The following is a 57,671-nucleotide window of genomic DNA, read 5'->3' as shown; positions in this document are numbered from 1 at the left end:
AGCACTTAATAGAAGGTTCTCTTCAGATAGTTGTCCCCATGCACCTCGTATGCCTACTAATTCTCGAAGATTTAGTTTTCGTAGGAAAGGGATTCGTGAAAATATTCTTCCGTTAAAATTATGCTCAAGATGCAGTGTTGCATAGGTGTCGGTTACAAATTCGTAGAAGTTAAGTAATGGGAATGTATTATAAATGGATAGGTAAGTTTGGTTACCTGGAATCACACTTAACAAACCTAGAGGCACATCTCCAAAAGTTTTACCAACTTCAAGAGTACTATTTAATCTTCCAAAACCTCCAATATTCCAGGGTTGTTGATATAGGAATTGAACTTTTTGGTACTCGAAATCACTTTCTATAAGATCTTTTAAACCTACACTATAATTAAGAAATATTGTAGCAAAATCGCCGTCATTTACCGTTACTCTATCGACTCCGTATCCGGTTGTTTTTCTACCTGGAAAGTAAGCAATGGAAGTAGCTATTTCTGTTTGCTTGATTTGAGATTCTAATTCATTGGTTTCCGGATTTACAAAATCAAGACTAAATAAAGATCGATCTGCAGGTTTTAAGGTGCGAAAAGATCCAGTAATGCCCACAGTTAGATTCTTTTTGGGTTCCAGTTGCATTGAAAATGCGGAAAGATTAATCGAGGTTAATCTATCATTGTCCCCTGTCGCAATGATCGAAGATGACGCAAGACTTCTTCCTTCCACGTCATTGGTGTTAGTTAAACTGGCTCCAAGTTGCTCAACATCTCTGCGATTTCCGGCAGTAACAATAAGTCTGGATTTTCGATCTACCAAATACTTTCCGGATATACCGTATTTAAATTTATTATCTTTAAATCCATAAGCTCCGTACCCTTCAATCCTCCATCTGTCATTGGCGGTAAAGTAAGTTCGACCTCCGGCTCGCAGTCTCCATCCTTCAATATCATTAAACCCTACTGTAGAAAATAATGGCCCAAAGTCAAAACCGTCAAATTCTATATATCCTGTTGCCAAAATGGTACCAATATTATATAATCTTTTGAACGCTTTAACGGTTCTTAATGTATCCAAAAGTTTGTATACTTTCTTTTCATCTTTATTAAGTTCTTCCATCCGGGCATTTTCCCAAAAAGAATCTTCACGATTATATATATCTTGGTCATATGGGTCTACCTGGCTTTGATAGAATTTTTTATCTTTTTTAATATCAAACTTGTAATTGTCATAAAGGGTAGTTCTTTTGCCATATACCCCTCTGGATTTTTCTTTTTTACTGAAAGCAAAATCGGATTGAAAGTAATCTTTTGTAATCAGAAATATGGAGTCATTTAGGACATCAAACTCTTGCTCGATATATAAATCTTTTACCCAGTTGATGTTTGCACTTTTGGTAACTTCAAGATTAATATCTTTAATTGCCCAAGTAGTATCATTTACCCAAAAATCTCCTTGAAAAGTAAGTTCATTCTTTCGTCTAGGGTAATAGATAATATTATAGCACCATTTGTTGTCGATGTATGCGCTGTCTGTAAGTACATAGTTGTAAACATCGATACCTGTTCTTGATAAGGGGCTTGTAAAACTTTTGTCAAAAAACTTTAAGTAATTATCATACACATCATAATCAGAATAGAGGTCTTTGACAAAAGCGATTAAGGTTTGATTGTCACTAAAACCTGCATTTTTATTACCTGTTAAAACTTCTTTGAAGTCATTTGATGTGTTATCACCATACACTTTTGAAATAGCTTCATTAAGGAAAATAGGAAGGTATGTTTTACCAGTAATTCTAGATGTGTCGACATCATCAAAAATGAATTCCATACCATTAAAAATACGACTATTGATTAATGCGCTATCAATGGTATTAAGGTCGAACTCTAGTTTTTCGTACTTGTTGTATTGATATTGTTTAAACTTTTTAACGCCATTGGCTCTCCTGTTTTTCCATATCTTTCTTAAAATATCAATAGCAGGATTATTTTTTTTGGAAGTTTTTCCTTTGTAGATGACTACCTCATCAAGTGCAGCAGCTTCTTCTTCAAGGATGATCTCCATATTATAGGTAACACGCTTTGCGAGCTCTATATTTTTGGTCTTGAAACCGATAAAAGAAATTTTGATATTAGAGTAGTTTTCGTCGGACTCCATATAGAATCTACCATTTTCATCGGTAATTGTTCCAACAGTAGAATTTACAAAAACTACATTGGCAAATGGTATAGGTTGATTATAACTATCGTAAACCTGACCACCAACTTTAGTTTGTGCGAAAAGAAATGCACAACTAAATACGGATAAAATCCCCCCTAAAATCAGTTTTCTCATCTAAAGATATTAAATGTTAATACTTGTTGATAATGACAAGTGGATTGCATCAATTTTTGGGCCATTTTTAATACAATATCTACATGGGTGTAAAATTGATGAAACGTAAAATGAAAATTTTCATTTTATTTATACATCACTTTTTTTACAGCTTTTATAACATCTGTACTATTTGGCAGCCATTCTTCTAATAATACTGGGGAATAGGGGGTAGGCGTGTCTGCAGTATTAATTTTGATGATTGGCGCATCCAGATAATCAAAAATATTGGATTGAACTTGATATGTGATTTCTGAAGCTATATTGGCAAGTGGCCAAGCTTCTTCTAGAATTACTAAACGATTGGTTTTCTTTACAGAGGTGAAAATAGCATCAAGATCCAAAGGACGTACGGTTCTTAGATCGATGATTTCACACGAAATATTTTCCTTGGCAAGCTCATCGGCAGCTTTATACGCTTCTTTTATAATTTTACCAAAAGAAACGATTGTCACATCAGAACCATCTCGTTTTATTTCGGCGACACCAAGAGGAATGGTGTATTCTCCTTCAGGAACTTCTCCTTTGTCTCCATACATTTGCTCACTTTCCATGAAGATAACAGGATCGTTGTCACGTATAGCAGATTTTAGTAAACCCTTGGCATCTTTTGGATTTGAAGGAACCACGACTTTTAAACCAGGTGTGTTGGCAAACCAGTTTTCAAATGCCTGAGAGTGAGTAGCACCTAATTGCCCGGCAGAAGCGGTTGGTCCTCTAAAAACTATTGGAATATTAAACTGACCTCCACTCATCTGGCGCATTTTGGCAGCGTTATTTATGATTTGATCAATTCCAACCAGAGAGAAATTGAATGTCATAAACTCAATAATAGGACGGTTTCCATTCATGGCGCTTCCCACACCAATTCCGGCAAAACCTAATTCAGAGATAGGAGTATCAAGAACTCTGTCGGGTCCAAATTCATCTAGCATACCTTTACTAGCTTTATAGGCACCATTATACTCTGCAACCTCTTCACCCATAAGATAAACAGATTCATCTCTGCGCATTTCTTCACTCATTGCTTCGCAAATTGCTTCTCTGAATTGTATCGTTTTCATTGATATAAATGTTATTTTTGTGCTATACGAAAGGCAAAAGTAGCAATTAATAACTTTTTGGAATACCTGAAAATTAAAAAATTTATTATGCACGCATAGTAAATTCGACATTTTATTTGTACCTTCGCGATTATTATTAAATTCTCAAAAAATACCTATATAAAATGAAGATATTAGTATGTATTAGCCATGTGCCAGACACAACTTCCAAAATTAATTTTACGGATGGTGATACTAAATTTGATACAAATGGGGTACAATTTGTAATTAACCCTAACGATGAATTTGGTTTAACTCGTGCGATGTGGTTCAAGGAAAAACAAGGTGCGACAGTAGATGTTGTAAATGTTGGAGGACCAGAAACCGAGCCTACGTTACGTAAGGCGCTGGCTATTGGAGCAGATAACGCAATTAGAGTAAATACAGAGGCTACCGATGGTTTTTATGTTGCTAAACAGCTTGCAAAAGTTGTTCAGGATGGAGGGTATGACCTAATTATTGGAGGTAGAGAATCTATTGATTATAATGGAGGAATGGTTCCGGGAATGGTAGCTGCAATTACTGGTGCCAACTTTATTAATACTTGTATTGGTCTTGAAATCGAAGGAGATACGGCAACTGCTACAAGAGAAATTGATGGAGGAAAAGAAACTGCCACAACTAAATTACCACTTGTTGTTGGAGGCCAAAAAGGATTAGTAGAGGAAAGTGACCTTCGTATACCTAATATGAGAGGAATTATGATGGCACGTAAAAAACCTCTTACTGTAGTCGAGCCTGTAGAAGCAGGTCAGGAAACCAAGGCAGTTCAATTTGAGAAGCCCGCACCAAAAGGTGATGTAAAACTGGTTTCTCCAGACAACGTTCAAGAACTTATAGATTTATTACATAACGAAGCAAAAGCTATTTAAAAGAAAAAATATGTCAGTTTTAGTATATACAGAAAGCGAAGGCGGAAAATTTAAAAAAGCTGCTTTTGAAGTTGCTTCTTACGCAAAAGAAGTGGCAAATATGTTAGGAACAACAGTAACTGCTGTTAGTGTAAATGGAGGAGATGCGAGTGAATTAGGAACATATGGTGTAGATAAAGTTTTAGAAGTAAAAAATGATAAGTTAGCTACTTTTAATGCAAAAGCGTATGCTGATGCCTTAAAACAAGCTGCAGAAAAAGAAGGAGCCAAGGTGGTTGTGGTAAGCTCTTCGGCTGATAGTAAATTTTTAGCTCCTTTATTGGCAGTAAATCTTGATGCCGGTTATGCTTCAAATGTTGTTGCCTTGCCAGAAAGTGCAGCTCCATTTAAAGTAAAACGTACTGCATTTACAAACAAAGCATTCAATATTACAGAAATTTCTACAGATGTTAAAGTGGTAGGATTGTCGAATAATGCATTTGGTTTAAAAGAAAATTCAGGTGCAGCTACAGCTGAAGCATTTGAACCCGCTCTTTCTGATGCAGATTTTGGTGTAAATGTAACCGCGGTTGATAAAGCTACAGATAAGGTTTCTATTGCCGATGCAGAAATTGTAGTGTCTGGGGGACGCGGCCTTAAAGGGCCCGAAAATTGGAATATGATTGAAGATCTGGCCGATGTTCTAGGGGCAGCAACTGCTTGTTCAAAGCCTGTAAGTGATATGGGTTGGAGACCACATAGCGAACACGTAGGGCAAACAGGAAAACCTGTAGCGTCCAATTTGTATATCGCAATAGGGGTTTCTGGAGCTATTCAGCACCTTGCTGGAATTAATGCAAGTAAGGTTAAGGTTGTTATAAATAATGATCCCGAAGCTCCTTTCTTTAAAGCCGCAGACTACGGAATCGTAGGAGACGCCTTTGAAGTAGTCCCTAAACTTATCGAAAAATTAAAGGAATTTAAGTCGAATAACGCATAATTTTCATAAATTGTGCCCAATTAAGGGCTGTTTGAACTTTGGTAAAAGTCCGCATGTTCAAACAGCCTTTTTTTATTGAGAGCAATATGAGTTTAGTTCGACTGAACATAAAAGGAATATCTTACAGTCAAACCCAGAATGGGGCATACGCACTAATTTTAAGTGAAGTGGATGGAGAAAGAAAGCTACCTATAGTAATTGGCGCTTTTGAAGCACAATCTATAGCAATAGCTTTAGAAAAAGAAATAAAACCTCCTAGACCCTTAACGCATGATCTTTTTAAAAACTTTGCAGATCGTTTTGATATTTTAGTCAAACAAGTAATTATTCACAAGCTTGTTGATGGAGTTTTTTATTCGAGTATCATCTGCGAGCGTGATAAAATTGAAGAAATCATTGATGCCAGAACAAGTGATGCAATTGCATTGGCTTTACGCTTTCAAGCTCCAATATTTACTTATAAAAATATCCTAGATCAAGCTGGTATTTACCTCAAAGTAAACCCTAAAAAAGAAGACGAAAACGATCCCGAAAGCTTGTTGGTAGATGAGCTAGTGTCTGAAGATGTTGAAATGGTTGGTAAAGAAACTAGCTATAAAGATCTGTCACTAGAGGAATTAAATAAGATGTTGGATCAAGCTGTAGCCAATGAAGATTATGAGCTAGCTGCCAGAATCAGAGACGAAATTTCTAAACGCGGATAAGTTTTGTTAGTTGCATTCACACACTTCTTAAGGGAATCTAAATTATATTTTTAAATGATTTCAATTTCTATGAAGAGAGTATTATTTACTTTTCTATTTTCATTATCTGTATGTACTACTTTAACAGCACAATCCATTGAGAAAAAATGGACTTTCGACCATACCGAAGAATCTTCAGAACAGTCCTTCGAAACCAAAAAAAATAACTACTTCGAATTTGTTGATGGTACTTTTTCTTACCTTTTAAAAGATAAAAAAACTCTTAAAGGGGATTATTTACGTCAGAATAATGTTTTGTTGTTATTTCCAGAAATTGCTGAAGATTCAATTATAAAATACAAAATAAAAACACTTACCGATTCGACATTGGTATTGTCAAAAAATAGAAACACCTACTCTTTGGTTTCTCAAAAAGAGATAATTTCTTTACCAGAAACTCAAGAAGTTAATCAATTGGTGCCTAATCAGGGATTTTCTTTCAGTAGTTTATGGCGAGGTTTACTAGGAATGTTAGTGCTTCTGGTGATTGCATACTTATTCAGTAGTAACCGAAAAGCTATTAATTGGAAAACAGTTGGATTAGGTGTCGGGTTTCAGTTAATAATTGCCATTGGAGTTTTAAAAGTGCCGCTTGTTCAAACGATATTTGAATGGGTTGGAAGTCTATTTGTTAGTGTTTTAGATTTTACTAGAGCAGGGAGTAAATTTCTGTTTGAAGGTTTGGTTGTAGACATGGACACCTTTGGTTTTATATTTGCTTTTCAAGTATTACCAACGATTATATTCTTTTCAGCTTTAACCTCCTTATTATTTTATTTAGGGATTATTCAAAAAGTAGTAAAAGGCTTGGCTTGGTTGTTAACAAAAGCACTAAAGATATCTGGGGCAGAAAGTTTAAGTGTGGCAGGTAACATCTTTTTAGGCCAAACCGAAGCACCTCTATTGATAAAGGCGTATTTAGAAAAGATGAATAAGTCTGAAATGCTATTGGTTATGATCGGTGGTATGGCCACTGTTGCTGGAGCTGTACTTGCAGCTTATATCGGATTTTTAGGAGGTGACGACCCCGTTTTACGATTACAATTTGCAAAACACCTATTAGCAGCATCAGTAATGGCAGCTCCTGGAGCAATTGTAATTTCTAAAATACTATTTCCGCAAACAGAAGAAATTAATACAGATGTTCATGTTTCTTCAGAAAAAATAGGGTCGAATATTTTAGACGCTATAGCAAATGGAACAACTGAAGGCTTAAGACTGGCTGTAAATGTTGGCGCTATGTTGTTAGTGTTTGTAGCCTTTATTGCCATGCTGAATGGTATATTAAGCTGGATTGGAGATATCACTTCTGTAAACGCTTGGATAGCATCAAACACAGCATACCAAAGCTTATCTCTCGAACTTATTTTGGGCTATCTTTTTGCTCCATTAATGTGGCTTATTGGAGTCGCCAAAGAAGACATCGCTTTAATGGGTCAACTCCTGGGGATAAAACTGGCAGCGAGCGAGTTTGTTGGCTATATACAATTAGCGGATTTAAAAAATGTAACAAATGCAACGCATCTTACCTATAATAAATCGGTAATTATGGCTACCTATATGTTGTGTGGGTTCGCAAATTTTGCCTCAATAGGAATACAAATAGGAGGGATTGGATCACTTGCACCAGGACAAAGAAAAACCCTTTCCGAATTTGGAATGAAAGCTTTAATTGGTGGCACAATCGCTTCATTGTTGTCTGCAACTATTGCAGGAATGATTATTGGATAAAAATTACCAAGGTATTTTATTAAAAATATAATATTAACAACCCTTTGATAACTATTTTATAATCTTAGGGTTAAACCATATCCAGAAACCTATTTTTTGTATATTTGAAAAGCACTTATTAAACTTTAAACAAACTATCAACGTAAACTTGTAGGAGGAGTATGAAGCAATATTTAGATCTTGTGCGTCATGTAATTGAGAATGGAAACGCAAAAGAAGATCGAACTGGAACAGGAACAAAAAGTGTTTTTGGGTATCAAATGCGTTTTGATCTGAGCGAAGGATTTCCAATGGTGACTACCAAAAAACTACACTTAAAATCCATTATTTATGAACTTTTATGGTTCCTAAAGGGAGATACCAATGTAAATTATTTGAAAGAAAATGGTGTTCGTATTTGGAATGAATGGGCCGATGAAAATGGAGATTTAGGGCCGGTATATGGGCATCAATGGCGTAATTGGAATAATGACGAAATCGATCAGATTAAAGATATTGTAGAAACACTAAAACACAATCCAGATAGTAGACGAATGTTGGTTTCTGCCTGGAATCCAAGTGTGATGCCTGATACGTCAAAATCTTTTTCAGATAATGTTGCCAATGGTAAAGCTGCATTACCCCCTTGTCATGCTTTTTTTCAATTTTATGTTGCCGATGGTAAATTGTCCTGCCAATTATATCAACGTAGCGCAGATATATTTCTAGGCGTGCCTTTTAATATAGCATCTTATGCTTTATTTACTATGATGATGGCACAGGTTTGTGGTTATGAAGCAGGAGAGTTTATACATACTTTTGGTGATGCTCATATCTATAACAATCATATGGAACAATTGGAATTACAACTTTCTAGAGAGCCCAGAAAATTGCCTAAAATCATAATCAATCCAGAGGTGAAAGATATTTTTGGCTTCGTTTTTGATGATTTTAAATTAATAGACTATGATCCGCACCCTCATATCAAGGGAGCGGTGGCGGTTTAACCCCAATTTAAAATTTTAACCTATGAAAAGACTATTACTATTATTAGCTATATTACTTTCGAGTTTTTCATTTTCGCAAGATGGTATTGTATTGTCTCAGGAAAGTGCAAATGAAAAGGGAATTACGCCAATTTGGCCTAAATGTGCTAATGCGTCTCGACAAACTCCGGCACAATGTTTCGATCAAAAGCTTAGAAAGCATATTTTTGCGACATTTGAATACCCTGAGGTGGCAGTGCCACTTGGATTAACAGGAACGGTTACTGTAGAATTTATTGTAAATCAAAAAGGTAAAGTAGAGGTAATAGAGGTTACAGGTGCGCATAGATACCTACAACAGGAAGCAATTAGAATGATTAGAGCGATTCCTAAAATGAAACCCGCAAAATGGGGTAATAAACCAATATCTGTTGCCTATTCTGTTCCGATAACATTCAGAAAACCTCAGTAGGAGACTTCTTATTTTAACATTGGATTAACCTTACTTAAGGTTTGATAAAAATAAAAATCAGTAAATTTGAGTGTATTCGTAAATCGAATGCACTTTTTTTTATGATAATTACCGATACTTTAATTACCTCATTTCTTAAAACTCGTTCTGATACTGAAGAAATTTGTGCTCCTCTGGAAATAGAAGATTATGTAGTCCAGCCTGTCGTAGATGTTTCGCCTCCAAAGTGGCACTTAGGGCATACTACCTGGTTTTTTGAAGAGTTTATTCTTTCAAAATATGATACTTCCTATAAACGTTTTCATCCCGAATATGCTTATGTTTTTAATAGTTATTATGAAAGTGTAGGTAAAAGGGTGATTAGAACCAATAGAGGTAACCTCTCGCGACCCACGGTGAGCAGTGTTTATGAATACAGAGATTATGTTACTTCGCGCTTGCAAACCTTTCTTGAGGGGAATATCGATGAAAAAATACGGGAATTGGTTCAGATTGGGATTCATCATGAAAAGCAACATCAAGAATTGTTATTAACCGATATCAAGTTTATTTTAGGAAATAATCCTTTGTTTCCGAAGTATAACGAAACATTTACCGAAACCCCAGCTTCTAATTCGAAGGTCAACTATATCCCTATTCCAGAAGGTATTTATGAAATAGGGTATAAAGGACGTGATTTTTGCTATGATAATGAGTTAGGAGTGCACAAAGTTTTTTTGGAAGAATACGAAATATGTAATGTTTTGGTGTCCAATCGAGAATACCTGAAATTTATCAATGATAACGGATATCAAAATAGTCTTTTGTGGCATGCTGAAGCTTGGGACTGGATAAGTCAAAATAATATAAAAACCCCATTATATTGGCATGAAATAGATGGGCAATTCTACCAATATACATTACAAGGGTTAAAAGAATTAAATCTTGACGCCCCGGTAACCCATCTTTCCTATTATGAGGCATTTGCTTTTTCTCAATGGAAAGGACAGCGACTACCAACTGAGTTTGAATGGGAAGTTGCACAACAATATTTTGAATGGGGCGATCGGTGGGAATGGACCGAGAGTGCATACGCTCCATACCCCAATTATACAAAAGCTCCAGGAGCATTGGGAGAGTATAATGGAAAGTTTATGGTTAATCAAAAAGTACTTAGAGGTGGCTCTGTTGCTACACCTCAAAATCACACAAGACCAACATATCGTAATTTTTTTCACCCACACCTAAGATGGCAATTCACTGGGCTTAGACTCGTGAAAGACAAATAATTCTCCTCATTTTTATGAACTCCAAAGAACAAAAGACAGTAATTTCGACTTTCGAAAAAGAAGTTTACGAAGGTTTAACGGCATTTCCTAAATATTTGTCGTCCAAGTATTTTTATGATGAAGTAGGAGATGAGCTTTTTCAACAGATCATGGCATTGCCAGAATATTATCTTACACGAACAGAATATGAGATATTTAAGGCAAATAAGTCAGAAATCGTTAAAAGCTTTGATACGTATCAAAAGGGCTTCGATTTAATCGAATTGGGAGCAGGTGATGGTAAAAAAACAAAAATACTGCTACAAGAATTACAAGAGAAAAATTACAATTTTACTTATATGCCAGTTGATATAAGTCAAAATGCTATAGATGGATTGGTTTCTGATCTGGACAAAGGAATGCCACAGGTTAAAACTCAGGGGCAAGTAGGAGAATATTTTGAAGTATTAGATCGACTCAGGCAGATGAGTGATCGCAAAAAAGTGATCATGGTTCTGGGGTCTAATATTGGTAATTTATTACATCCCAGAGCAATTCAGTTTTTGAAGAAACTTTACAAAGCAATGCATCCCGAAGATTTGGTTTTTATAGGTTTTGATCAAAAAAAACATCCTCAGAAAGTTTTGGATGCCTACAACGACAAAACTGGTGTAACCGCAGCTTTTAATAAGAACGTTTTGTCAAGAATAAATAAAGAACTTAATGGGAATTTTGATCTTGATAAATTTATTCATTGGGAAACTTACGATCCCGAAAGCGGTACTGCCAAAAGTTATTTGGTGAGTAATGAAAAACAAACCGTAGACATTAATGATTTATCGCTACAAGTGCATTTTGAAGCCTGGGAAAGTATACATACAGAAATTTCTCAGAAATATGATGATGATATTGTTAAATGGCTCGCTGAAGAATCAGGATTAGAAATTGTAAAATCATTTACAGATAAAAATGAAGATTATAAGAACTATCTCATTAAAAAGTCAAAGTAGTAAAAATAACATAACCCCAGTTTTAAAAATGAAAGCAATTTGGAATGGACAGGTAATAGCAGAGAGTAACGATACTAAAGTTGTAGAAAATAATCATTATTTTCCTCCCGAAACTATTAAAAAAGAATTTTTCAAAAGTAGCGACACTCATACCAATTGCCCATGGAAAGGTGTAGCATCCTATTATACCGTAGAAGTATCGGGTAAAGAGAATAAAGATGCTGCTTGGTATTATCCGGAAACCAGTGATTTGGCCAAACAAATAAAAGGCTATGTCGCTTTTTGGAAAGGAGTCGAGATTGTAGATTAATAAACAATCTCAACTCTCTTAGCATTTATTAGTTTATAATACCAGCAAACTATTGTCGCCAGATGCAAAGTCATTCCATTGGTAACCATCGGCTTCTACTTCATTGGTCCATTGACCGTCTACCACATACTTAAATGCGAACTGCTTATCTTTTGGAAGGTTTATTGTTCCCTTAAAATTTCCATTTTTTAGTTTTTTAAGCACAGTTGCTTCAGTGCTCCATTCATTAAACTCCCCTGCTACACTAACACTATTGGCATCCTTTGCAGGTACCGTAAAAGTAACTTTACAAATAGGTTTTGTTTTTAAATATTGTTTGGTAATCGCCATAATTTATGTTTAATAATTAATTGTTGGTTAATAAACTATAGTTAAATTAAAACAAATCTAGCAGATATAAAACAAGTAATAGACAGATTTTCAGATATTTATTAACGATAACGATGTAGTGCGTGGATTAATTCTTCGATATCACCTTTTGTGTTATAAAAATGTAAGCTTATTCGTATTCCAGATCCACGTAGAGATGTAATTATGTTCTGTTTTGTTAATTTCTCAAATAAAAAACTATCGCCTTTTATATTAAAAATAGAGGAATGAGATTTTCGTTTTACAACCTTTTCTTCTAAAAGATTAAGTTCATTTAATTGATTTTTTGCAGAACTAGCCAGTTCGTTAATTTTCATTTCTATATTTGATAAACCAATATCTGACAATATTTCTAATGAGTGTTTTAAACTACCAAAGTTGAATGTGTCCAAGTGTCCACATTCGAATCGAGCCATTAAATTCGTATAAGATTTGTCATAGTTAGAATTTTGTGAAGCCACTACATAGTGAGATGGAGTGATTTTTTTTAGAAGACCTTCTTTGAATAATATAAACCCGTTGCCATAACCACCCAAAAGCCATTTGTACCCGCTGCATCCCAAAATATCTATACCCGAAGTACTGAAATTAAAAATTTTGGTTCCACAAAATTGTGTGGCATCAGCAATGATAAGAAGTTCCGGATACTTCAATTTTATTTCTTTAAGAAAATCAAGATCTATAGTAATTCCATTTATGTATTGAATCAAACTGAAGATAAATACTGTCGGCTTGTGTTTTTTTATTGATTTCTCAATATTATGTTCTAATTCGTCATCTATTTTTGCATAACAAACTTCAAAACCTTTGTTATTTACCGCAAAATTAATAGATGGATAATCATCGTTTAATAAAAGTATTTTTTCATTTTTTTGAAGACCATTTAGTATGGTGTTGAGCCCTAATGAAAAATTGGGAGTTAATGCAGTATCCCCTTTCGAGTTGTCAAAGAATTCTGCTACTGTCTTTCGAACGCTATTCAAGAAAAATTGTTGGTTTTCTCTAAAAATACTTCCGTTATTCAGAAACATTTGATCATGATTTTGTCTAAAATTTAAAAGAGAATCATACAATAGGCCAGAGGAAGCAGTATTCAAGTAATTGGTGGTAGATAAAAGAGGAAGTTCTTTTCTTAAATTCTTCATAAGTACCTTTAGGGCTTTTTGTTAAAAACTATATCTTTACTTGCCGATACTAAGTTAGCATTAATATGTTTTCAAAAAGAAAAGAAGCTTTACAAATTGATCCTCAACAACGCGATTTATACGAACATGCGCGTAAACGAATTGTGCAAAAGAAAAGGTTGTTTCAGCATTTTGTGATTTTTGTAGTGGGTTCTTTTTTTATGGCTATTCTTAATCTTGTATTTGGTTTTGGAAAAGACATTACATTTTTTGGAACGTATTGGTTTGTAATAGGGATTATTGGCTGGGCGTTTTTATTTGTACTGCATTTTTGTAACGTCTGGTTGTTTAGTACGTTTATGGGGCAGGAATGGACCGATAGACAAATGGAGCGATTGGTGGCAAAGCAAAAGGAAGAAATTGCTCTTATTCAAAAAGACATTGATCTTATGTATCCCAAAGAAGAACTAGTGAAAAAGAAAGAAGAGTTTATTAAAGGAAAAGCTTCTGATATTGTAGAAGAATTAAAAGAGTCCAAACCAATGATTACAATGATTGCCGCTGCAGGAGAAAATAATGCTTTAGGAAAAGATAATGATCTTGTATGGCATTTACCTGATGATTTTAAACGTTTCAAAAAACTTACTACGGGGCATCATATTATTATGGGGCGCAAAACCTTTGAGTCTTTCCCCAAGCTGCTTCCCAATCGTGTGCATATTATTATCACTAGAAATAAATCTTATCAAGCAGAAGGAGCTATAGTTGTGCATTCAATGGAAGATGCATTAGAAAAAGCAAAAGGAGACAAACAGCCATTTATAATAGGTGGAGGTGAAATATATCAAATGGGACTGGCTCATGCAGATTGTATCGAATTGACCAGGGTGCACTCAGACTTTGAAGCTGATGCTTTTTTCCCAGAAGTGGATACAAATGTTTGGAAACTGGAAAAAGAAGAGTTTCATGATATTGATGAAAGACATAAACATCCGTTTACATATCTTACTTACAAAAGGAAATAGTGCTTTCTTCTAATATAATATATCACTTTGAAGAATTACTTTCAGAAAAAATCATAGCCAACAAACCTCTATCTGGAGGAGATATTAATGCAGTATATCTTTTAATAAGTGATAAACAAAAGGTCGTTGTAAAACTGAATTTGGAATCAAAGTTTCCAAAAATGTTTGAAACCGAAGCCCAAGGGTTACAAAAGCTTAAAGACACCAGCACATTTATTGTTCCTGAAATTCTACATATTGGAGTAGTTGATAACATAGCATTTTTGATGCTACAATATATTGATCAAGCTAAGTCAAATGTTACCTTTTGGGAGAATTTTGGAAAACAGTTAGGGAGACTGCATCGAAATACTGAATCTTATTTTGGCTTAGAAGAAAACAACTATATCGGGAGTCTTCCGCAATATAATAGTATATGTGAATCTGCTTCAGAGTTTTATATTACCCAACGATTAGAACCTCAATTCAAAATAGCATCTCAAAATGGTTTTTCTTTTTCAAGATTAAGCGGTTTTTATAAGAATATTAGTGAAGAAATACCAGATGAAGCTTCAAGTCTAATTCATGGTGATTTGTGGCGAGGTAACTATATGGTAAGTCAAGGAGGAGAGCCATGTCTTATCGATCCTGCAGTGGCCTATGCGCCAAGAGAAATGGATATTGCCATGATGCATCTTTTTGGTGGGTTCAATTCACAATTATTTAAAATTTATAATGAAGTTTTTCCTTTGCAAATGGGATGGAACGATAGAATATCGATTTTTCAATTATATTACCTTCTGGTTCATCTTAATGTATTTGGAAGCTCTTATTATAATCAGGTTAAAAATATCGTGAATCGTTATTTTTAGCCTTTACAATTTGTTAAGCTTATAATCCTTATTTTTGTCAAAATTTAAAACTCACAGTACATGAACGCATATGTATTTCCTGGTCAAGGGGCTCAATTTTCAGGTATGGGTCTGGACCTTTATGAAAATTCAAAAATAGCCAAAGAACTTTTTGATAAAGCGAATGATATATTAGGTTTCGAGATTACAAAAATCATGTTTGAGGGCACGGCAGATGAACTGAAACAAACCAAAGTTACCCAGCCTGCAATCTTTTTGCATTCGGTGATTTTAAGTAAAGTGTTAGGAGAAAGTTTTAAACCAGATATGGTAGCCGGGCACTCGTTAGGAGAATTTTCTGCCTTGGTAGCCAATGGAACACTTAATTTTGAAGATGCTTTACAATTGGTTTCCAAAAGAGCTATGGCTATGCAAAAGGCATGCGAATTAAAACCTTCAACGATGGCTGCAGTATTAGGATTAGACGATAATGTGGTAGAAGAAGGATGTGAGGCAACTGAAGGAATTGTTGTGGCTGCAAATTACAATTGTCCCGGTCAATTGGTAATCTCTGGAGAAGTAGAGGCTATTAACAAAGCATGCGAATGGATGAAGGAAAAAGGAGCCAGAAGAGCATTAGTGCTACCCGTGGGAGGTGCATTTCATTCCCCACTTATGGAACCAGCTCGCGAAGAACTAGCAGCAGCCATTGAAGCCACGACTTTTAATACACCGAACTGTGCTGTATATCAAAATGTGACTACAACAGCTGTTACCGATCCTTCAGAAATAAAGAAAAATTTGATCGCTCAGCTTACAGCTCCTGTAAAATGGACACAAAGTGTACAAAATATGATAAACGATGGAGCCACATTATTTACCGAGGTTGGTCCAGGAAAAGTATTGTCGGGATTGGTAAAAAAGATTGATAGATCTGCAGAGACGGCTATTGCTGCATTTAAAGAATAATAGTTTTTAAAAGTTATAATTACTAACCTCAAAGACTTTTGTTTTTTGAGGTTTTTTGTTTTCTAAATACAGGTATTATTTAATCTTAAGTTCGCCTTTTATAAACCTATCGATGTAGGTTGCTATTTCTTCTCCTTTTTCTTCTTGTAAAAAATGCCCTGCGTTTTTGATGATAATCTTTTCCTGCTCATTACTTGTAGGTATAAGTCGATAAAAGAATTTTTCCAGCCCACCAAGAACTTTGTCTTTGTCAGAAAACAGAACTAGTGCAGGTTTACCCCATTTTGATAATACGTCTCTTGCTTTCTTCATAGGTTTTACTGCCGGGTCTTTTGGATTACCCGGCACCAAAAGAGGGAAAGCAACGGCACCACCTTTGTGTTCCTTATTAGGAAATGGGGCATTATAGGCAGCAATGACTTCTTTTGATAATTTTTGATACGAAGCATATTGAACAATACCGCCAACGGGTAATGAAGGGTGGTATTTGGCAAATATCTGCCATAACTTGAATGGAAGTGAGATTTTCTTTCCTGTAGGCAAGAAGGTGTTCAAAACAACTACTCTTTTAAACTTTTCAGGATATTTGGCTAATAAAGATAACCCTAAAAGACCACCCCAATCTTGTACGACAAGGGTGATGTCATTAAGATCGAGTTTTTTAATGAAATTTTCTAAAGACCTAAAATGAAGGTCAAAAGAATAGTTTTTTCTTCCAACAATTTTGTCAGATTTCCCAAAGCCAATAAAATCTGGAGCAATAAAACGATAATTTTTTAAAACGGGAATAAATTTTCTATACAAATAAGACCAAGTGGGTTCCCCATGTAACGCCAAGATAGTTTCTCCTTGTCCTTCATCAATATAATGCATTTGCAGTCCTTCAAAATCAAGAAAATTTTCTTGGTAGGAAAAATCTTTAATAGTTTGAAAACGAGTAAAGTCTGGCTTTAAGATTTGCATGGTTTTGTTGTTTATAGTCTATTATTCTTTACTTGTAGTCTTTTTGGCTTTAAACTGTGTTTCTAGATATACTTGCTTCCATGTACCGTCTTCATAATTTCCAACTTTGAAATTATAAGTATTTTCATCTACAAACTCCCACATATCGGTGACTATAGATTCTCCATATTGGTATTGATAAAGAATATTTTTGTCATCTACTATAACTTTTCCTTCGGTTAGACCTCCAAACGTATCAAATTCCCAAAATTTTATAGTGTTGCTGGTGACATCATATTTTCGAATACCATGATTTCTGGGGCCATATTTTGTTTGTTCTTTATTGGTAAATCCCTTGGATTTGGCAATTACAATTGTGCTGTCTAAATCGAATTTGAAGATAATTTCTTGTTTAAACTTTGATCCATCTCCCCAATTACCTTCGGCTTTCCAAACTTTATTAGTTAAGTTCTCAAATATCGAAAGGTCAGACTCTTGAGCGGATGTTATTGCTGTAGTAAAAAGGAATAATAATACCGTTATTATGGTTTTCATTTTTATTGTAATTTATTTGTTCCTAAACAACCAATGAACTGTATACGTAAACTGTTCTCTCCAGAAAGCTTCATTGTGGTTGCCTTTGGGATCTATAATAATCTTTATGTTTTCTTTGGGATGTTTTGAAGAAAGAATTTGGTCGTACATTTTTTGTGTATTCACGGTCATACCATCACCTTCTTTTTGACCAACTAACAAAAACAAACGTGTGTCGTTAGGTACCGGATTGTTTTTGATATAACTAAACACTTCATCAGAAAACCAATAGGAGGGGGAGAATATACCCGCCTTACCAAAAATATTAGGGTATTTGTATATGGCATAATGAGAAATTAAACCACCCATAGAGCTTCCCATAATGGCTGTATTTTCTCGATCTGTTAATGTTCTATAGTTATTGTCGATATAAGGTTTGATTCGATGAACTATAAAATCCATGTATTCTTCACCTTCGGCTTTTCCAAACTCTTTGTTTTCCCAAGGGCTAAGCTCGTTCATTCGTTTTTCCTGACCATTATCGATCCCAACAACAATTAATTCCAATCCCGTTTTTTTGGCAACTTCATTCAAACTTTCATCTACACCCCACTCACCAGAGTAGGAAGTTGCGTTGTCAAACAGATTTTGGGCATCATGCATGTATAATACGGGGTATTTTTTGTCTACATTTTTATAATTAGGCGGCAAATAAATCCTGATCTGACGATTTCGATTCAATCTGGCTATCTTAAACTGTTTGTCTAATACTATAACGTTGGGTTGAGCAGTAGATTTTTTAGAATCCTCTTTTGTTTTTTCAATGTTGCCAGAACTTTTGGGAGGCAAATCTTGTTTTTCTTCCTTCTGTTTACAGCTCAAAAAGAGAATTACTATTAATGCAGTTAATAAATATAGACGATTCATATATGTTTATTTTGCTTTCGCGAAAGCTATTTTTACTGCCAAACCTGTAAGAACAGAAGCCATAAACCATTTTTGTACTCGAATCCAAATTGGATTTTTAGAGAACCAAATGGCCATTTTGGCTGCAGAAATAACAATAAGAAGATTAATACAAAAACTTATTATGATTTGGATGATACCTAATTGAAAACTTTGCGAAAGAATCGATCCATGTTCAGGCTTTATAAACTGTGGGAAAAATGATAAATAGAATAACGCCATTTTGGGATTGAGTACATTGGTTAATAATCCGATATTAAATAATTTGATCGGTTTATCCTTTTTTAATGTAGAATCTCCGTCGAATATATTTTTTCTACCGGACCTTAGTGTAGAATACGCTAAATATAATAAGTAGCAAACTCCAAGAAATTTTACAATAATAAAGGCATAAGGTACCGCAAAGAATATAGCGGTCAATCCAAAAGAAACCATTAGGATATGGAATATAAAACCAGATATCACACCAAATAAAGAAATAATTCCTGCCTGCTTACCTTGAGACAAAGATCTTGAGATTAAATATATCATGTTTGGACCTGGAGATAGTACCATGACTAATGAAGCAAGAGCAAAAACCAGAAGTTCATTGGTAGGAATCATATAGTTATATAAACAAATTCAGAAATAAAAGTATTACCTTTTTTTGGAGCATGAAATCGAATTAACAATATCTTTTGATATAAACAAACGGATAATACCCTAGTTGATAGGGGATACCCCTTTTAAGAGAGGGGTTCTGGATCAGGAAGAGGTAGTTCGAGTCAATAAATTGAAGCTTCGAAGTAATACATCAAGGCTTTGAAACGATAAATTGGCGCTTGTAACCCATTCTTTATGGCTCTGTAGGGAGGATTTACAGGATAAAAACTATGTTCTACGGGTTCTTATGCTTTAAAAAGGTAGTTAGAAGTACCTCTTTAGGGCTTCGCCTTACTTTTTTGACACCTAGGAATACTTTAGGGATGATAGGAGTCAACCATTTGATACTTTGAATAACCTTGATGACGCTTCGAGATACCTACATATTGATAATACCTACTTTTATAGTGTTTTGCAGGGGTATCAAAATGGTTTTCTTCTTTACCAAAATTAAGACATCAAATTATGTATTTGGGCATATTGCAATAGCATAATGGTTTTTGCATCTTTAATTTCTCCGGATTGCATCATTTCTAAGGCTTTTTTAAAGTCTAATTCGACAACTTCTATATCTTCTTGTTCTTCGGCAAGTCCTCCACCTTCACTTATTTTCATTTCAGGAGTATACTCTGCAATAAAAAAATATAATATTTCTGTAACCGCACCTGGAGACATATACGATTCGAATACCTTTTTGATTTTGCCAATTTTATAACCGGTTTCTTCTTCAGTTTCCTTGCGTATACAATTTTCGGGATCATTTTCATCTAGTAATCCGGCACATGCTTCTATCATCATGCCGCTTTGGTTACCGTTAAGATATGTTGGAAGTCTAAACTGTTTGGTAAGTATTATTTTTTTTGAACTTGCATTATAAAGAAGAATTACAGCTCCATTTCCACGATCATATGCTTCTCTCATATGTGTTTTTATGTCGCCGTTTCTGGTTTGGTATTCATAAGTTACTTTATGAAGTGTATACCAATTGTCTGATAATACTTGAGTTTGGATAATTTTGACCGCGTTGTTTTTCATACAAAGAATATTATACACTGTAAATCTTCAAGAAAAAAACCTTTTCAAAGTCTTACAGGCGGTTTTACATGTATTTATTGTTTATAAACTTTGCCGTTCTTCATCACAAATACAATATTTTCCATTGTACTGATTTTCTTTGTTGGGTCTTCATTAACCGCTACAATGTCGGCCAGATAACCTACGGCAATTTGTCCTAACTGGTCTTCCATATTTAGTATTTTGGCGTTGGTTATGGTAGCACTTTGTAGGACTGCCATAGCAGGCATACCTGCTTCTACCATATAACCAAATTCTTTTCCATTTTGGCCATGTTTAAAGACTCCTGCATCTGTACCGAAAGCGATCCCTACTCCACGATCATAAGCTTTTTTGAACGTATTTTGAATTTTCGGACCAATTTCAAGGGCCTTGGGGACGATGATTGCCGGATAGTATCCTTCGATTGCAGCTTTTTCGGTTACTTCTTTTCCGGCGGTTATTGTTGGTACCAAATAGGCATTGTGCTGCTTCATGAGATCCATAGTTTTTTCACTCATGAGTGTACCGTGTTCGATAGTTTTTACCCCGCCAAGAATGGCTCTTTGCATTCCTTCGTCACCATGAGCATGTGCCGCTACATGGAATCCATAGTCCTTTGCAGTTTCACATATTGCTTTAATTTCTTCAACTGTAAACTGTGGGTTTGAACTACTTTTGGCAACGCTTAAGACTCCTCCGGTAGCTGTAATTTTAATAAGATCGGCTCCATTTTTATAGCGTTGTCTTACTGCTTTTTTGGCGTCTTCGATACTATTTACAACGCCCTCTTTTGGTCCGGGATCCCCGATTAAAGACCTCTTACTTCCATTGGTAGGGTCTGCATGACCACCCGTGGTGGCTAATGCTTTACCAGCCGTAAATACACGAGGTCCGGCGATTCTTCCTCGGGCAATTGCTTTTTTTAGGGAGATGTTTACGCCAGTTCCACCAAGATCTCTTACGGTTGTAAACCCTGCCATTAAGGTGGTTTTCGCATATTTGACAGAGTTGAAAGCAACATCAGCTTCACTATCGGTATATTTTTGCAAATATGCCTTTGGATTCGTCTCACCTTCAAGATGTACATGCATATCGATAAGCCCGGGTATTATTGTTTTATTCTTTAAATCAATAGTGGTGTCATCTTTTTTTCCGGTTACATAACCATCCTGAATTTTAATAATTTTATTTCCAGATACAACTACTGTTTTTTCAGTTAAAACCTTACCCGATTTGGTGTCGATGAGTTTTCCACATTGTAGATAGATGTCTTGAGAATATGTAGTAGTGCAGATTAGCATTACTAGCGTAATGAATATGTATTTCATAGAGATTTGTATGAATATGTGTTTATCTATGCTAAATATAGAGGAATTGATCGGTTTGGCAAAACACCAAGAATACTAGTGTCTTTTTGATGGTATGACTTTAACTTAATAGGTCAGCCAGATCTTTTTCAATATAATCCGGAATGGTATTGATGTCAATAATGTTGTCTGATAGATTCTTTTTCTTTTCTTGAAGTTTTAAGATTTTTTCTTCTATCGTATTTTTAGCAATGAACCTGGTTACCATTACTTTGTTTTTTTGCCCGATGCGATGCGATCTCGCAATAGCTTGCTTTTCGATAAAGGGGTTCCACCAGGGGTCCAATAGTATTACATAGGAAGCCTTGGTTAGGTTAAGACCAACGCCACCTGCTTTTAAAGAAATGAAGAATATGGAAATACTTTCATTTTCCTGGAACTCGGTTACTACTTTTTCTCGGTCTGAAGATTTTGTTTCTCCGGTCAGGGTGACATAGGATACTTTTTGAGTGTTGCACCATTCTTCATATACCTCAAGATGTGAAACAAAAGAGCTAAAGACCAAAACCTTTTTATTAGACTTTATCAAGGTTTGTATATAATTGGTTACATCTATAAACTTGCCAGATTTATTTTTTGTGTCGTTATCCAGAAGTTTTGGGTGGTTTGCAAGCTGCCTTAACCTTGTTAAGGTATTGATGATATGAACTTTATTTGCTGTGATTGTATCAATACCTAAAAGAAGATTTCTGGCCGCTGATTTTTGAGAATCGTACAGCTTATTTTGTTCTGTAGACATTTCTGTATAGATAATCTGTTCTGATAGTTCAGGTAAATCTTTGGCTACTTGTTCTTTGGTTCTTCTTAAGATAAACGGATCTATTAAGGTTTTTAATTCATCAATGCGGTCTTGATCTTTATGTTTTTCTATCGGAATTTGAAAATAATCCTTAAAGAAAGTATGGCTTCCTAATATCCCTGGGTTAATAAACTCCATTTGTGACCATAGATCGGATAATGAATTTTCTATAGGTGTACCACTTAAAGAAATTTTATGTGAAGCAGAGATACTATTTATAGCACCAAAGACCTTTGAAGACTTATTTTTAATTTGTTGACTTTCATCAATTACAAGATAGTTGAAGTTGGTTTTCTTTAAGGTATCGATGTCTTTGGATACGATATTGTAGCTAGAAAGAATAATGTCATAAGTTTCTAAATATGGAGTAAGTGTTTTACGATTTGCTCCAGTATATTTAACAATGTTAAGATGAGGTGCAAACTTCAAAATTTCTTGAGCCCAGTTAAATAGTAAAGAGGAAGGGAGTACTATAAGGGCTTTTAGATATGTTTTTACTACTAATGGATCACTAAATAAGTCTAAACGTACGGTTTGCACAGGTTGATTCTCTGGGGTTAATTCTTCTTTTGCATAAAGTAGCATAGCTATAGTTTGCAAGGTCTTACCAAGACCCATATCATCGGCCAAGCACGCTCCTAGTTTATTTTGATAGTGATGTATTAACCATTGTACACCATCTTTTTGATAAGGTCGCAACGTGGCTTTCAATTTTGGGGATGCTGTGAATGTTTTTGGAGGTTCTTCTAGTAGTATTTCACCCTCTATCGGGATAACATTTTTAAGCAAAGTGTAATTACTTTTTGCGATTTTTATATTTTGGTTTTTTAGTCGACCAAAATCGGCTACTTTTTTATACCGCGTCATCCATTCTTGCGGAATCACAAAAATTTGATCTTCATTTATAGGAAAAAACCTGTTGTTTGTTTTTATATAAGGTATAAACTTTGAAAAAGAAATAGTAGAATCTCCAATATTCACAGTTCCTTTAATATCAAACCAATCATTATCTTTTTGATTTTGAAATGTTATTTCATGGGGAGCAACATTTACGGTTCTGTTCTCTATTGTTGGAAGAGTAATAGTAAATCCTCTTTTTTCAAGTTCAGATTTATGAGCAGTAAGCCAATATAATATTTGATATGGATCTTGCCCAAAATTGGTTTCGAAAAGCAAGTTCTGATTTTTTTTCAACCCCATATCGATTAGAATATCGATGATTTTTTGCTCTGCCTTGGGGTCTCTTTTGGTTTGGATGATCTTTATGTTATCATTGTCATCAAAAAGGACGTTAGATTCGGTGTTTTTTGAATTTTGATATTCAAATGTTGTATGTTGATATTCGAATATAACTTTGGCCACGTACCTATTTTGAATGAAATCTTGTATAATTTCGATACCGAAAGAGCTTAGTGTATTGCAGGTAATGATCTCGAAACCGTTGGTGATAACATCTATGTTCTTTATAACTGGAACTATAACTTTCTCAAGGTAAGTTTTAAGGTGTTTTTTTGGGATAGTTATTTTTTCTTTATTAAAAAATGGTTTTAGTTTATTGGCATTAAGGTTTTCTATTTGCAGTAAATACTTGTTTAAAACAATCCAAGAAGGTTCATTGAGTAATTTCTTGATATTGTTGTTTTTTGGAACAATTCTTTTTCCTTCATCAGTCAAGGAAAAAGCGTATTCGATGCCATCTTGAGTTTTAGTGAACTCTAAAATAGGTTTTAGCCTCGTATCTTTTATGAATAGTCTGTTTATTTCTACAGGATCTTTTCTTTGTTGATTATAGCTTATTGGATAGTGGTTGTTATGTATTAAGGAATAGAAAATAGAAAGCTTTTTGTTAATATAGTTTAAAACAACGTGCTTTGTTTTAGGGTCTTCAATAAGTTCACCAAGGTTGATTTTTTTTCTTTTATTTTTTGGAAGGAACTTTTGTTCCAATGCACTAGGCTTTAGGTCCGAACAAATATCGAGAAGTTCTACATGTGGAGTAGAAAGCGTTGAGATGCTATAACTTTTTAACGTAACACCAGTAGCTTGTTTTTCTATATACCCCAGGGTATCATCTTTTTTATGTACTATATAAGCTTCTGGTAATGCAGGTACTTCAGGATGATTATAATCAAAAATATTGTAACAAATACAAAATAAACTCATAGGTTATGTGAATTTAGGGGCGAAACGAAGATTATATAAATTTAAAGTTCCCTCTCAAAACTCGAAAGGGAACTAAATACTATAGTATATATCTAAAATCTTAATGTAGCTCTTTTTTGATTACTCAATTACCTACAAAATCAATTACAGTTTTGGTGATAAAAGCGATTTGGTCGTTGTCTAGTTCGGTATGCATAGGTAACGAAACAACTTCTTTAACCAGTTGATTGGTTATAGGGAAATCTGCTTCATTATATCGCCTATCTTGATATGCTTTTTGGCTATGTAATGGGATCGGGTAATATACACCACATGGAATACCTTTATCATTTAGGTGTTGTACAAGTTGATCACGTTTACCATTAGTAATTCTTAAGGTATATTGATGAAAAACATGACAGTTACAAGTGTCACAAATAGTATTCTCATCGGTATTGCAGCTGTTCCCTTTTACTTTTGGGGTGACAATGCTATTAATACCTGCAAAAGCATCATTATATTTTCTGGCCGCAGCCCTGCGCGCTTTATTATAGCTATCCAAATTTGGGAGTTTGGCTCTCAAAACGGCTGCTTGTATAGAGTCAAGTCTAGAGTTAACACCTACAACATCATGATGATATCTTTTGTACATCCCATGATTAACAATACCCCTAATGGTGTGCGCAAGATCATCGTCGTTTGTAAAGATGGCTCCGCCATCGCCGTAGCATCCCAAATTTTTCGAAGGAAAAAAAGAAGTCGAAGCTACATCACCTATTCCCCCGGTTTTGGTTGAATTTCTATTTGCAAATTTATAAGTAGATCCAATACCTTGTGCATTATCTTCAATAACATACAAATTATGTTCTTTGGCAATAGTCATAATTTCATCCATATTGGCAGCTTGGCCAAACAAGTGAACGGGTACGATTGCTTTAGTTTTTGGTGTAATTGCTTTTTTAATGGCTTCGGGATCAATATTAAAAGAGTCAAGTTCTACATCAACCAATACAGGAGTTAACCGTAATAAAGCAATAACCTCTACGGTTGCGGCAAAAGTGAAATCGGCGGTTATCACCTCGTCTCCTGGTTCTAATCCCAGTCCCATCATTGCAATTTGCAAAGCATCTGTGCCATTGGCACACGGAATTACATGGGTAACATCCAGATATTCTTCTAACTCTTTTTGAAAACTATGAACCTGGGGGCCGTTAATAAAGGCTGTAGAATTTATAACATCAAGTACAGACGAGTCTACTTGTTCTTTGATTTGCTCATATTGACCCTTAAGATCAACCATTTGTATTTTCTTCATCTATGTGTGTATTGTAACCTCACGAAAGTACAAAATATTGACACTTTAGCCAATGCCAGCCGTGATTTTAAGTGAATATTTTCTGTTGTAATTACAATAAGGCAAAGTATCTAATGCAGAACGCGATTGAAGATACTTTGCCTAAGGGGGAGAACAAATTACTTTAATTGTTTTTGACGAATTTTAAGGTTTTAAGATTGTTTACTTTTAAAAGGTATATTCCAGGATTTAATGATTGTATATGTTTAGAAATATCATATTGTGTTGTCGATCCTGTTTTTTGGTTCCAGTTCTTTACCAGTTTTCCTGTAATGTCATAAATTTCTAAGTTTAGATTATTTGTCAAAAGCTTGGCGTTAATAAGTAAGTAAGCTTCATTTTTGATAGAATTAGGTACAATTTGGACTTTATCCTTTTCTGGTGTAATTGAGTTTTTATTTTCCTCGACACCAATATCTTTATCAATGTTTCCTATTGTGAAACCAGAAATGATACTTCTTCTAAAATTACCTTTACTTTCAGAGTTTAGAAATAAACTATAAACACCATCTTCTAAATCTTTAGTATCATAGTAGTATAGATTGTTTTTTTGATCAAAATGAATTACTTGAGTAATATTTTGTGTTAGAGAACCGTCTAATTCTGCGGTCTTTACAAGTATTCCTCTTACTGCTATATCCTTAGGAAGTTTAACGTCTTTTTTTGAAGAATAAACAGCAACTTTTAGCTTTAGATGGTTTTCTGTTTTTTCTTGTTGAAAAGACATTTTGATTCCGTTATCTTGTTTGATAAAAGCTGCAAATTTTGAGTCGCTTTTCAATTGAAGATTATCATCGATAACAGAAATAAGAGTTCTATGATTTTGTGTGGTATGACTCTTAAAGGTTTTTGAATTCTTGTTCGCATCAAAAATGCTAAAAGTAGCTTTTGGATTTTGGTGCAGCACTTCGGCTACGGCATATTTTGAATTTTTATCTAATACGATTTTATCATACTCATTTTCTGAATGAATGATATAGTAATCGCTTTCTATTTTTGAAAGAGCATTACTTTTGGTAAGAATTGCATTACTTTTTTGGGCTCTATTTTCTATGTAAGATTTTATGTAAGGCCAGCTAAATTGTCCCAGCCCAACATCCAAATGATCAAAAATGGCACGGGAATCATTTTTTTCAAATACAAATTCGGCTCCTGGTCGTAATGTACTACTGTATGGGGCTACTCCATCATTGGCGCCTTGTATTGGAAACAAAATTCCTCCTGTAACCAAAAAGGCAGCTGCAGCAAGGGTTGATCCTTTATAAAAACCTGAAGCGCCCAGTACTACAAATTTTTCTGGCTCGTTGTTTGGGTGATTGTCAAGTAAAGGGCGAACCACATCACGACAATAATATGTAGTAGATGTTCTAGCACCTTCGTTAAGCCCGGTTAATCGCCAGGCCCAATTTAACCATGGCATTTGAGATATGTCGGCAAGATAAGTTCCCCAAAAGGGAGTGCCCAGAGCAAATGCTTTGGTGACCTTATCTTTTTTACCGTATTGGAACATAGCAGCCTCAGAGGCTTTTCCACCATTACTATGCCCTACTAAATATACTTGAGGGACATTATATTTATCTGTAACGATATCAATAGATTCTGCAAGTAATTTTCCATTAACCCAAATACCCTCTCCTCGAGTAGTAGCTACAAAAACTGCTTGATATCCTTCATTATAAGTGTCTTCATAAAATGAATTGTCAAATAAAAATTGCCCTTGGTTAAGATCTATGTATCCGTGATTGAAAATAATTACTTTTCCGTTATAATTTGGAGGAGCAGCACCATAATGAATTGTAGATTTTATTATGGAACCTATAAACAATGGGCTTAATTTATCTGGAGTAGGGAGTTGAACTTCTAGAAAACTCTGAGAAAACAAGAATGCATATGAGAATAATGCAATTAAAGTAGTTTTTAATTTCATAGTTGATGAGTTTGTGTAATATTAGGTATCAAATTACTAATTTTTTAACAATTATTATTGTTTTAATTTTGTTTTATTGATAAAATATTGATTAATGATTAATTTTTACACAAAAGTTCTTTTAAAGATTTAAGTATTGTATTACAATAAAGAGGTGTATTTTAGCAACTCATTAAAATCAATGCTTTGGGTTTGCTATACAACATTCTTATTGGCCTTTTTAATTTTGTGCTTCCGATTTCGGGATTATTCAGTAAGAAACTTAAACTGTTTATTGATGGAAGGAAGTCAGTTTATGCTACTTTGAAAGAAAATATCACTTCAGAAGATCGAGTTCTTTGGTTTCATTGCGCGTCTTTAGGTGAGTACGAGCAAGGGGTACCCGTAATGGAAGAATTAAAAAAGAATCATCCTGATCATAAATTACTGGTTACTTTCTTTTCACCATCAGGATATGAAGCAAAGAAAAATAGTACGCTGGCAGATGTTCTTGTTTATTTACCTATGGATACCAAAGCGAAAGCAAGAAAATTTGTAGAGCTGGCAAATCCTAGACTAGCGGTATTTGTGAAATACGAGTTTTGGCCCAATTATTTGAAGGTTTTACAAAGTAAAGAGGTTCCAACAGTTTTTATTTCTACAACTTTTAGAGAAGATCAAGCCTTTTTTAAATGGTATGGTGGGTTTATGAGAAAAGCGTTGAAAACAATTGATCATTTTTTTGTTCAGGATACCATATCGCAAACATTAATAGAAGGTCAGGGTTTTAAAAATGTAACCCTAAGTGGGGATACACGTTTTGATAGAGTATCTCACCAGATTGAAATGAACAATCATGTAGATTTTATTTCTGAATTTATTAATAATCGATTGTGTATTGTTTTTGGTAGCTCATGGCCCGAAGATGAAGAAATATTTATAGATTTTGTAAACAATGCTTCTAATGAAGTGTGTTTTATTATTGCTCCTCATGAAATTAAAGATAGTAGCACACAAACTTTGAAGCAAAAGATTCATAAAAAGACTATTTTATACTCTGAAAAAGAAAATAAGGGTCTTAAAGAATATCAGGTATTTGTCATGAATACTATTGGATATCTTTCTCGGGTATATAGCTACGGAGATATTGCGTATGTGGGTGGCGCTATGGGAACCGGGGGACTTCATAATATTCTTGAACCCGCTACTTTTGGGATTCCGATTGTTATTGGTAAAAATTTTGAAAAATTCAGAGAAGCAAAACAACTTCAGAAATTAGCTGGTTTGTTTTCGGTTTCCAGTTCAGATGAATTTTCTAAAATCATGCATAAGTTGGTAGATGATAAGAAGTTTAGAGAAAAGACTGGTATGATTGCTGGACATTTTATAAATAGCAATACCGGAGCAACTTCAGTTATTACAGAATATCTGAATGAAAAAATAAATGAAGTTTCAAGCTAATTTTTATAGCTTTTAGATCTATACGGTTACGGCTTGCCTTAAGTATCGCCTAAATGGGAGCATTTCTTTATAAATTTCGATAACTTTTTCGGTGAAATTATCTTTAAAAACATCTGTTTTATCTAGTTCATGGACTACTGCAAATGTCTTGTGCTTAAGTAAGTCAATATGCTCATGATCCGAGCGGTAGCCTTTAGGAGCTGATTTCAAAATCCCATCATCAGGATATAATCCCCCAAAAGTCTTTTTGAAGTTTTTTTTGTTTAGTATGTTGACCAATTCTTCTCCATTATAATCAATAGCTTCTCTTATACTGTTTAATGTTTTACTTTCTGGGCGCCAATATCCACCAGCCAATAAACATTGAGAGAGTCCAATTTCAATATAAAAATCGCCTTGCTTGGTTTTTTGATCAAGTCCTGCCCCAAAATGATCTTTGTAAATAGGTTTATTAGGGTGGAAGAGGAGGTTGTTATTTATACGGTTAATTCCCTTTTTTCCCGGTGTAGAATAATAATCAGGATCTATAGTGGTCAATTTTGAATCTAATTCATCTAACCATTGTATAAACGAATTTCTAATGTGGTGATAGTGTTTTCGATTAGCATCCATCCATTCCTTATGATTATTTTTTTGTAATTCTTCAAGGAATTGAAATAGTTCTACAAAGTCCATAGAAATTTAAAGTCTTTTTAGAATAGACCATGCAACTCGGCATCAATACGGCTAATAACACTGCCTAGATCCTCTGGGTTGTCAACAAAATTTAGATTATCTACATCTACAATAAGAAGGTTTCCTTTATCGTAATCATGAGCCCATGCTTCATAGCGTTCATTAAGTCTGCTTAAATAATCAATGCTAATGGTGTTTTCGTATTCTCTTCCGCGTTTGTGGATTTGAGCAACCAGGTTAGGGATACTACTTCTTAGATATATTAAAAGGTCAGGGCCTTCTACAACATCTTCCATCAAATCGAACAATGATCGATAGTTTTCAAAATCCCTATTGGTCATTAGTCCCATGGCATGCAGGTTTGGGGCAAAAATATAAGCATCTTCATAGATGGTTCGATCCTGGATAATATCTTTTCCACTTTGTCGAATATCCAGGATTTGCCTAAAACGGCTATTCAGGAAATAAATCTGAAGATTAAAGGACCAACGTTCCATCTTATTGTAAAAATCCTCTAGATAAGGGTTTTCCAATACATCTTCAAAATGAGCTTCCCATTTATAATGTTTAGCAAGTAATCGGGTCAAAGTTGTTTTTCCTGCACCGATATTTCCAGCTATAGCTATATGCATACTTGATTATTTTTCTTCGGGGGTTTTGTATCAAAGTTTGAGGGTAAATATAATAGATTTTATGAGTAAGATGAAAAGGGATGCATAATAATTTGAATAACTAGCATTAATTTTGAAGCTTTACCTTAATTGGGCCTCCATTAGATACAAATCTTCCTCCAACTTCGTCAATATTTATATCTAATTCATCATCGGTACTAATGCTATTAAGATCAACTTTTAGTTTATCGTAGGTGTCGATGCTTTTAATGTTTACGCTAATCTCATCTGTAGAAATTAATCGCACATTTATAGAGCCATCAGAGTTTACGGGAACGATGCCATAGTTATTTACCGGAATGTTATTCGCATGGGCTTTTGGGATCAATTCAATATCTTTAATTACTATAATAACCAGACAAATAGCTATAATCGTGAATATAAATTTGGTGTACTGATCAGTTTTCATAATTTATAAATTTATGTTTACTGTAAAACACCAATAAAGATGCCAAAAGTGATAATTTTATTGGCTAAAGACTTTGTTTGTCAAGATAGTAACAAAAAAAGATGTCTTAAACAAGACATCTTTCCTGATGAATTACTGTGGTTTGAGCAATTCTTTGTATCGGTCTTTGTAAATGTATAGCATAAGGATATTAAGACCTAAAAAAGCAACTCCAATGTACCAGTTTTTAATATCGAGTTTAATGTGATATAAAAAAGCATTAACAGATACACTCATCAGGACTACCATCATTAAAGGAGCGAACCTATTTGCCAATAGAGCAATTCCCGAACAGATTTCGACAATTGCAACGAGCATCATGGTTTTGGAGGATATTAAAACTTTTAAAAAACTTGAAGCGATTTTTGTAGAAGGAGCAGGGGGATCCATAAAATAAAATAGTTTATTGCACCCAAAGAATAGAATGGCCAAGCCGAAAACTATTCTAACTCCCAAGATAACTTTTGGATTCATAGATTGAATTTTTTGGTTAATTGTACTAATAAGTAACGTGTTAACCCTTTTTAAATTGCCGTAAAGAAAATGATCAGTGGATGGTTTCGGTCGAAGAAAAATTCAAAATACGATCAAAACCCTCGTTTTATCTATATTTATTGCAGTAAAATCTTACAAAGTGATCTCTAGGTTTTTTTAAATAGCTAAAAATCAGTTTAAAACAATTTAAAAAGCTTAGCTTTGCGCCTTTTTGTAAACAATAATACTGCTCAAAATTCGTTTTTTGGGCATAACTAACCAATAACCAATAATGATGACTAAACCCACAGGTCGATTGCATTTTTTGGATGCAATTCGAGCATTTGCTATTATAATGATGCTTCAAGGGCATTTTGTGCATGCGCTTTTGGGCGACGCTTTCAGAGATAGAAGCAATACTATTTATAATATATGGGAGTATTTTAGAGGTATGACGGCTCCCACATTTTTTACAATTACAGGTTTTATTTTTACTTATTTATTATTAAAACAGAAGAATACCGGATTTGATAATCCCCGTGTTTTAAAAGGAATAAAAAGAGCTATCAAAGTGATTTTTTGGGGGTATTTGTTGCGCTTAAGTTTTTACGCCGTGTTTACGGGTACTTTAAACCCTTCGTTTTTCTATGTAGACGTTTTACAATGTATAGGTACATCATTATTATTATTAATAGGGGTGTATTTGATGTTGTATCGTTACAATTCCAGGTTGTTTCAAAGGGTTGTTTTAAGTTTGGGAGTAGTTATTTTTCTCCTACAACCCGTTTATGAAACGTTTATCCTGGATTTTCTGCCCAAAACGCTAGCAAATTATTTTACATATAAAAATGGATCTGTATTTACATTATTTCCTTGGTTTGGTTACGTATGTTTTGGTAGTTTTATGTCAAGTTTGTTTTTGAAGTATGGAAAGCGGCCCTTGTTTTATTATTATACCCCTGCATTATTACTCATCATAGGGTTACTGCTTATTTTTTGCTCATCAAGCCTTCTTATGATATTATATAGAATAACAGATATTACCATTTTTAAATCGGTGGCATATAATAATTTTTTGTTTATTAGATTAGGCAACGTACTTGTTCTATTCACTATTTTTATTTTGGGCAGAAATTATGTTTCACATCCAGTAATAACTAAAGTTGGAGGAAAAACCCTGTCCATCTATATTATTCATTTTTTTGTCCTGTATGGAAGTTGGTTGGGGTTAGGTCTTAACCGTTTTTTCTATCATGATTTAACACCTTTGACTGCAGCAGTAGGTGCGATTTTCTTTGTAGTTGGTATTTGTTCTTTGGTTTTGTATTACTATAAATATGAAACTGAATTAAAACTTAAACTGAATCTTTTGTTTAATTACATTTACAGAGTAATAGATTTTAACCTCTCCGAGGTAATTTCTAATATTAAAAGGGAGATTATTCGTACGCTTAAAAATATACGTTTTGTGAGAAGGTAGGTTAATCCAAATGTGGATTTTGTATCTATAGAAGTTTTTTATTGGTTTAAAAATCAGTATCTTATAGAGGTCTAATCAATACTTGTTTTGTTATGCCTACTATAAAATCGTTAAACAAATGGGCTAATGCACATACGTATTACCCTTTGGATCTGTTACGAATTGCTTTAGGAGTATTTCTATTTATAAAAGGAATAAATTTTATTAGTAATAGTCAGATTCTTGTTGATCTCATTAAACCCGTTCAAAACCTTGCCGGAGCTATGATAGTAGTTCATTATGTGGCTCCTGCGCATTTAATCGGGGGTATATTAATAGCTTTTGGTTTACTTACAAGATGGTCTGTAATGGCACAACTTCCATTATTAGTTGGAGCGATCTTGATTAATTTCATTGGAGAAATGAACGTGGCAAATCTTATCATAGCCAGTATAATATTTCTTCTTTGCGCATTCTTTTTGTTTTATGGATCGGGAAAGCATTCTGTAGATTATTACCTAAAAATGCAGCAGTAAATTTAAAAAGGAAATAAAAAAACCGCTTTGTATGAAGTGCCCCCAAAAAGTTAGACACTATTTGGGGGTATTTTTAATATTGTAAAATCTTCAATTACCAACCGGATAGACTGGACCTTGTTGGGTAAGATTCAATATCTACATATATGGTATCAATAGTTTTGTACGTGTGTATACCACCTTCAATTTTTGAAATCCTCTTCTTGTTTTTAAGAAGTTGTTTTTTGATTTTTCTCCATTCTTTTTTGCTAAAAAATTGCTTGTCTTTTTTAGAAATATTATCCATTGAAGTTTTTAGCACTAATCTATCGGTAGTAACAGAAACATCATCAGAACTATATTTATTTTCCTGAATTTGATTATCTATAGTTTTTACCGAAGTAAGATCATTTTTAAAATCTTGACCATAAAATATGCTGCAAACACATAAACATGAAATGGTCATTAAAATCTTTAATTTCATTTCCCTAAATTTTGATAAGTGTACAATTTTCTTTTTCATTTTTCTTTTTAAGAATCAACAGAGTATATATTTCCCAGATTGTATACTTTTTAACTCAAAAAAAGCAATATTTATTCCCCGATATTTGCACATTATGTGCTTGAATATTAATGGTGTAAAAGTAAGAATAATAGTTGGTTTAAAGATGCGGGAAAACCGCATTTTTTTTAAGCATCAACCAAAAATCGACATAATTGTTATAAAATCAGATAAAATGTATTATGGCGTGTAAAAGCTTACAAGTTAAAAGCTTTTTTTACCTTATCTACATAATCTAGTTTTTCCCATGTAAAAAGCTCTACCTCTTTTTCTATTTTCCCAGAATATGGGCTTTCAAAAACTTTGGTAATTGTTTTTGGTTCTTTACCCATGTGCCCATAGGCTGCTGTTTCCAAATACATCGGATTTCGTAATTTAAGGCGTTTTTCGATTGCCGCGGGACGCATATCAAAAATTTCACTAACTTTTTTGGCTATCTCACCGTCGGTTAACCCTAATGAACTGCTACCATAGGTATCTACAAAAATAGAAGTAGGCTCAACAACACCGATCGCATAAGAAACTTGTACCAAAACCTCTTTTGCTACTCCTGCAGCTACTAAATTCTTTGCTATATGTCTAGATGCATAAGCAGCAGAACGATCTACTTTACTAGGATCCTTTCCAGAAAATGCACCACCTCCATGAGCTCCTTTGCCTCCGTAGGTATCAACGATAATTTTTCTCCCTGTAAGTCCAGTATCTCCATGAGGTCCACCGATTACAAATTTTCCGGTTGGATTGATATGATACGTAATTTTATCGTCAAATAATCGTTGCACATACTCTGGTAATTGTGCGATTACTCTGGGCATTAAAATAGTAACGATATCATTCTTGATCTTTTGTAGCATTATGTCATCATCATTGTCAAAATCATCATGTTGAGTAGAAACTACTATTGCAACTATTCTTTGTGGAATATTATCGTCACTATATTCTATGGTAACTTGGCTCTTAGAATCAGGACGCAGATATGAGATTTCATTTCCTTCACGTCTTAATTTCGCCAATTCAATTAGAATTTTATGTGATATGTCAAGTGCCAAGGGCATATAGTTGGCGGTTTCACTTGTAGCATATCCAAACATCATTCCTTGATCTCCTGCTCCTTGTTCTTCTTTAATCTCTTTGTCTACACCTTGATTAATATCCTGAGATTGTTCATGAATTAAGGAGATTACTCCACAAGAATCACCACTAAATTGATAGGCTCCCTTTGTATAACCAATTTTGTTAATTACTTCTCTGGCAATATGTTGTACATCAAGATATGTTTCTGATTTTACTTCACCAGCCAATACTACCTGACCTGTAGTTACTAGTGTTTCGCAAGCGACTTTTGAACTTGGATCAAAAGCTAAGAAATTGTCTAATAAAGCATCACTAATCTGATCTGCTACTTTATCTGGATGTCCTTCAGATACACTTTCTGAAGTAAATAAATATGCCATTCGTAATTGTTTTAACTAATAAGGTGATAAGACGAGATTGCGACACAAAACTTTCAAAAAAACATGTTTCGTCAAACTGCTTTAGCATTTGTGAATCTCGAACATTATTCGTAAATATTTAGTTTACTGCATAAAAGTTCGATAGCTAGGGTTGCAATCAGTCAAATCTATCCCCGAAAATATTTCGGCAAAGGTAAAAAAAATGACAATACTCAAAAGTATTTAACGTATCATTAATTTTCTTTTATTATTACAGGACTATTCCCAACGTTTTTTCTCAAAAAGACAATTTTACAGTCAAACTTGTTTTGGTTTAAAAATAATTACTAGCTTTGTCTCAAGTTTCTTATACATTTTTAGATAGTTATTAAGAAAGGTGGAGGGAATAGACCCTGTGAAACCTTAGCAACCCTTTATCATTAAAGAAGGTGCTAAATTCTATCTCGATTTATATCGAGAAAAGATAACTCGTCACAATTGCTTTATTGTAATTGTTGCTTCCTTTCTTTTTAATTTTCTATTTCTATTCACTTAATAATTTAGTGTTTGATGTATTTGAATTTTATTAATCACTAAAATTTAAATTAGAAAATTATGAGTACTCAAAAATTTGCAACAGGAGCTTTACATGCGGGTCACGATGTTACTGCAAACGGAGGTACACGAGCAGTACCTATTTATCAAACTACCTCGTATGTTTTTAACGACGCAGATCATGCAGCGAATCTGTTTAACCTGTCTGAAACAGGTTTTATTTATACCAGATTAAATAATCCTACCAATGATATATTAGAGCAACGTTTGGCGGCATTAGAAGGTGGTATTGCTGCCGTAGTAACGGCATCGGGTACAGCTGCTATCAATACTACTTTACTAACACTATTAAAATCTGGAGATCATATTGTTGCTTCTAATAGTTTGTATGGAGGCACATACAATCTTCTAAATGTTACCTTGCCTAGATTTGGAATCACGACCACATTTGTGGATCCTTCTGATGCAGACAACTTTAAAGAAGCTGTACAAGAAAATACACGTGTATTTTTTGTTGAGTCACTAGGGAACCCTAAACTCGACGTACTTGATTTAAAAGCAATTTCGGTAGAAGCGAAAGCGTATAAAGTTCCTTTGATTGTCGATAATACGGTGGCAACACCTGCATTATTAAATCCTATCGAATATGGAGCCAATATTGTTATTCACTCACTTACCAAATACATTTCGGGTAATGGGACATCTCTTGGGGGTGTAATTATTGATGCTGGTACTTTTGATTGGTCCAGTGGTAAATTTCCTGAATTTACCGAGCCTTCACTGGGATATCATGGGCTAGTGTATCACGATGCTCTGGGTGCTGCTGCGTTTATTGCAAAAGTGAGAATAGAAGGCTTGCGAGATCACGGTGCGGCATTAAGCCCTTTTAATGCCTTCCAGATTTTACAAGGTTTAGAAACCTTGGAAATAAGAATCAAAAAACATAGTGAAAATGCGTTAGACCTTGCAAAGTGGTTAGAACAACAGAACGAAGTGACTTGGGTGAAGTATCCTGGGCTAGAAAATGATTCATATCACGATTTGGCCAAAGAATACCTCCCCAAAGGACAAAGTGGTATAATCACTTTTGGTATAAAAGGAGGGTTTGACTCTGCAAAGACTGTTGCCGACGAAACCAAAATATTTTCATTACTTGCCAATATTGGGGATTCTAAATCTTTAATTATTCATCCGGCAAGTACAACTCATCAACAACTTACTGAGGAACAACAAGAATCTACAGGAGTTACCCAAGATTTGATTAGACTGTCTGTGGGACTAGAGGATCTTGAAGATCTTAAAAATGATTTAAAAGCTGCTTTTGCAAAAGTGAACGAAAAAGTTAAATAATAGTAGGGACTTCTTATGCTTCAAAAAATAAACATTTCAAACTTTACAACTGTAAAGGGTAAGGGTATCGATACTATTTCCTTAACCTATGAGGTTTTTGGTAAACAGTTGTTCGAAGCGCCTGTGGTGCTGGTGAATCACGCACTTACAGGTAACTCTAGAGTGTGCGGTCAAGATGGGTGGTGGAATGGTTTGATTGGTAAAGGGAAATGTATAGATACAAATCACTATACCGTGCTTTCTTTTAATATACCAGGAAATGGATATGATGGAGTTAAAGAAAACCTGATTGATGATTACAAAATGTTCAATGCAAGAGATATTGCCAACATTTTTTCAAAAGGTCTGGAAGTCCTTAAAATCGAAAAATTACATGCGGTTATAGGGGGGTCTGTTGGCGGTGGAATTGCTTGGGAACTAGCTGCCCTAAAACCCAATCTAATAGAGCATTTGATTCCTGTTGCCTGTGATTGGAAATCTACAGATTGGCTCAAAGCAAATTGCCTTGTGCAAGAGCAAATATTATTGAACTCGAAGAATCCAGTACATGATGCAAGGCTTCATGCAATGCTTATTTATAGATCCCCGCAGTCTTTTAAGCAAAAGTTTAATCGCACCTATAATGAAGAAAAAAATATGTTTAACATCGAAAGTTGGCTATTGCATCATGGCGAGAAGTTGAATAAAAGGTTCACTTTGTCTGCATATAAAGAGCTTAATTACATTTTGGCCAATATCGATATTACCGAGGGAGGAAATGATTTTTTAGAGGTTGTAAAAACAATTCAATCTAACATTCATCTCATAAGTGTCGATTCAGATGTGTTTTTTACAGAAACAGAAGACAAAATTACATATCAAGAAATAAGAAAAGTAAAGCAAAATGTTACTCATGGCATCATCAATTCTGTTCATGGACACGATGCTTTCTTAATCGAGTTTGAACAACTTAGTGCATTGTTGAAAGATGTTTTTTAAAACAAAAGAGAAATGAAAATTTTAAAGTTTGGAGGAAAGTCATTGGCCAACGGAAAAGGAATTCATACCGTTGTAGATATTATACATGATAAAGTAAAAAATGGAGAAAAGATAACCGTTGTCCTTTCGGCAAGAGGAAATAGTACTGATGAACTCGAAGAAATTCTTGAAAAGGCGAGTAAGAATGAAAATTATAAGGATCAATTGAATGCCTTTAAGAATTATCAAATTGAAGATTTTGAAAATACTAATTTTGATAGTGAGTTTAATACGCTGGACAAACTTTTCGAGGGGGTATCTTTACTAGGGGACTATAGCAAAAGGATAAAAGATCAGGTGTTATCTCAAGGAGAAGTGATTTCGGCAAAATTAGTCACGCAATTACTTCAGAAAAAAAACATAAAAGCAAACTTTACAGATGCAAGAGAGTTGATTAAAACCGATGAGCAGTTTGGTGAGGCTCAACCACTCAATGATTTGTCAAAAAAGAATGTAATTACTCACTTTCAGAAGTATAACGGAAGTACCGTAAATGTGGTTACAGGCTTTATTGCTTCAAATACCAAAAAGGAAACCACAACCCTAGGGAGAAACGGAAGCAATTATACCGCTTCATTGCTTGCTAATTATTTGGAAGCCGAAGAACTTCAAAGTTATACGCATGTAAATGGAATTTATACCGCAAATCCAGATTTGGTTCCAGGGGCAAAAAAAATTGAACAACTTTCGTTTAATGAAGCCAATGAATTAGCATACTTCGGGGCAAATATATTACATGCAAAAACCATTATTCCGTTAATCGAAAAGAACATTCCATTACGAATATTAAATACATTTGATCGTGATAGTGAAGGGACAGTAATTACTTCTGAAGTAAGAGAGAAAGGAATAAAATCACTTTCTGTATTAGAAAATGTAGCGCTTATAAATCTTCAAGGCCGAGGGCTTTTAGGTAAAGTAGGAGTAGATGCTAGAATTTTTAGAGCACTGGCGCATAAAAATATTAACGTAAGTTTCATTTCGCAGGGATCTTCAGAAAGAGGAATTGGATTTGTAGTAAACGCAGATAAGTCCAAAGAAGCAAAAGATGTGCTTGAACAGGAGTTTGAAGCAGATTTTCAAAAACATGATGTAAGTGCTATATCCATTGAAGACGAAGTGTCTGTGGTTTCAATTGTGGGGCAAGATCTAAGTACATTTCACAAACCATATAATGCTTTGATTAAAAATCAAATAACACCATTACTGTTCAATAATACCGTAAACGGTAAAAATGTAAGTTTGGTGGTGCGAAAAGCTCAATTACATCGAGCTTTAAATGTTATTCATGGCGAAATTTTCGAAATTTCGAAAAAAGTAAATCTGGCCATATTTGGTCACGGACTCGTTGGAGGTACGCTTATAGATCAAATGTTGCAATCGGCAAAACAAATTGAAAAAAGGAAAAACATTGTCCTGAATATTTTTACAGTAGCAAATTCTAAAAAAGTAGTGTTTGATAAGGACGGAATTGATACAGATTGGAAAGCAAAAATAGATAAAGAAGGAAAATCATATACAATAGAAGATATAATCAAATTTGCAGACGAGCATCACCTTGAGAATTTAATAGCTATTGATAATACGGCTAGTGTAGATTTTACCAAAAATTATATTCCATTGGTAACTCATGGTTTTGATCTTGTTTCTTCAAACAAAGTTGCTAATACGCTAAGTTTTGATTTTTACAAAGAGTTAAGGGCAAAACTGGACAAAAATCAAAAACAATATTTATATGAAACCAATGTTGGAGCGGGTTTGCCATTAATAGATACGATAAAATTACTCCATCTTTCTGGAGAAAATATTACTAGAATTAAAGGAATTTTTTCGGGTTCGTTAAGTTACTTGTTTAACACATTTTCTTCTGAAGAAAGACAGTTTAGCGAAGTGTTACAAGAAGCAATAGATAAAGGGTTTACAGAACCAGATCCAAGAGAAGACCTCTGTGGTAATGATGTAGCTAGAAAATTATTGATTCTGGCTAGAGAGCTAGATTTAAGCAATGAATTTGAAGATGTGAGTATCCAAAATTTGATTCCAGAATATCTAAGAACAGGGGAAACGTCTTCGTTTTTAAAACGGCTACCAGAGCTAAATGAGGTATATCAGAAAGTTAAAGAAGAGCAAAAACCGGGTTGTGTTTTAAGATATATTGGTGATCTTTGGGGGGATTTATCACAACAGAAAGGGAACCTTGATGTAAAGTTGGTTTCGGTGCCCAAAAGTAGTGCGTTAGGACAAGTAAAAGGATCCGACTCAATCTTTGAGATTTATACAGAGTCGTATGGAGATCAACCTATCGTAATACAGGGTGCAGGAGCAGGTGCCGCTGTAACAGCGCGAGGAGTTTTTGGTGATATATTGCGACTAGCAGATCGAGAATAAACAATAAATAAATCATGAAACGAACATTAAGAGTTTTAAACATTCTCTTTTGTGAAGCAATTTTTAAATAATTATTAAAATTTAAACGTGTGAAAATACAGTTAAAAAGAATAGACAACGACTATCATTTCGAATTAAAAAATGAAAGAGGCCATGTTACACATATTGATAGTAAGGCAGAAGTAGGGGGCCATGATCTGGCTCCTAGTCCAATGGAATATGTGCTGATGGGTGTAGCTGGTTGTAGCGCTATTGATGTTATTTCGATATTAAAGAAACAACGACAAGAAATTACGGATTATAGAGCCGAAGTAGATGGTACACGTATTGAAATTGATGGGGCAAAACCCTTTAAAGAAATTGATGTAACCGTGTTTTTAGAAGGAAATATTGCTCCAGAGAAAGCAAAAAGAGCAGCGCAACTATCTTTTGAAAAATATTGTTCGGTTTCCAAAACACTTGAGCCTACTGCAGAAATAAAATACAAAGTGGTGGTTAATAATGAAGAAGTATGATTAAAAAAAGTTACCATTTTGAAACACAAGCCGTAAGAACACAGACAGACAAAACGCAATTTCTAGAGCATTCTACACCGATGTATCTCACATCGGGATTTGTTTTTGAGGATTCTGAAGAGATGAGAGCAGCCTTTGCCGAAGAAAAAGAACGTAATCTTTATAGTCGATTTAGTAATCCAAATACAACCGAGTTTGTAGACAAGATTTGTAAACTTGAAGGCGCAGAAGATGGTTACGCTTTTGCTACTGGTATGGCGGCTGTGTTTTCGACTTTTGCGGCTTTACTTGATGCTGGAGACCATATTATTTCGGCTAGATCAGTTTTTGGATCAACACATACCTTGTTTACCAAATATTTTCCAAAGTGGAACATAGAAACGAGTTACTTCAAAGTTGATGAGGTTGAAAAAGTAGAAGATTTAATCAAGTCCAATACCAAAATTATTTATGCAGAGTCTCCAACAAATCCTGGGGTAGATATCCTTGATTTAGAATTTTTGGGCAAAATTGCAAAAAAACACAACCTGCTTTTGATTATCGATAATTGTTTTGCAACACCTTATTTACAAAATCCAATAAAGTTTGGAGCTGATCTTGTAATTCACTCTGCGACCAAATTAATTGATGGACAAGGAAGAGTTTTGGGAGGTGTAACTGTTGGAAGAAAAGAATTAATTAGAGAGATTTATTTATTCTCTCGTAACACAGGGCCGGCGTTGTCTCCATTTAATGCCTGGGTATTGTCAAAAAGCTTGGAAACTTTGGCTGTAAGGGCAGATCGCCATTGTGAGAATGCACTGAAACTAGCTACGTTTTTGGAGGCTCATCCCAAAGTAAATTGGGTGAAGTATCCATTTTTGAAATCTCATCCTCAATATGAAATTGCCAAGAAACAGATGAAATTAGGGGGCAACATAGCAGCTTTTGAAATAAAGGGAGGGGTGAAAGCTGGGAAAACTTTTTTTGATAGTGTAAAAATGTGCTCATTATCCGCAAATCTTGGTGATACAAGAACGATTGTCACACATCCTGCTTCAACAACGCATAGTAAATTGGCAGATGAGGATAAAAATGTAGTAGGTATAACCGATGGTATGGTTCGATGTTCTGTAGGATTAGAGCATATTGATGATATTATCAATGATATCGACCAAGCTCTAAAGAAATTATAATAAAAAAGCAGCTGGAAATTAAAAGCTGCTTTTTTTATTAATAAGAATATTAAATTTTATTGCTTGGTTAGTACAAAAAATTGATCACCAGTTATAGATACAGGAACACTATCTCCTCCTATATCCACAGTTGTGTCTTCGTCTATTGTTATTTTTAATGTCATAGATTGTGCTGTCAATGCAGTTATTTCATAAGATGTGGTTTCTTGTTGTACAGTTATTGAAAGTGTATTTCCACTCACGGTCCATTCTCCTGCACCTATTAGGTCTGGGACATTTTGTTCAACCTCAATTGGATCCTGTGTAGGTAGTGAAAAACTTGCAACCAATGTGAAACCTCCAGAACCTGTTACTGTATTGGGCTCGTTTTCTGAATCTGATGTTGTAAATGTAGCCGTAGCTGTATAATCTTTACCAGTTACACTATAATCTCCGCTTAATGGAATACCCTGTACTGTGGCGGTAGCTTGACCATTTTCAGATCTTATATCTGTCAAATTCCAAGTTCCTGGTATTATTGATTGGTCTATTTCAATTGGATCTTCATCATCATCACTACAAGAAACGAACAAAGTCGTTGTGGCCAAAAATAAGAATAGGGCAAATTTTTTCATCATGATATTTATTTTGTTAGTATTGATCTAGGTTCTTAAACGTAGTTTTTGTTCTAGATATTGTTCAAGTTGTATTTCGTAAAATTAGTAATCAGTACAAATAATCGCTATTAGCAATCATATTACTTAAATAATATCCGATTTGTTAGTAATTCAATAAAAATCGACTAAAGTGTTCTGAATATAAAATTTTATATATACATTTGTTCAATAATCTACTAATCCGATAGGGTAATAGAATTTAAAAAAAATGATTGTAGATCAAATGATATTAGACAAAGTAGCTACACAAAAGACAACATATCGTGATGATAAGTCTTCTGAGAAACCTGTGCGCAGTATTGCAAAAGCAGTTAGTTGGAGGATAATAGGAACCCTTGATACTTTAATAGTATCTTATTTCCTTACAGGTGAAATAGTGCTGGCAACTTCGATAGCGTCAATTGATTTTGTAACCAAAATGATTCTTTATTTCTTCCATGAAAGAATTTGGAATCGAATTAAATGGGGAAAATGACACAAAGTGTCATCCTGAATTCTTGCCCGTCCGTCAGGTGGGTATTTCAGGATCTCATAAGTAGTAAGGGAAGAAATTCGCTAATAGAAAAAAGAAAAATGAGTGTGATTTTAACTGAAAAAGAAATTAAAGATTTAAATATATCGCTAAAAGATAAAAGTCCTTTAGAAATTGCGCAATGGGCAGTTTTGAATGCCAAAAAACCGGTGGTTACGACAAATTTTAGACCGTATGAGTCTGCAATTTTAAATGCGTGTTCAAAGGCATTGTCTGATATCCCTGTGATATGGTGCGATTCTGGCTATAATACGCCTAATACCTACAAACATGCAGAAGAAGTAATAGAATTATTAAACCTAAATATAAAACTGTATGTGCCAAAGCAAACTACGGCGCATAGAGATGTGCTTATGGGTATCCCTGATATAGATGATCCTTTGCATAAAGTGTTTACAGAACAAGTTAAACTGGAACCCTTCAAAAGAGCAATGGCTGATTATACTCCTGATGTATGGTTTACAAATCTTAGAAAAGGCCAAACGGCTCTGCGAGATTCTTTGGATATTTTAAGTATGGGTAAAGATGGAGTTTTAAAGGTGAGCCCATTCTACTATTATTCAGATGCAGAACTTGATGCGTATTTAACCGAAAACAAATTGCCTAACGAATTTAAGTATTTTGACCCAACCAAGGTTTTAGAGAATAGAGAATGTGGGTTACACACTAACTAATAAATGACGAAAAAAATAGTATGGAGATATTAGAAAAGAAAGTTGAACAATTAAATGGATCTGCAGGTAATCTTGCTGATACTTCTATTCTTAATGTGAATCCTCTTGAAAGTGAAGCGATCTATATTTTTAGAGAAGTTGCTGCTCAGTTTGAAAAGCCAGTATTACTTTTTTCTGGTGGTAAAGATTCCATTACCCTTGTTAGATTGGCTCAAAAGGCATTTTACCCTGGTAAGATACCTTTCCCATTATTGCATATTGATACAGGACATAATTTTCCTGAAACTATCGAATTTAGAGACAGATTAGTAGAGGAGCTTGGAGTAGAACTGATTGTTCGTAATGTTCAAGATTCTATTGACCAAGGTAAAGTTGTTGAAGAAAAAGGGAAGTATGCAAGTAGAAATAGTTTACAAACAACGACACTTTTAGATGCTTTAGAAGAATTCAAATTTGATGCCGCCATTGGTGGAGCACGTAGAGATGAAGAAAAAGCTAGGGCCAAAGAAAGAATATTTTCGGTAAGGGATGATTTTGGTCAATGGGATGAAAAAAATCAACGTCCAGAATTGTTTGATCACCTTAATGGAAAAATTGATCTTGGACAAAATGTACGTGTGTTTCCAATTAGTAATTGGACAGAATTGGATGTTTGGAGTTACATCCAAAAAGAAGGTATTGAAATCCCGTCGATTTACTTTGCTCACAAGCGTAAAACTTTCATAAGAGACGGTATGATTTGGTCTGCAGAGGATGATGTGGTGTATAGAGAAGAAGATGAACTTGTAGAAGAACGAATGGTACGTTTCCGTACTGTTGGTGACATGTCATGTACGGCAGCGGTGCTTTCTGATGCAATAACTATTGATAAGGTGGTTGCAGAAATTAGGGAATCAACCATTTCTGAAAGAGGAGCTCGAATTGATGACAAGCGATCCGAAGCTGCTATGGAAAAAAGGAAACAACAAGGATATTTCTAATGATACTTTTTGTTGTCATTCCAGCGTAAGCTGGAATCCATATTTTGATAATAAATAATAAAGAATATAACCCCAAAGAGAAAAATAAATAATAGCTATGGATGTATTAAAAATAGCAACAGCAGGAAGTGTAGATGATGGAAAAAGCACCTTAATCGGTCGAATCTTGTATGATACAAAGTCATTAACTACAGATAAATTAGAGGCAATTGAAGCCAGAAGTAAGGCTAATGGTTTTGACTATCTTGATTTTTCATTGGCTACAGATGGATTGGTAGCAGAAAGAGAACAAGGGATCACCATTGATGTTGCCCATATCTATTTTTCTACAAAATCAAAAAGCTACATTATAGCGGATACTCCTGGGCATATTGAGTATACACGAAACATGGTTACTGGCGCTTCAACCTCACAAGCTTCAATAATTTTGGTTGATGCCCGTAAGGGAGTTATAGAGCAAACGTATCGCCATTTTTTTATCAATAATCTATTGAGAGTAAAAGATGTAATAGTTGCTATTAATAAAATGGATCTTGTAGAATTTTCACAAGAAAAGTTTGAGGGGATCAAGGCAGATTTTGAAAAACTTATTGAAAAAAGTAATTATAAAGAACAAAATATCACTTTTATTCCGGTAAGTGCTTTACAAGGGGATAATGTAGTAGATAAATCTGAAAATACCCCATGGTATAGCGGTCAGACATTATTAGAACACTTAGAAGAATTAGATGCTCAAGATGTTTACGAAAAATCACAGGCCCGTTTCCCAATTCAAACGGTAATTCGTCCTAAGACAGATGATTTTCATGATTTTAGAGGATATGCCGGTAAATTATATGGAGGTGATCTTGCTGTTGGAGATGAGGTGACTGTTTTACCTTCGTTAACGACTTCAAAAGTAAAAGAGATTTACTTCTTCGATCAAAAGTTTGACAAAGCGGGTAGAGGAAGTTCATGTACAATTACCTTAGAAGATGATGTAAATGTAAGTCGTGGCGATATGATTGTAAAATCATCAGAGAAACCAAAAACTGAAAAACAACTTACCGCCACCGTTTGTTGGATGGATAGTGTAGCTCTTAATCCAGGCACCAATTATTTTGTGCAAAGTGGTAGTAATCGCATTTTGGCTAAAGTCAAAAGTATTAGTGGCAGTATAGCTACTGACTTTTCTGGAGAGGATACGTCTAAAAATGCGTTACAATTAAATGAGGTAGGGAAAGTACAAATACAACTAAGCAAACCGTTAGCCTTTGATTCTTATAGTAATAACAAGGCTTCGGGTTCATTTATACTAATCGATTCACAAACCAATAACACATCGGGCGTCGGTTTTATCGAATAGATAAAATCGTTCTGAAAACAAGGAAAAACTAAAATTTTTTAAGAGCAAAAAAACACCATACAAAAGTCATAACTATGCCCTTTTTTAAAGGGTCAAATACGAAAAAAAGATGCAAAGTTTTAGAACTGAAATAGAAAACCCTGTTGTTGAAAAAGACATTATCGAATTAGCCAATAAGATTGAGCAATTCCATAAGGGGAAGATTGATGAAGAGAAGTTTCGTAGTCTGCGTTTGGCACGTGGTGTTTACGGACAGCGTCAGGAAGGCGTGCAGATGATTCGTATTAAATTGCCGTATGGTAAGGTGTTAAGTAATCAGTTAAGACGTATTTGTGAAGTGTCTGATGAGTATTCAAGAGGGCGACTTCATATTACTACACGTCAGGATATTCAGATTCATTATGTGGATCTAAATCGTACTCCAGAGCTTTGGGCAGAACTTGAAAAAGATGATGTCACCTTAAGAGAGGCTTGTGGTAATACGGTTCGTAATGTAACAGCATCAGAAACAGCGGGTGTTGATCCAAAAGAACCATTTGATGTTTCACCTTATGCAGATGCATTATTTCGTTTCTTTTTAAGAAATCCAATCTGCCAGGAAATGGGGCGTAAATTTAAAGTTTCATTCTCCGGATCTGATGAAGATACTGGGTTGTCGTATATGCATGACCTTGGTTTTATTGCTAAAATCGAAAATGGTATCCGCGGATTTAAAGTCATGTTAGGTGGTGGATTAGGTTCTCAACCTAGACATGCAGACGAGTTGTATAGTTTTTTGCCTTCAGATAAAATCATTCCGTTAATGGAGGGAGTGCTTCGAATTTTTGATCGTCATGGAGAACGTAAAAGTAGAGCCAAAGCCAGAATGAAATTCTTAATCAAAGATATTGGGTTAGAAGCATTCAAAGAATTGGTGGAGGCTGAGCAAAAAGCTATAGTACAAAAATCTGTACCGATCGATGCAGAGGCGTATAAAGCTTCAGTTCCTGTTAACATTGAAGCCCCAAAAGTTGAAGTTAAAGATCAAAAGGCTTTCGATTTATGGAAATCGACCAATGTGATTCCTCAAAAGCAAGAAGGGTTTGTAGCTATTGGTATCAAAGTACTTCTTGGGGATTTTTATACAGATAAGGCAAGATTGTTAGCCGATTTAGTTGAAAAGTATGCAGCAGGTGAAATAAGATTATCATTGCGCCAAAATATTTTAATTCCTTTTGTAAAAGAAGATTTAGTTCCATTTTTCTACCAAGAGTTAGGTAAGTTAGGGTTTACAGAAGCTGGATATAACAAAGCCGTTGATATTACTGCTTGCCCAGGAACCGATACATGTAATCTGGGAATTGCCAGTAGCACAGGTATTGCTGAAGAGTTAGAGCGAGTAATCAAAACCGAATATCCGCAATACCTCGAAAAAGAAGATTTGGTAATCAAGATAAGTGGATGTATGAATGCTTGTGGACAACATAATATGGCTAATATTGGTTTTCAAGGAATGTCTGTTCGAACCAAAGATAAACTAGTTGCACCCGCACTTCAGGTATTGTTAGGAGGTGGAAATTTAGGAGACGGAAGCGGTCGTTTTGCCGATAAAGTTGTAAAAATACCAAGTAGACGAGGTCCAGAGGCATTACGAAGAATACTAAATGATTTTGAAGCTAATGCAAATGGCAAACAGTTTGTAGCGTATTACGCAGAGAAAGGCGAAAAATATTTTTATGACTTTCTTACTGATCTTTCTAACGTAGATAATTTAACGCCACAAGATTTTATCGATTGGGGTAACGAAGAGGAGTATGTGAAGGCCATCGGAATCGGAGAATGTGCAGGAGTTGTGATAGATCTAATAGCAACTTTATTTCTTGAAAGTGAAGAAAAGATCGAAAATGCTAAACGATCATTTGATAATGAAGTGTATTCTGATGCTGTATACCATGCGTATAGCTCATTGGTAAATTCTGCTAAAGCTTTATTATTGGCAGAGAATAAGAAAACAAATACCCATGCAGGAATTATTCGCCAATTTGATGAAGAATTCGTAGTTACAGGAAAAATAGAGTTAGACGGAACATTTGCAGATCTGGTATATCAGCTTCAAAAAAATGCTCCTAGCAAAGATTTTGCTTTAGATTATATCAAAAAAGCAGGCCAATTTTTACAAAAAGTGCAAAAGTACAGACTGGCTGAGGTAGAGAGCGTTTAATGCTATAACTTTGATTGAATTTCAAAGAAAAATTAGTTGAAGTGAAATGATTTAAATCATAAATGATGATGAATAAAACACCGAAATTGACCGTTGTAGGCGCAGGTCCTGGAGACCCGGATTTGATTACACTTAAGGCTATCAAAGCTCTTAAGTATGCTGATGTGGTGTTGTATGATGCACTCATTAATGAGGTTCTATTAGACTATGCTTCGAATGCTGAAAAGATTTTTGTAGGTAAACGAAAAGGTTGTTACGCGTATCAACAAGAACAGATCAACGAACTCATTGTAAGTAGGGCTAAAAGCCATGGGCATGTGGTAAGATTAAAAGGAGGGGATCCATTTATTTTTGGGCGAGGGGCCGAAGAAATTGATTATGTACAACAATTTGATATAGAAACTGAAATGGTTCCAGGAATTTCTTCATCCTTAGCAGTGCCAGCATATCAAGGGATACCTCTTACAAAGAGAGGTGCTTCAGAAAGCTTCTGGGTGATCACAGGAACAACAAAATCTCATAAATTGTCCCAGGATGTTTACCAGGCAGCAAAATCGAACGCAACGGTGGCAATTTTGATGGGAATGAGTAAGTTAAGTGAAATAGTTAGTATCTTTGCAGCCGAAAACAAACAAAATGTTCCAGTAGCAATTATTCAAAATGGGACCACTGAGAATGAGCAGTTTGGATTCGGTACTATCGAGAATATAGAGCAGGTAGTTGCTGATAAAAAATTATCATCTCCGGCTATAATTGTGATAGGTGAAGTAGTAAACCAACGGGTTAAACTGACTTCGATTTGTAAAGAAGTACAGGAAGAAATCGTATCTTGATAGTTCAGGATAGCTATAAGATGGAAGAAAGAAATAATTTATATCCAGTTTTTCTGAAAGTAAAAAACCTTCAAATCCTAATCGTAGGAGGCGGAAATGTAGCCGAAGAAAAACTTACGTTCTTAACAAAATCTAGCCCAGATGCTAAGGTGACCATGGTTTCTACTATGTTTAGAGAAGATACTATAACCTTAGCAAACAAGTTTGGGGTAGAAATGATTACAAAAAAATACCATAAACGTTTTCTGAAAGGGAAACATATTGTGATTGCTACAACAGATGTGCCCGAAGTTAATATGAAGGTATACAAAGATTGTAGAAAAAGAAGCAAATTGGTAAATGTAGCAGATAACCCACCATATTGTGATTTTTATATGGGTGGGATTGTGACCAAAGGTAATGTGAAGGTGGCTATTTCGACTAACGGAAAGTCGCCAACAACAGCCAAACGTCTACGTCAGTTTTTTGAAGAAGTATTACCAGAAAACATAGACGATTTGGTGAAAAATTTAAGTGAATACAGAAAAACAATAAAAGGTGACTTTGAAGAAAAAGTAGAAACACTCAACGAATTCACCAAAGGATTAATAGGAAAAAAAGAAGTTGAACATGATAAAGACTGATATTTTAATTATCGGAGCAGGACCAACAGGTTTATTTACTGTTTTTGAAGCAGGATTACTGAAGTTGAAAACACATCTTATTGATGCATTGCCACAACCTGGGGGGCAATGTTCAGAGATATATCCTAAAAAACCAATTTATGATATCCCTGGATTTCCAGAGATTCTTGCTGGTGAGTTAGTAGATAACCTAATGGAGCAGATTAAACCTTTTAATCCGGGTTTTACACTTGGCGAAAGAGCAGAAACTATAGAAAAGTTAGATGATAATACCTTTTTGGTAACAACAAACAAAGGTACGCAACATAATGCACCTGTAGTTGCAATTGCAGGAGGATTAGGTTCGTTCGAGCCGCGTAAACCGCCTATTCCTAATATCACAGATTTTGAAGATAAAGGTGTGGCCTATATCATTCGTGATCCAGAAGTGTATAGAGACAAAAGAGTTGTAATAGCGGGAGGAGGAGATTCTGCTTTGGATTGGACGATCTTCTTGGCTGAAGTGGCCAGCGAGGTTACTTTGGTACATCGAAGAAACGAATTTCGCGGGGCTTTAGATTCTGTAGAAAGAGTGGCAGAGTTATCAAAGCTTGGTAAAGTAAATCTTATAACCGAAGCCGAAGTAAAAGAATTAAAAGGTGATGATCACATTACAGGTGTTGGGATTAAACATAAAACGAAAGGTGATATCCACTTAGATACTGATTATTTTATCCCATTATTTGGGTTGTCTCCAAAGTTAGGTCCTATTGCTAACTGGGGATTAGAGATCGAAAAAAATGCAATTAAAGTAGATAATTCATACGATTATCAAACTAATATTCCTGGTATATATGCAATTGGAGATGTAAATACCTATAAAGGAAAACTTAAACTGATCTTATCTGGTTTTCACGAGGCGGCAATTATGTGTCAGAGTGCGTATCAAAGAATTTTCCCTGATAAAAAATATGTGATGAAATATACTACCGTTGGCGGTGTAGAAGGATTTGATGGAACGAAAAAAGAAGCTAAAAAAGAAGTAGTAAAAGCAATTATATAAGTTCCCCTCCCCCCAAAGGGGTTGTCCAGAGGGAAACAAAAAAAGAGAAGAATGATTCGCTAGCCGAATCATTCTTTTTGTTATAAATTTGAAAAATCATCAAATAACTAATTTTAAGGTCCAATTTGGCCATACATTGAACATGTCAGATATTACCATAAAGATAAAAGATAGAGAAGGTGAAGTACACGAAGTGCAAGCACCAACAGATATGAATATGAACCTAATGGAGGTTTGTAAAGCGTACGAACTTCCGGTTGAAGGAACCTGTGGAGGTATGGCTATGTGTGCTTCATGTCAATGCTATGTTTTATCAGATCATGAGCTTCCAGAAATGAGTGATGACGAAGATTTGATGCTAGCCGAAGCTTTTTATGTTGAAGATAATAGTAGACTTGGTTGTCAAATCCCAATTACTCCAGAATTAGATGGTCTAGAGGTCGAATTGGCACCAGAGTCCTAGAACCCTATTTTTTAAATATTTCTATAGTTTCTTTTTTCGGTTTTTTTATTCTAACCGTAATTTTTTGATATTCCCATGTATCATTTTGACGATGCGCGAGGATATCAAGCATACCTTTCTTTTTGCTTCCTAAAAGTTTAACGGTAATATTTACAGTATTGTTATTATTACTATACATTACTTCCCCCTCAATTAAGCGTAAAAAATTATATTCAGATATTTCACCTAATTTTTGAACTACTGTATCATTTTTATTGGCCATTTTATAAGCTTCTTTGATCAAACCAGGTTGCATATGTGCTGAGCCGTATCTGAATGTAGCATCTCCTGTAAAATAAAAAAATACTGTTATTAATAAAGCTATTGTTGTTGAAGGAAAGGCCCACTTCCAATGACGAGTTAACCAGCTTTTTTTAGGTGTAGAATCATTCATTTTTGTTACTTCTTTTTGTTTAGATGTTTAAAATGACTGCTTTTTGAGTGCAATAGTTGCATTAAGACGTATACTTTTTCTTACATTTTTAGGGTGTTTCCCTTGTAAAATGGGGTGTTTACCTCTATTTAAGAATGTTTGTGAGACGTATTTTTAATGCAATACTTAAAAAACAACTAAGAAAATCATACGTCATGAAAACAAAAACATTGGAACTAAAACATTGGATCTTACCATTACTTTTGGGTGTTATTTTATTATTTGCGAATTGTGAAAGAGAACCCCTTGTTGAAGAAGAATTAAATGTGTCAAATACCGAAGAGGAAGATGTTATTACTAAAGAAAAGAAAAAGTACTTAGAAGAGAAAGGATATGATCTCATTAATATCGATATCGACATTATTGATATTGATTGGTGTTCGATTGTACCAAACTTATCTGGATATTATTATGCCAATGATGGTGGGCATTATTATGTAAGGCATATCAATAATAAAATTTATTGGTTTGGAGAACACCCATCGGGTATCTGGGCCAATGTCTTTACAGGAACAATAAGTGGTAAAACAATTACAGGAGATTTTTATGATGTTCCAAAAGGGAGGATAGCGGGTTCAGGTAGTTTAACATTAAGAGTAGGCTGTTTTGGAAGTGGTTTTACCAAAGTATCCGGAAACAATTTTGGAGGGTCTGTTTGGACCAAAGCGATACTTCCTACAAATTTACCGCGTCCTCGTTCTGCTGGGTTCGGAGTGCGAAATGATTTTAATGATATAACAGGCAAATGGATAGGAAATGATGGCGGGCATTATTATATAAGACAAATTGGGAATCGAGTTATTTGGTTTGGTGAACATAGTTTTACCAGTGGCCGCCCGGCATGGGCTAATATAGCTTGGGGAAGCAGATTTTATAGCCAGTTATGGTTAGACTGGATAGATGTACCCAAGGGAAATACAAATAGTGCAGGGGGAATTTTAAGAGGATTTGTTGAAGAGCCTAATTACATATCGTTGGGTCACAATACAGGAGGGTTTGGAGGTTCAAAACTCTGGAGGTAATATAAAAATTAAATAAATGATAAAAGAGATTGCTTTACATGCAATCTCTTTTTAGTTTCTGTAAAAAAAACCGGATATTTTCGTAAATTGATAAAACCGTCAAATAAACTTGCAAAACAAAAGGCTATGCCTTTAATTTGTAACCGTATTAGCAGTTAAAACTGTTTGGTTCATATAATTATTAAATTGTTATCAAGAAAGGTGGAGGGAATAGACCCTTTGAAACCTTAGCAACCCTTTATGAGTACTGATGCCAGTCAGAATTTTAAAGAAGGTGCTACATTCTATCCTAACTTGTTGGGAATAGATAACGAAGACTCATAGCTCATGCTATTTTTCCATTTGTTTTCTTGATACTTTTGTTTGTACTTTTTTACAAAGAGTACCTTAGCATTATAACGTATTTGAATGAATGACATAAGAAAAATAATAAAAGAAAGGATACTTATTTTAGATGGAGCAATGGGTACAATGCTACAACGTCATAAGTTTACCGAAGAAGATTTTAGAGGAGAAAGATTTAAGGATTGGCCAATTCCTATTCAAGGGAATAATGATGTGCTTAGTCTTACGCAACCCGGGGCGATCAAAGAAGTGCATAGGCTTTACTTCGAGGCAGGGGCCGATATTGTAGAAACAAATACATTTTCTGGTACTTCTATAGCAATGGCTGATTATAAAATGGAAGACTTGGTATATGAATTGAATTATGAGTCTGCAAAAATAGCACGGGAAGTAGCAGATGAATTTACATCCAAAGAGCCTAATAAACCCAGATTTGTAGCAGGTGCAATAGGTCCTACCAATAAAACCGCAAGTATGTCGCCAGATGTAAACGATCCGGGGTATAGAGCCGTAAGTTTTAACGAATTAAAGATTGCTTATAGAGAACAGGTTGAAGGATTATTAGATGGTGGAGCCGATATTTTGTTGGTCGAAACCATTTTTGATACCCTTAATGCCAAAGCAGCTCTTTTTGCTATTGAAGAAGCTAAAGAAGAACGGGACATTGAAGTTCCAGTCATGGTAAGTGGTACTATTACTGACGCCAGTGGAAGAACATTATCTGGGCAAACAGCTGAAGCCTTCTTAATATCGGTTTCACATATCCCGATGTTATCTGTTGGGTTTAATTGTGCGCTAGGGGCAAGTCAACTTACACCACATCTCGAAGTATTATCACAAAAAGCACCTTTTGCTGTTTCGGCACACCCAAATGCCGGATTGCCAAACGCTTTTGGAGAATATGATGAAACACCAGAGCAAATGGCATCGCAGATTAAAGAATATTTAGATAAAAACTTGATTAATATAGTTGGAGGATGTTGTGGGACCACACCAGAGCATATAAAAGCTATTGTCGATTTAGTTAAAGAATACAAACCACGTTTATTAGAAACTGAAGTATCGTTATGAATAGGGAAGAGGAAAGATATATGAAATTATCAGGCCTGGAACCCTTGATAATTACTCCAGAGTCCAACTTCGTAAATGTTGGTGAACGAACCAATGTAGCAGGGTCACGCAAATTCCTTCGATTAATTAAAGAAGAAAATTATGAGGAAGCCCTATCGATTGCCAGACATCAGGTAGAAGGAGGAGCACAGATCATCGATATTAACATGGATGATGGCTTGATTGATGGTAAAGAAGCTATGGTTAAATTTCTGAATTTGATAGTGGCAGAACCCGATATAGCCAGAGTTCCTATAATGATTGATAGCTCAAAATGGGAAATTATCGAGGCTGGATTGCAAGTGGTTCAAGGAAAATGCGTTGTGAATTCTATTAGTCTGAAAGAAGGAGAAGAAGAGTTTATAAAACATGCAAAGGCTATAAAAAGATATGGGGCAGCCGTCATAATAATGGCTTTTGATGAGGTAGGTCAGGCAGACAATTATAATCGTCGAATTGAAATCGCCAAACGATCATATGATGTTTTGGTAAATCAAGTGAAGTTTCCACCGGAAGACATTATTTTTGATTTGAATATTTTTCCAGTTGCCACCGGAATGGAAGAACATCGCAAAAATGCAGTCGATTTTATAGAAGCAACGAGATGGGTACGCCAAAATCTGCCTCATTGTAGTGTTAGTGGAGGAGTAAGTAATGTTTCTTTTTCGTTTAGGGGAAACAATACCGTGCGAGAAGCAATGCATTCGGTATTTCTATATCATGCAATTAAAGCAGGAATGAATATGGGTATAGTAAACCCAGCAATGCTTGAAGTATATGATGATATTCCAAAAGAATTATTAACGCATGTCGAAGATGTAATTTTAGATAGAAGAGATGATGCAACCGAGCGATTACTAGACTTTGCTGAAACGGTTAAAGGTTCTAAGAAAGAGAAAACAGTCGATCTTTCCTGGCGAGAAGAATCGTTACAAGACCGAATTACAAGAGCCCTGGTAAAGGGAATAGATCAATTTATAGAGGAAGATGTTGAGGAGGCTAGACGAATCGCAAGTAAACCTATCGAAGTTATTGAAGGGCACTTAATGACAGGAATGAATGTTGTAGGTGACCTTTTTGGTTCAGGAAAAATGTTTCTTCCGCAGGTGGTGAAATCTGCACGTGTTATGAAAAAGGCGGTGGCTTATTTGCTTCCGTTTATCGAAGAAGAAAAGAAAAAAGCCCCTAAATCGGCGCAAGGAAATGGTACCGCAGGTAAAGTATTAATGGCAACGGTAAAAGGCGATGTTCATGATATAGGCAAAAATATTGTTTCTGTAGTACTTGGATGCAACAATTATGAGATTGTTGATTTAGGTGTTATGGTTCCTCCAGAAAAAATAATTCAAACCGCCATAGACGAACAGGTAGATATTATAGGATTAAGCGGTTTGATTACACCTTCATTGGACGAAATGGTATTCCTTGCCAAAGAAATGGAACGTAAAAATCTTAAAATTCCATTATTGATAGGAGGAGCAACAACATCAAAAGCGCATACAGCGGTTAAAATTGATCCCCAATATAAAAATGCTGTAGTGCATGTTAATGATGCTTCTAGAGCAGTGACTGTGGTAGGAGATCTTTTAAATAAAAGAAGTAATCAAAAATATATTGGAGCCCTTAAAGAGGATTACTCAACCTTTAGAGAGGGATTTTTGAAAAGAACAAAGAAGAAAGAATATTTGTCTATAGAAGATGCTCGCACCAATAAATACAAGATCGATTGGTCAACTTCAGAAATAGCAAAACCAAAAAAGTTAGGAATTCAAACACTTGAAGATTTCGATTTAAAAACACTTGAACCATATATCGATTGGACGCCTTTTTTTAGATCATGGGATCTTCATGGAAAATACCCAGAGATATTAACCGATAAAATTGTTGGAGAACAAGCAACCTCTCTGTTTAAAGATGCACAAGAGTTATTGCAAGAGGTATTAGATCAGAAATTATTGCAAGGAAAGGCAATATTTGGATTGTTTGAAGCGAATACAGTTAACGACGATGATATAGAAGTTCTTCATGGAGCTGATGTTTTTAAATTCAGAACCCTACGTCAACAATTGAAAAAGCATGCCGGTAAACCCAATTTTGCTTTAGCAGATTTTATAGCTCCAAAAAAGTCTGGAATTCAAGATTATATAGGGTGCTTTTGTGTAACTACTGGTTTTGGAACCGCAGCGTTGGCAGAGCAATTTGAGGCGAATCATGATGATTATAATTCTATAATGATAAAAGCACTTGCCGATCGGTTGGCCGAAGCTTTTGCAGAATATCTTCATGAAAGAGTGCGCAAAGAAGATTGGGGGTATGCCATCGACGAAACTTTGTCCAACGAGGAACTTATAAAAGAAACTTACAAAGGAATTCGTCCAGCACCCGGATATCCTGCTTGCCCTGATCATCTAGAAAAATTGACCATTTGGGATTTACTTAAAGTGAAAGAATATATTGGAGTAGATTTAACCGAAAGTTTGGCTATGTGGCCTGCAGCTTCGGTATCTGGATATTATTTTGGTAACCCAGAAGCTCGATATTTTGGCTTAGGAAAAATAAAAAAGGACCAAGTAAAAGATTTTGCAGAAAGAAAGAATATTGATTTTGAATATGCCAAAAAATGGTTGAGTCCTAATTTGCAAGATTAATATGAATAAGAGTAATGTTATACAAAATAGATTATAATACTTGGCTTCGTGTCTGTTTACAGACACGAAGTTCCGAGGTTCTTTTTTGAAGTTCCGAGGTTCTTTTTTGAAGTTCCGAGGTTCTTTTTTGAAGTTCCGAGGTTCTTTTTTGAAGTTCCGAGGTTCTTTTTTGAAGTTCCGAGGTTCTTTTTTGAAGTTCCGAGGTTCTTT

53 protein-coding genes and 2 riboswitches (1 of these 55 running past the window's edge) are annotated in these 57,671 nt (G+C 34.8%); of the genes, 32 read left to right on the top strand and 21 right to left on the bottom strand.

Annotated features, from left to right (window positions below; genetic code table 11):
• A protein-coding gene (locus tag U6A24_RS01035) for a DUF5686 and carboxypeptidase-like regulatory domain-containing protein (protein WP_324178074.1) crosses the window boundary here: on the bottom strand, positions 1-2,322 show its 5' portion. Its footprint begins 174 nt before the window's first position; only the first 2,322 of its 2,496 coding nucleotides appear in the window; it begins with the start codon at positions 2,320-2,322; its stop codon lies off the left edge, out of view.
• A 125-nt stretch (positions 2,323-2,447) separates the two neighbouring features.
• A complete protein-coding gene (locus U6A24_RS01030; RefSeq protein WP_324178073.1) occupies positions 2,448-3,425 on the bottom strand; it encodes a pyruvate dehydrogenase complex E1 component subunit beta in 978 nt (325 codons plus the stop codon).
• A gap of 164 nt (positions 3,426-3,589) precedes the next feature.
• On the opposite strand from U6A24_RS01030, the gene U6A24_RS01025 reads away from it, so the two are divergent.
• The 9 genes from U6A24_RS01025 (at position 3,590) to U6A24_RS00985 (ending at position 11,793) form a co-directional block, all read left to right on the top strand.
• A complete protein-coding gene (locus U6A24_RS01025; protein ID WP_324178072.1) occupies positions 3,590-4,336 on the top strand; it encodes an electron transfer flavoprotein subunit beta/FixA family protein in 747 nt (248 codons plus the stop codon).
• 10 nt (positions 4,337-4,346) lie between these two features.
• A complete protein-coding gene (locus U6A24_RS01020) occupies positions 4,347-5,315 on the top strand; it encodes an electron transfer flavoprotein subunit alpha/FixB family protein (RefSeq protein ID WP_324178071.1) in 969 nt (322 codons plus the stop codon).
• A gap of 86 nt (positions 5,316-5,401) precedes the next feature.
• Entirely contained in the window at positions 5,402-6,019 is a 618-nt protein-coding gene (locus U6A24_RS01015) for a bifunctional nuclease family protein (protein ID WP_324178070.1), read from the top strand.
• A gap of 69 nt (positions 6,020-6,088) precedes the next feature.
• Positions 6,089-7,789: a NupC/NupG family nucleoside CNT transporter gene (locus U6A24_RS01010; RefSeq protein WP_324178069.1), complete on the top strand. Its 1,701-nt coding sequence runs from the start codon at positions 6,089-6,091 to the stop codon at positions 7,787-7,789.
• A 161-nt stretch (positions 7,790-7,950) separates the two neighbouring features.
• Positions 7,951-8,775, top strand: coding sequence for a thymidylate synthase (locus U6A24_RS01005; RefSeq protein WP_324178068.1), 825 nt, complete (start codon positions 7,951-7,953; stop codon positions 8,773-8,775).
• Between the two features lie 22 nt (positions 8,776-8,797).
• On the top strand, positions 8,798-9,226 hold the full coding sequence (locus U6A24_RS01000; RefSeq protein ID WP_324178067.1) for an energy transducer TonB: 429 nt from the start codon (positions 8,798-8,800) through the stop codon (positions 9,224-9,226).
• Positions 9,227-9,327: 101 nt separating this feature from the next.
• The gene (gene egtB, locus U6A24_RS00995; protein ID WP_324178066.1) at positions 9,328-10,494 is read left to right on the top strand and encodes an ergothioneine biosynthesis protein EgtB; all 1,167 of its coding nucleotides are present in this window, start codon (positions 9,328-9,330) and stop codon (positions 10,492-10,494) included.
• A gap of 14 nt (positions 10,495-10,508) precedes the next feature.
• Positions 10,509-11,483, top strand: a complete 975-nt coding sequence (egtD, locus tag U6A24_RS00990; protein WP_324178065.1) for an L-histidine N(alpha)-methyltransferase — start codon at positions 10,509-10,511, stop codon at positions 11,481-11,483.
• Positions 11,484-11,511: 28 nt separating this feature from the next.
• Positions 11,512-11,793: a DUF427 domain-containing protein gene (locus tag U6A24_RS00985; protein WP_324178064.1), complete on the top strand. Its 282-nt coding sequence runs from the start codon at positions 11,512-11,514 to the stop codon at positions 11,791-11,793.
• A gap of 33 nt (positions 11,794-11,826) precedes the next feature.
• Here the strand turns inward: U6A24_RS00985 and U6A24_RS00980 are convergent, their stop codons facing one another.
• Together U6A24_RS00980 and U6A24_RS00975 are read right to left on the bottom strand one after the other, a co-directional pair.
• Entirely contained in the window at positions 11,827-12,123 is a 297-nt protein-coding gene (locus U6A24_RS00980; protein ID WP_324178063.1) for an isoamylase early set domain-containing protein, read from the bottom strand.
• A 101-nt stretch (positions 12,124-12,224) separates the two neighbouring features.
• Positions 12,225-13,307, bottom strand: coding sequence for an aminotransferase class V-fold PLP-dependent enzyme (locus U6A24_RS00975; protein ID WP_324178062.1), 1,083 nt, complete (start codon positions 13,305-13,307; stop codon positions 12,225-12,227).
• Positions 13,308-13,372: 65 nt separating this feature from the next.
• Here U6A24_RS00975 and U6A24_RS00970 point away from each other — a divergent pair, with 65 nt between their 5' ends.
• Genes U6A24_RS00970 through fabD form a run of 3 tightly spaced genes read left to right on the top strand, consistent with a single transcriptional unit; the run spans position 13,373 to position 16,110 of the window.
• Positions 13,373-14,311: a dihydrofolate reductase gene (locus U6A24_RS00970; protein WP_324178061.1), complete on the top strand. Its 939-nt coding sequence runs from the start codon at positions 13,373-13,375 to the stop codon at positions 14,309-14,311.
• Positions 14,311-15,162: a fructosamine kinase family protein gene (locus U6A24_RS00965; RefSeq protein WP_324178060.1), complete on the top strand. Its 852-nt coding sequence runs from the start codon at positions 14,311-14,313 to the stop codon at positions 15,160-15,162. Before U6A24_RS00970 ends, U6A24_RS00965 begins: the two co-directional genes overlap by 1 nt.
• Positions 15,163-15,222: 60 nt before the next feature.
• Positions 15,223-16,110: an ACP S-malonyltransferase gene (gene fabD, locus U6A24_RS00960; RefSeq protein WP_324178059.1), complete on the top strand. Its 888-nt coding sequence runs from the start codon at positions 15,223-15,225 to the stop codon at positions 16,108-16,110.
• 75 nt (positions 16,111-16,185) lie between these two features.
• Here fabD and U6A24_RS00955 read toward each other — a convergent pair whose 3' ends face one another.
• The 9 genes from U6A24_RS00955 to U6A24_RS00915 form a co-directional block, all read right to left on the bottom strand.
• Positions 16,186-17,073, bottom strand: coding sequence for a haloalkane dehalogenase (locus U6A24_RS00955; protein WP_324178058.1), 888 nt, complete (start codon positions 17,071-17,073; stop codon positions 16,186-16,188).
• A gap of 21 nt (positions 17,074-17,094) precedes the next feature.
• Entirely contained in the window at positions 17,095-17,607 is a 513-nt protein-coding gene (locus tag U6A24_RS00950; protein ID WP_324178057.1) for a hypothetical protein, read from the bottom strand.
• A 12-nt stretch (positions 17,608-17,619) separates the two neighbouring features.
• Positions 17,620-18,513: an alpha/beta hydrolase gene (locus U6A24_RS00945; RefSeq protein WP_324178056.1), complete on the bottom strand. Its 894-nt coding sequence runs from the start codon at positions 18,511-18,513 to the stop codon at positions 17,620-17,622.
• 6 nt (positions 18,514-18,519) lie between these two features.
• Entirely contained in the window at positions 18,520-19,155 is a 636-nt protein-coding gene (locus U6A24_RS00940) for a LysE family translocator (RefSeq protein ID WP_324178055.1), read from the bottom strand.
• 489 nt (positions 19,156-19,644) lie between these two features.
• A complete protein-coding gene (nudK, locus tag U6A24_RS00935) occupies positions 19,645-20,229 on the bottom strand; it encodes a GDP-mannose pyrophosphatase NudK (RefSeq protein ID WP_324178054.1) in 585 nt (194 codons plus the stop codon).
• Positions 20,230-20,303: 74 nt separating this feature from the next.
• Positions 20,304-21,578 carry a metal-dependent hydrolase family protein gene (locus U6A24_RS00930; protein WP_324178053.1) on the bottom strand — a complete coding sequence of 425 codons (1,275 nt, stop codon included), beginning with the start codon at positions 21,576-21,578 and terminating at the stop codon, positions 20,304-20,306.
• Positions 21,579-21,678: 100 nt separating this feature from the next.
• On the bottom strand, positions 21,679-24,579 hold the full coding sequence (locus U6A24_RS00925) for a DEAD/DEAH box helicase (protein ID WP_324178052.1): 2,901 nt from the start codon (positions 24,577-24,579) through the stop codon (positions 21,679-21,681).
• 124 nt (positions 24,580-24,703) lie between these two features.
• Positions 24,704-25,873 carry a DegT/DnrJ/EryC1/StrS family aminotransferase gene (locus tag U6A24_RS00920; RefSeq protein ID WP_324178051.1) on the bottom strand — a complete coding sequence of 390 codons (1,170 nt, stop codon included), beginning with the start codon at positions 25,871-25,873 and terminating at the stop codon, positions 24,704-24,706.
• Positions 25,874-26,036: 163 nt separating this feature from the next.
• A complete protein-coding gene (locus U6A24_RS00915; protein ID WP_324178050.1) occupies positions 26,037-27,839 on the bottom strand; it encodes a T9SS type A sorting domain-containing protein in 1,803 nt (600 codons plus the stop codon).
• Between the two features lie 192 nt (positions 27,840-28,031).
• Here U6A24_RS00915 and U6A24_RS00910 point away from each other — a divergent pair, with 192 nt between their 5' ends.
• Positions 28,032-29,279: a 3-deoxy-D-manno-octulosonic acid transferase gene (locus tag U6A24_RS00910; RefSeq protein ID WP_324178049.1), complete on the top strand. Its 1,248-nt coding sequence runs from the start codon at positions 28,032-28,034 to the stop codon at positions 29,277-29,279.
• Between the two features lie 18 nt (positions 29,280-29,297).
• On the opposite strand, the gene U6A24_RS00905 is transcribed toward U6A24_RS00910, so the two are convergent.
• The 4 genes from U6A24_RS00905 to U6A24_RS00890 all read right to left on the bottom strand — a co-directional run bounded on the left by U6A24_RS00905 (position 29,298) and on the right by U6A24_RS00890 (position 31,547).
• Positions 29,298-29,954 (bottom strand): DUF2461 domain-containing protein, encoded by a 657-nt coding sequence (locus tag U6A24_RS00905; protein ID WP_324178048.1) that lies wholly within the window; start codon positions 29,952-29,954, stop codon positions 29,298-29,300.
• A gap of 17 nt (positions 29,955-29,971) precedes the next feature.
• On the bottom strand, positions 29,972-30,586 hold the full coding sequence (locus tag U6A24_RS00900; protein ID WP_324178047.1) for a deoxynucleoside kinase: 615 nt from the start codon (positions 30,584-30,586) through the stop codon (positions 29,972-29,974).
• A gap of 106 nt (positions 30,587-30,692) precedes the next feature.
• Positions 30,693-31,034, bottom strand: a complete 342-nt coding sequence (locus tag U6A24_RS00895; protein ID WP_324178046.1) for a hypothetical protein — start codon at positions 31,032-31,034, stop codon at positions 30,693-30,695.
• A 132-nt stretch (positions 31,035-31,166) separates the two neighbouring features.
• Positions 31,167-31,547, bottom strand: coding sequence for a DoxX family membrane protein (locus U6A24_RS00890; RefSeq protein ID WP_324178045.1), 381 nt, complete (start codon positions 31,545-31,547; stop codon positions 31,167-31,169).
• A 292-nt stretch (positions 31,548-31,839) separates the two neighbouring features.
• Here U6A24_RS00890 and U6A24_RS00885 point away from each other — a divergent pair, with 292 nt between their 5' ends.
• Together U6A24_RS00885 and U6A24_RS00880 are read left to right on the top strand one after the other, a co-directional pair.
• The gene (locus tag U6A24_RS00885; protein ID WP_324178044.1) at positions 31,840-33,027 is read left to right on the top strand and encodes a heparan-alpha-glucosaminide N-acetyltransferase domain-containing protein; all 1,188 of its coding nucleotides are present in this window, start codon (positions 31,840-31,842) and stop codon (positions 33,025-33,027) included.
• A 92-nt stretch (positions 33,028-33,119) separates the two neighbouring features.
• Entirely contained in the window at positions 33,120-33,542 is a 423-nt protein-coding gene (locus U6A24_RS00880; RefSeq protein ID WP_324178043.1) for a DoxX family protein, read from the top strand.
• A gap of 94 nt (positions 33,543-33,636) precedes the next feature.
• On the opposite strand, the gene U6A24_RS00875 is transcribed toward U6A24_RS00880, so the two are convergent.
• Positions 33,637-34,005, bottom strand: coding sequence for a hypothetical protein (locus U6A24_RS00875; RefSeq protein ID WP_324178042.1), 369 nt, complete (start codon positions 34,003-34,005; stop codon positions 33,637-33,639).
• Positions 34,006-34,280: 275 nt separating this feature from the next.
• Positions 34,281-35,537 (bottom strand): methionine adenosyltransferase, encoded by a 1,257-nt coding sequence (gene metK, locus U6A24_RS00870; RefSeq protein ID WP_324178041.1) that lies wholly within the window; start codon positions 35,535-35,537, stop codon positions 34,281-34,283.
• Positions 35,538-35,898: 361 nt separating this feature from the next.
• Positions 35,899-36,007: riboswitch (SAM riboswitch) on the top strand.
• A 124-nt stretch (positions 36,008-36,131) separates the two neighbouring features.
• On the opposite strand from metK, the gene U6A24_RS00865 reads away from it, so the two are divergent.
• The 5 genes from U6A24_RS00865 to U6A24_RS00845 all read left to right on the top strand — a co-directional run bounded on the left by U6A24_RS00865 (position 36,132) and on the right by U6A24_RS00845 (position 42,516).
• A complete protein-coding gene (locus U6A24_RS00865) occupies positions 36,132-37,421 on the top strand; it encodes an O-acetylhomoserine aminocarboxypropyltransferase/cysteine synthase family protein (protein ID WP_324178040.1) in 1,290 nt (429 codons plus the stop codon).
• Between the two features lie 15 nt (positions 37,422-37,436).
• Complete coding sequence (locus U6A24_RS00860; protein ID WP_324178039.1) at positions 37,437-38,399, top strand: alpha/beta fold hydrolase; 963 nt, start codon at positions 37,437-37,439, stop codon at positions 38,397-38,399.
• A gap of 12 nt (positions 38,400-38,411) precedes the next feature.
• Positions 38,412-40,826, top strand: coding sequence for a bifunctional aspartate kinase/homoserine dehydrogenase I (thrA, locus tag U6A24_RS00855; protein WP_324178038.1), 2,415 nt, complete (start codon positions 38,412-38,414; stop codon positions 40,824-40,826).
• Between the two features lie 89 nt (positions 40,827-40,915).
• On the top strand, positions 40,916-41,341 hold the full coding sequence (locus tag U6A24_RS00850) for an OsmC family protein (protein ID WP_324178037.1): 426 nt from the start codon (positions 40,916-40,918) through the stop codon (positions 41,339-41,341).
• On the top strand, positions 41,338-42,516 hold the full coding sequence (locus tag U6A24_RS00845) for a trans-sulfuration enzyme family protein (protein ID WP_324178036.1): 1,179 nt from the start codon (positions 41,338-41,340) through the stop codon (positions 42,514-42,516). Before U6A24_RS00850 ends, U6A24_RS00845 begins: the two co-directional genes overlap by 4 nt.
• Positions 42,517-42,572: 56 nt before the next feature.
• Here U6A24_RS00845 and U6A24_RS00840 read toward each other — a convergent pair whose 3' ends face one another.
• Positions 42,573-43,133 carry a hypothetical protein gene (locus U6A24_RS00840; RefSeq protein WP_324178035.1) on the bottom strand — a complete coding sequence of 187 codons (561 nt, stop codon included), beginning with the start codon at positions 43,131-43,133 and terminating at the stop codon, positions 42,573-42,575.
• Positions 43,134-43,380: 247 nt separating this feature from the next.
• Between U6A24_RS00840 and U6A24_RS00835 the strand changes: the two genes are divergently transcribed.
• The 9 genes from U6A24_RS00835 to U6A24_RS00795 all read left to right on the top strand — a co-directional run bounded on the left by U6A24_RS00835 (position 43,381) and on the right by U6A24_RS00795 (position 51,864).
• Positions 43,381-43,647, top strand: a complete 267-nt coding sequence (locus tag U6A24_RS00835) for a DUF2061 domain-containing protein (protein ID WP_324178034.1) — start codon at positions 43,381-43,383, stop codon at positions 43,645-43,647.
• A gap of 98 nt (positions 43,648-43,745) precedes the next feature.
• Positions 43,746-44,378, top strand: coding sequence for a phosphoadenosine phosphosulfate reductase domain-containing protein (locus tag U6A24_RS00830; RefSeq protein ID WP_407653985.1), 633 nt, complete (start codon positions 43,746-43,748; stop codon positions 44,376-44,378).
• 20 nt (positions 44,379-44,398) lie between these two features.
• Positions 44,399-45,358: a sulfate adenylyltransferase subunit CysD gene (gene cysD / locus U6A24_RS00825; RefSeq protein ID WP_324178033.1), complete on the top strand. Its 960-nt coding sequence runs from the start codon at positions 44,399-44,401 to the stop codon at positions 45,356-45,358.
• 97 nt (positions 45,359-45,455) lie between these two features.
• Positions 45,456-46,703 carry a sulfate adenylyltransferase subunit 1 gene (locus U6A24_RS00820; RefSeq protein WP_324178032.1) on the top strand — a complete coding sequence of 416 codons (1,248 nt, stop codon included), beginning with the start codon at positions 45,456-45,458 and terminating at the stop codon, positions 46,701-46,703.
• 109 nt (positions 46,704-46,812) lie between these two features.
• Complete coding sequence (locus tag U6A24_RS00815; RefSeq protein ID WP_324178031.1) at positions 46,813-48,903, top strand: HEPN domain-containing protein; 2,091 nt, start codon at positions 46,813-46,815, stop codon at positions 48,901-48,903.
• Between the two features lie 62 nt (positions 48,904-48,965).
• Positions 48,966-49,736 carry a uroporphyrinogen-III C-methyltransferase gene (cobA, locus tag U6A24_RS00810; protein WP_407653984.1) on the top strand — a complete coding sequence of 257 codons (771 nt, stop codon included), beginning with the start codon at positions 48,966-48,968 and terminating at the stop codon, positions 49,734-49,736.
• A gap of 20 nt (positions 49,737-49,756) precedes the next feature.
• Complete coding sequence (locus U6A24_RS00805) at positions 49,757-50,359, top strand: precorrin-2 dehydrogenase/sirohydrochlorin ferrochelatase family protein (protein WP_324178029.1); 603 nt, start codon at positions 49,757-49,759, stop codon at positions 50,357-50,359.
• Positions 50,346-51,401 (top strand): NAD(P)/FAD-dependent oxidoreductase, encoded by a 1,056-nt coding sequence (locus tag U6A24_RS00800; protein WP_324178028.1) that lies wholly within the window; start codon positions 50,346-50,348, stop codon positions 51,399-51,401. The genes U6A24_RS00805 and U6A24_RS00800 overlap by 14 nt, the downstream gene beginning before the upstream one ends.
• Positions 51,402-51,543: 142 nt before the next feature.
• Complete coding sequence (locus U6A24_RS00795; protein ID WP_324178027.1) at positions 51,544-51,864, top strand: 2Fe-2S iron-sulfur cluster-binding protein; 321 nt, start codon at positions 51,544-51,546, stop codon at positions 51,862-51,864.
• 4 nt (positions 51,865-51,868) lie between these two features.
• On the opposite strand, the gene U6A24_RS00790 is transcribed toward U6A24_RS00795, so the two are convergent.
• A complete protein-coding gene (locus U6A24_RS00790) occupies positions 51,869-52,297 on the bottom strand; it encodes a cytochrome c oxidase assembly factor Coa1 family protein (RefSeq protein WP_324178026.1) in 429 nt (142 codons plus the stop codon).
• A gap of 194 nt (positions 52,298-52,491) precedes the next feature.
• Here U6A24_RS00790 and U6A24_RS00785 point away from each other — a divergent pair, with 194 nt between their 5' ends.
• From U6A24_RS00785 to metH, 3 genes are all read left to right on the top strand, one after another.
• Positions 52,492-53,358 carry a hypothetical protein gene (locus tag U6A24_RS00785; RefSeq protein ID WP_324178025.1) on the top strand — a complete coding sequence of 289 codons (867 nt, stop codon included), beginning with the start codon at positions 52,492-52,494 and terminating at the stop codon, positions 53,356-53,358.
• A 186-nt stretch (positions 53,359-53,544) separates the two neighbouring features.
• Positions 53,545-53,672: riboswitch (SAM riboswitch) on the top strand.
• A gap of 94 nt (positions 53,673-53,766) precedes the next feature.
• Positions 53,767-54,774, top strand: a complete 1,008-nt coding sequence (locus U6A24_RS00780; protein WP_324178024.1) for a homocysteine S-methyltransferase family protein — start codon at positions 53,767-53,769, stop codon at positions 54,772-54,774.
• Positions 54,771-57,461 (top strand): methionine synthase, encoded by a 2,691-nt coding sequence (gene metH, locus U6A24_RS00775; RefSeq protein WP_324178023.1) that lies wholly within the window; start codon positions 54,771-54,773, stop codon positions 57,459-57,461. The genes U6A24_RS00780 and metH overlap by 4 nt, the downstream gene beginning before the upstream one ends.
• Positions 57,462-57,671 lie beyond the last annotated feature (210 nt).

Origin of the sequence: Aquimarina gracilis (assembly GCF_035285365.1) — a bacterium.
Lineage (GTDB): Bacteria > Bacteroidota > Bacteroidia > Flavobacteriales > Flavobacteriaceae > Aquimarina > Aquimarina gracilis.
The sequence above is the reverse complement of the archived record's forward strand: the minus strand, read 5'-3'. Positions and strand labels throughout refer to the sequence as shown.

Coding starts and splice junctions, on each gene's coding strand:
- U6A24_RS01030 (WP_324178073.1), bottom strand. CDS start 3,425: ATGAAAACGATACAATTCAGAGAAGCAATTTGCGAAGCAATGAGTGAA.
- U6A24_RS01025 (WP_324178072.1), top strand. CDS start 3,590: ATGAAGATATTAGTATGTATTAGCCATGTGCCAGACACAACTTCCAAA.
- U6A24_RS01020 (WP_324178071.1), top strand. CDS start 4,347: ATGTCAGTTTTAGTATATACAGAAAGCGAAGGCGGAAAATTTAAAAAA.
- U6A24_RS01015 (WP_324178070.1), top strand. CDS start 5,402: ATGAGTTTAGTTCGACTGAACATAAAAGGAATATCTTACAGTCAAACC.
- U6A24_RS01010 (WP_324178069.1), top strand. CDS start 6,089: ATGAAGAGAGTATTATTTACTTTTCTATTTTCATTATCTGTATGTACT.
- U6A24_RS01005 (WP_324178068.1), top strand. CDS start 7,951: ATGAAGCAATATTTAGATCTTGTGCGTCATGTAATTGAGAATGGAAAC.
- U6A24_RS01000 (WP_324178067.1), top strand. CDS start 8,798: ATGAAAAGACTATTACTATTATTAGCTATATTACTTTCGAGTTTTTCA.
- egtB (WP_324178066.1), top strand. CDS start 9,328: ATGATAATTACCGATACTTTAATTACCTCATTTCTTAAAACTCGTTCT.
- egtD (WP_324178065.1), top strand. CDS start 10,509: ATGAACTCCAAAGAACAAAAGACAGTAATTTCGACTTTCGAAAAAGAA.
- U6A24_RS00985 (WP_324178064.1), top strand. CDS start 11,512: ATGAAAGCAATTTGGAATGGACAGGTAATAGCAGAGAGTAACGATACT.
- U6A24_RS00980 (WP_324178063.1), bottom strand. CDS start 12,123: ATGGCGATTACCAAACAATATTTAAAAACAAAACCTATTTGTAAAGTT.
- U6A24_RS00975 (WP_324178062.1), bottom strand. CDS start 13,307: ATGAAGAATTTAAGAAAAGAACTTCCTCTTTTATCTACCACCAATTAC.
- U6A24_RS00970 (WP_324178061.1), top strand. CDS start 13,373: ATGTTTTCAAAAAGAAAAGAAGCTTTACAAATTGATCCTCAACAACGC.
- fabD (WP_324178059.1), top strand. CDS start 15,223: ATGAACGCATATGTATTTCCTGGTCAAGGGGCTCAATTTTCAGGTATG.
- U6A24_RS00955 (WP_324178058.1), bottom strand. CDS start 17,073: ATGCAAATCTTAAAGCCAGACTTTACTCGTTTTCAAACTATTAAAGAT.
- U6A24_RS00950 (WP_324178057.1), bottom strand. CDS start 17,607: ATGAAAACCATAATAACGGTATTATTATTCCTTTTTACTACAGCAATA.
- U6A24_RS00945 (WP_324178056.1), bottom strand. CDS start 18,513: ATGAATCGTCTATATTTATTAACTGCATTAATAGTAATTCTCTTTTTG.
- U6A24_RS00940 (WP_324178055.1), bottom strand. CDS start 19,155: ATGATTCCTACCAATGAACTTCTGGTTTTTGCTCTTGCTTCATTAGTC.
- nudK (WP_324178054.1), bottom strand. CDS start 20,229: ATGAAAAACAACGCGGTCAAAATTATCCAAACTCAAGTATTATCAGAC.
- U6A24_RS00930 (WP_324178053.1), bottom strand. CDS start 21,578: ATGAAATACATATTCATTACGCTAGTAATGCTAATCTGCACTACTACA.
- U6A24_RS00925 (WP_324178052.1), bottom strand. CDS start 24,579: ATGAGTTTATTTTGTATTTGTTACAATATTTTTGATTATAATCATCCT.
- U6A24_RS00920 (WP_324178051.1), bottom strand. CDS start 25,873: ATGAAGAAAATACAAATGGTTGATCTTAAGGGTCAATATGAGCAAATC.
- U6A24_RS00915 (WP_324178050.1), bottom strand. CDS start 27,839: ATGAAATTAAAAACTACTTTAATTGCATTATTCTCATATGCATTCTTG.
- U6A24_RS00905 (WP_324178048.1), bottom strand. CDS start 29,954: ATGGACTTTGTAGAACTATTTCAATTCCTTGAAGAATTACAAAAAAAT.
- U6A24_RS00900 (WP_324178047.1), bottom strand. CDS start 30,586: ATGCATATAGCTATAGCTGGAAATATCGGTGCAGGAAAAACAACTTTG.
- U6A24_RS00895 (WP_324178046.1), bottom strand. CDS start 31,034: ATGAAAACTGATCAGTACACCAAATTTATATTCACGATTATAGCTATT.
- U6A24_RS00890 (WP_324178045.1), bottom strand. CDS start 31,547: ATGAATCCAAAAGTTATCTTGGGAGTTAGAATAGTTTTCGGCTTGGCC.
- U6A24_RS00885 (WP_324178044.1), top strand. CDS start 31,840: ATGATGACTAAACCCACAGGTCGATTGCATTTTTTGGATGCAATTCGA.
- U6A24_RS00880 (WP_324178043.1), top strand. CDS start 33,120: ATGCCTACTATAAAATCGTTAAACAAATGGGCTAATGCACATACGTAT.
- U6A24_RS00875 (WP_324178042.1), bottom strand. CDS start 34,005: ATGAAATTAAAGATTTTAATGACCATTTCATGTTTATGTGTTTGCAGC.
- metK (WP_324178041.1), bottom strand. CDS start 35,537: ATGGCATATTTATTTACTTCAGAAAGTGTATCTGAAGGACATCCAGAT.
- U6A24_RS00865 (WP_324178040.1), top strand. CDS start 36,132: ATGAGTACTCAAAAATTTGCAACAGGAGCTTTACATGCGGGTCACGAT.
- U6A24_RS00860 (WP_324178039.1), top strand. CDS start 37,437: ATGCTTCAAAAAATAAACATTTCAAACTTTACAACTGTAAAGGGTAAG.
- thrA (WP_324178038.1), top strand. CDS start 38,412: ATGAAAATTTTAAAGTTTGGAGGAAAGTCATTGGCCAACGGAAAAGGA.
- U6A24_RS00845 (WP_324178036.1), top strand. CDS start 41,338: ATGATTAAAAAAAGTTACCATTTTGAAACACAAGCCGTAAGAACACAG.
- U6A24_RS00840 (WP_324178035.1), bottom strand. CDS start 43,133: ATGATGAAAAAATTTGCCCTATTCTTATTTTTGGCCACAACGACTTTG.
- U6A24_RS00835 (WP_324178034.1), top strand. CDS start 43,381: ATGATTGTAGATCAAATGATATTAGACAAAGTAGCTACACAAAAGACA.
- U6A24_RS00830 (WP_407653985.1), top strand. CDS start 43,746: ATGAGTGTGATTTTAACTGAAAAAGAAATTAAAGATTTAAATATATCG.
- cysD (WP_324178033.1), top strand. CDS start 44,399: ATGGAGATATTAGAAAAGAAAGTTGAACAATTAAATGGATCTGCAGGT.
- U6A24_RS00820 (WP_324178032.1), top strand. CDS start 45,456: ATGGATGTATTAAAAATAGCAACAGCAGGAAGTGTAGATGATGGAAAA.
- U6A24_RS00815 (WP_324178031.1), top strand. CDS start 46,813: ATGCAAAGTTTTAGAACTGAAATAGAAAACCCTGTTGTTGAAAAAGAC.
- cobA (WP_407653984.1), top strand. CDS start 48,966: ATGATGATGAATAAAACACCGAAATTGACCGTTGTAGGCGCAGGTCCT.
- U6A24_RS00805 (WP_324178029.1), top strand. CDS start 49,757: ATGGAAGAAAGAAATAATTTATATCCAGTTTTTCTGAAAGTAAAAAAC.
- U6A24_RS00800 (WP_324178028.1), top strand. CDS start 50,346: ATGATAAAGACTGATATTTTAATTATCGGAGCAGGACCAACAGGTTTA.
- U6A24_RS00795 (WP_324178027.1), top strand. CDS start 51,544: ATGTCAGATATTACCATAAAGATAAAAGATAGAGAAGGTGAAGTACAC.
- U6A24_RS00790 (WP_324178026.1), bottom strand. CDS start 52,297: ATGAATGATTCTACACCTAAAAAAAGCTGGTTAACTCGTCATTGGAAG.
- U6A24_RS00785 (WP_324178025.1), top strand. CDS start 52,492: ATGAAAACAAAAACATTGGAACTAAAACATTGGATCTTACCATTACTT.
- U6A24_RS00780 (WP_324178024.1), top strand. CDS start 53,767: ATGAATGACATAAGAAAAATAATAAAAGAAAGGATACTTATTTTAGAT.
- metH (WP_324178023.1), top strand. CDS start 54,771: ATGAATAGGGAAGAGGAAAGATATATGAAATTATCAGGCCTGGAACCC.